Source organism: Solihabitans fulvus (assembly GCF_008386585.1).
Classification (GTDB): domain Bacteria; phylum Actinomycetota; class Actinomycetes; order Mycobacteriales; family Pseudonocardiaceae; genus Solihabitans; species Solihabitans fulvus.
The window spans coordinates 1-47,457 of sequence record NZ_VUOB01000036.1 but is presented as its reverse complement, the minus strand read 5'-3'; the positions used below and the strand labels follow the sequence as shown (position 1 = coordinate 47,457).

The 47,457-nt window shown below is 71.8% G+C and carries 45 protein-coding genes and 1 pseudogene; 28 read left to right on the top strand and 18 right to left on the bottom strand.

The features are described 5' to 3' along the window. Positions 1-283, bottom strand: a 283-nt coding sequence (locus F0L68_RS20270; protein ID WP_188316697.1) for a TetR/AcrR family transcriptional regulator C-terminal domain-containing protein, incomplete at its 3' end; no start/stop codon positions are given. Between the two features lie 28 nt (positions 284-311). On the opposite strand from F0L68_RS20270, the gene F0L68_RS20265 reads away from it, so the two are divergent. The 3 genes from F0L68_RS20265 to F0L68_RS20255 are packed head-to-tail and all read left to right on the top strand — an operon-like array spanning position 312 to position 2,484. Continuing rightward, a complete protein-coding gene (locus tag F0L68_RS20265; RefSeq protein WP_188316696.1) occupies positions 312-605 on the top strand; it encodes an MFS transporter in 294 nt (97 codons plus the stop codon). An 11-nt stretch (positions 606-616) separates the two neighbouring features. After that, positions 617-1,165: an SRPBCC family protein gene (locus F0L68_RS20260; RefSeq protein ID WP_149851193.1), complete on the top strand. Its 549-nt coding sequence runs from the start codon at positions 617-619 to the stop codon at positions 1,163-1,165. Continuing rightward, a complete protein-coding gene (locus F0L68_RS20255) occupies positions 1,162-2,484 on the top strand; it encodes an alpha/beta hydrolase (RefSeq protein WP_149851192.1) in 1,323 nt (440 codons plus the stop codon). Before F0L68_RS20260 ends, F0L68_RS20255 begins: the two co-directional genes overlap by 4 nt. Positions 2,485-2,530: 46 nt before the next feature. Here the strand turns inward: F0L68_RS20255 and F0L68_RS20250 are convergent, their stop codons facing one another. The 3 genes from F0L68_RS20250 to lpdA all read right to left on the bottom strand — a co-directional run bounded on the left by F0L68_RS20250 (position 2,531) and on the right by lpdA (position 6,677). Beyond that, on the bottom strand, positions 2,531-3,778 hold the full coding sequence (locus F0L68_RS20250; RefSeq protein ID WP_149851191.1) for a D-alanyl-D-alanine carboxypeptidase family protein: 1,248 nt from the start codon (positions 3,776-3,778) through the stop codon (positions 2,531-2,533). 9 nt (positions 3,779-3,787) lie between these two features. Further along, complete coding sequence (locus F0L68_RS20245; RefSeq protein WP_149851190.1) at positions 3,788-5,002, bottom strand: MFS transporter; 1,215 nt, start codon at positions 5,000-5,002, stop codon at positions 3,788-3,790. 274 nt (positions 5,003-5,276) lie between these two features. Continuing rightward, the gene (lpdA, locus tag F0L68_RS20240; protein ID WP_149851189.1) at positions 5,277-6,677 is read right to left on the bottom strand and encodes a dihydrolipoyl dehydrogenase; all 1,401 of its coding nucleotides are present in this window, start codon (positions 6,675-6,677) and stop codon (positions 5,277-5,279) included. A 228-nt stretch (positions 6,678-6,905) separates the two neighbouring features. On the opposite strand from lpdA, the gene F0L68_RS20235 reads away from it, so the two are divergent. Beyond that, the gene (locus F0L68_RS20235) at positions 6,906-7,565 is read left to right on the top strand and encodes a TNT domain-containing protein (RefSeq protein WP_223198976.1); all 660 of its coding nucleotides are present in this window, start codon (positions 6,906-6,908) and stop codon (positions 7,563-7,565) included. A 12-nt stretch (positions 7,566-7,577) separates the two neighbouring features. Here F0L68_RS20235 and F0L68_RS20230 read toward each other — a convergent pair whose 3' ends face one another. Next, on the bottom strand, positions 7,578-9,002 hold the full coding sequence (locus F0L68_RS20230) for a pyridoxal phosphate-dependent decarboxylase family protein (protein WP_223198975.1): 1,425 nt from the start codon (positions 9,000-9,002) through the stop codon (positions 7,578-7,580). A 259-nt stretch (positions 9,003-9,261) separates the two neighbouring features. Here F0L68_RS20230 and F0L68_RS20225 point away from each other — a divergent pair. Continuing rightward, positions 9,262-11,077, top strand: a pseudogene (locus tag F0L68_RS20225) (GTP-binding protein). A 416-nt stretch (positions 11,078-11,493) separates the two neighbouring features. After that, on the top strand, positions 11,494-13,824 hold the full coding sequence (locus F0L68_RS20220) for a M4 family metallopeptidase (protein ID WP_149851187.1): 2,331 nt from the start codon (positions 11,494-11,496) through the stop codon (positions 13,822-13,824). A 115-nt stretch (positions 13,825-13,939) separates the two neighbouring features. Here F0L68_RS20220 and F0L68_RS20215 read toward each other — a convergent pair whose 3' ends face one another. Continuing rightward, positions 13,940-14,440: an Lrp/AsnC family transcriptional regulator gene (locus F0L68_RS20215; protein ID WP_188316695.1), complete on the bottom strand. Its 501-nt coding sequence runs from the start codon at positions 14,438-14,440 to the stop codon at positions 13,940-13,942. Between the two features lie 128 nt (positions 14,441-14,568). On the opposite strand from F0L68_RS20215, the gene F0L68_RS20210 reads away from it, so the two are divergent. Together F0L68_RS20210 and pip are read left to right on the top strand one after the other, a co-directional pair. Beyond that, complete coding sequence (locus F0L68_RS20210; protein WP_149851185.1) at positions 14,569-15,612, top strand: agmatinase family protein; 1,044 nt, start codon at positions 14,569-14,571, stop codon at positions 15,610-15,612. A gap of 47 nt (positions 15,613-15,659) precedes the next feature. After that, positions 15,660-16,616: a prolyl aminopeptidase gene (gene pip, locus F0L68_RS20205; protein ID WP_149851184.1), complete on the top strand. Its 957-nt coding sequence runs from the start codon at positions 15,660-15,662 to the stop codon at positions 16,614-16,616. A 65-nt stretch (positions 16,617-16,681) separates the two neighbouring features. Here pip and F0L68_RS20200 read toward each other — a convergent pair whose 3' ends face one another. From F0L68_RS20200 to F0L68_RS20190, 3 genes are all read right to left on the bottom strand, one after another. After that, a complete protein-coding gene (locus F0L68_RS20200; protein WP_149851183.1) occupies positions 16,682-17,629 on the bottom strand; it encodes a 5'-3' exonuclease in 948 nt (315 codons plus the stop codon). A gap of 74 nt (positions 17,630-17,703) precedes the next feature. Next, the gene (locus tag F0L68_RS20195; protein WP_149851182.1) at positions 17,704-18,609 is read right to left on the bottom strand and encodes an NAD-dependent epimerase/dehydratase family protein; all 906 of its coding nucleotides are present in this window, start codon (positions 18,607-18,609) and stop codon (positions 17,704-17,706) included. Positions 18,610-18,710: 101 nt separating this feature from the next. Next, positions 18,711-19,307, bottom strand: coding sequence for a class I SAM-dependent methyltransferase (locus F0L68_RS20190; protein WP_149851181.1), 597 nt, complete (start codon positions 19,305-19,307; stop codon positions 18,711-18,713). 359 nt (positions 19,308-19,666) lie between these two features. On the opposite strand from F0L68_RS20190, the gene F0L68_RS20185 reads away from it, so the two are divergent. Further along, positions 19,667-20,842: a macrolide family glycosyltransferase gene (locus F0L68_RS20185; RefSeq protein WP_223198974.1), complete on the top strand. Its 1,176-nt coding sequence runs from the start codon at positions 19,667-19,669 to the stop codon at positions 20,840-20,842. A gap of 77 nt (positions 20,843-20,919) precedes the next feature. Here F0L68_RS20185 and F0L68_RS20180 read toward each other — a convergent pair whose 3' ends face one another. Further along, entirely contained in the window at positions 20,920-22,869 is a 1,950-nt protein-coding gene (locus tag F0L68_RS20180; RefSeq protein ID WP_223198973.1) for a S53 family peptidase, read from the bottom strand. Positions 22,870-23,216: 347 nt separating this feature from the next. Between F0L68_RS20180 and F0L68_RS20175 the strand changes: the two genes are divergently transcribed. Next, complete coding sequence (locus F0L68_RS20175) at positions 23,217-23,471, top strand: Smr/MutS family protein (protein ID WP_149851179.1); 255 nt, start codon at positions 23,217-23,219, stop codon at positions 23,469-23,471. 9 nt (positions 23,472-23,480) lie between these two features. On the opposite strand, the gene F0L68_RS20170 is transcribed toward F0L68_RS20175, so the two are convergent. Together F0L68_RS20170 and F0L68_RS20165 are read right to left on the bottom strand one after the other, a co-directional pair. Continuing rightward, the gene (locus F0L68_RS20170; RefSeq protein ID WP_149851178.1) at positions 23,481-24,074 is read right to left on the bottom strand and encodes a hypothetical protein; all 594 of its coding nucleotides are present in this window, start codon (positions 24,072-24,074) and stop codon (positions 23,481-23,483) included. Positions 24,075-24,227: 153 nt separating this feature from the next. Beyond that, positions 24,228-24,947, bottom strand: a complete 720-nt coding sequence (locus tag F0L68_RS20165) for an alpha/beta hydrolase (RefSeq protein ID WP_149851177.1) — start codon at positions 24,945-24,947, stop codon at positions 24,228-24,230. 81 nt (positions 24,948-25,028) lie between these two features. Between F0L68_RS20165 and F0L68_RS20160 the strand changes: the two genes are divergently transcribed. From F0L68_RS20160 to F0L68_RS20150, 3 genes are read left to right on the top strand one after another with little or no spacing between them, the layout of a single operon-like run. Next, on the top strand, positions 25,029-25,967 hold the full coding sequence (locus F0L68_RS20160) for a hypothetical protein (RefSeq protein WP_149851176.1): 939 nt from the start codon (positions 25,029-25,031) through the stop codon (positions 25,965-25,967). Beyond that, the gene (locus tag F0L68_RS20155) at positions 25,964-26,371 is read left to right on the top strand and encodes a GntR family transcriptional regulator (RefSeq protein WP_149851175.1); all 408 of its coding nucleotides are present in this window, start codon (positions 25,964-25,966) and stop codon (positions 26,369-26,371) included. Before F0L68_RS20160 ends, F0L68_RS20155 begins: the two co-directional genes overlap by 4 nt. A gap of 41 nt (positions 26,372-26,412) precedes the next feature. Continuing rightward, the gene (locus tag F0L68_RS20150; RefSeq protein ID WP_149851174.1) at positions 26,413-27,195 is read left to right on the top strand and encodes an alpha/beta fold hydrolase; all 783 of its coding nucleotides are present in this window, start codon (positions 26,413-26,415) and stop codon (positions 27,193-27,195) included. A gap of 140 nt (positions 27,196-27,335) precedes the next feature. Here the strand turns inward: F0L68_RS20150 and F0L68_RS20145 are convergent, their stop codons facing one another. Next, positions 27,336-28,889 (bottom strand): alpha/beta hydrolase, encoded by a 1,554-nt coding sequence (locus tag F0L68_RS20145; protein WP_149851173.1) that lies wholly within the window; start codon positions 28,887-28,889, stop codon positions 27,336-27,338. A 189-nt stretch (positions 28,890-29,078) separates the two neighbouring features. Between F0L68_RS20145 and F0L68_RS20140 the strand changes: the two genes are divergently transcribed. The 4 genes from F0L68_RS20140 to F0L68_RS20125 all read left to right on the top strand — a co-directional run bounded on the left by F0L68_RS20140 (position 29,079) and on the right by F0L68_RS20125 (position 32,810). After that, on the top strand, positions 29,079-30,230 hold the full coding sequence (locus F0L68_RS20140) for a M24 family metallopeptidase (protein WP_149851172.1): 1,152 nt from the start codon (positions 29,079-29,081) through the stop codon (positions 30,228-30,230). Positions 30,231-30,294: 64 nt separating this feature from the next. Continuing rightward, positions 30,295-30,750 (top strand): Lrp/AsnC family transcriptional regulator, encoded by a 456-nt coding sequence (locus F0L68_RS20135; protein ID WP_149851171.1) that lies wholly within the window; start codon positions 30,295-30,297, stop codon positions 30,748-30,750. 2 nt (positions 30,751-30,752) lie between these two features. Next, positions 30,753-31,199 carry a hypothetical protein gene (locus F0L68_RS20130; protein WP_149851170.1) on the top strand — a complete coding sequence of 149 codons (447 nt, stop codon included), beginning with the start codon at positions 30,753-30,755 and terminating at the stop codon, positions 31,197-31,199. 102 nt (positions 31,200-31,301) lie between these two features. Continuing rightward, the gene (locus F0L68_RS20125; RefSeq protein ID WP_223198972.1) at positions 31,302-32,810 is read left to right on the top strand and encodes a glycosyltransferase family 39 protein; all 1,509 of its coding nucleotides are present in this window, start codon (positions 31,302-31,304) and stop codon (positions 32,808-32,810) included. Positions 32,811-32,840: 30 nt separating this feature from the next. On the opposite strand, the gene F0L68_RS20120 is transcribed toward F0L68_RS20125, so the two are convergent. Then, positions 32,841-33,764: an AraC family transcriptional regulator gene (locus tag F0L68_RS20120; RefSeq protein ID WP_149851168.1), complete on the bottom strand. Its 924-nt coding sequence runs from the start codon at positions 33,762-33,764 to the stop codon at positions 32,841-32,843. A 184-nt stretch (positions 33,765-33,948) separates the two neighbouring features. On the opposite strand from F0L68_RS20120, the gene F0L68_RS20115 reads away from it, so the two are divergent. From F0L68_RS20115 to F0L68_RS20085, 7 genes are all read left to right on the top strand, one after another. Beyond that, positions 33,949-37,068 carry an ATP-binding protein gene (locus F0L68_RS20115; RefSeq protein WP_149851167.1) on the top strand — a complete coding sequence of 1,040 codons (3,120 nt, stop codon included), beginning with the start codon at positions 33,949-33,951 and terminating at the stop codon, positions 37,066-37,068. A gap of 10 nt (positions 37,069-37,078) precedes the next feature. Then, a complete protein-coding gene (locus tag F0L68_RS20110) occupies positions 37,079-37,312 on the top strand; it encodes a hypothetical protein (RefSeq protein WP_223198971.1) in 234 nt (77 codons plus the stop codon). Further along, positions 37,302-37,550: a hypothetical protein gene (locus F0L68_RS20105; protein ID WP_149851165.1), complete on the top strand. Its 249-nt coding sequence runs from the start codon at positions 37,302-37,304 to the stop codon at positions 37,548-37,550. The genes F0L68_RS20110 and F0L68_RS20105 overlap by 11 nt, the downstream gene beginning before the upstream one ends. Further along, positions 37,540-37,788 carry a hypothetical protein gene (locus F0L68_RS20100; RefSeq protein WP_149851164.1) on the top strand — a complete coding sequence of 83 codons (249 nt, stop codon included), beginning with the start codon at positions 37,540-37,542 and terminating at the stop codon, positions 37,786-37,788. Before F0L68_RS20105 ends, F0L68_RS20100 begins: the two co-directional genes overlap by 11 nt. A gap of 100 nt (positions 37,789-37,888) precedes the next feature. Beyond that, entirely contained in the window at positions 37,889-38,782 is an 894-nt protein-coding gene (locus tag F0L68_RS20095; protein ID WP_188316693.1) for a LysR substrate-binding domain-containing protein, read from the top strand. A gap of 16 nt (positions 38,783-38,798) precedes the next feature. Beyond that, entirely contained in the window at positions 38,799-39,554 is a 756-nt protein-coding gene (locus F0L68_RS20090; protein ID WP_149851162.1) for an SDR family oxidoreductase, read from the top strand. Between the two features lie 41 nt (positions 39,555-39,595). Then, positions 39,596-40,528: a zinc-binding dehydrogenase gene (locus F0L68_RS20085; protein ID WP_149851161.1), complete on the top strand. Its 933-nt coding sequence runs from the start codon at positions 39,596-39,598 to the stop codon at positions 40,526-40,528. Here the strand turns inward: F0L68_RS20085 and F0L68_RS20080 are convergent. Continuing rightward, positions 40,525-41,103 (bottom strand): TetR/AcrR family transcriptional regulator, encoded by a 579-nt coding sequence (locus F0L68_RS20080; RefSeq protein WP_188316692.1) that lies wholly within the window; start codon positions 41,101-41,103, stop codon positions 40,525-40,527. The genes F0L68_RS20085 and F0L68_RS20080 overlap by 4 nt on opposite strands. Before the next feature lie 115 nt (positions 41,104-41,218). On the opposite strand from F0L68_RS20080, the gene F0L68_RS20075 reads away from it, so the two are divergent. The 3 genes from F0L68_RS20075 to F0L68_RS20065 all read left to right on the top strand — a co-directional run bounded on the left by F0L68_RS20075 (position 41,219) and on the right by F0L68_RS20065 (position 44,098). Then, on the top strand, positions 41,219-41,929 hold the full coding sequence (locus F0L68_RS20075) for a hypothetical protein (RefSeq protein ID WP_149851160.1): 711 nt from the start codon (positions 41,219-41,221) through the stop codon (positions 41,927-41,929). After that, entirely contained in the window at positions 41,930-42,760 is an 831-nt protein-coding gene (locus F0L68_RS20070; RefSeq protein WP_149851159.1) for an NAD(P)H-binding protein, read from the top strand. It begins immediately after the preceding gene. A gap of 141 nt (positions 42,761-42,901) precedes the next feature. Then, positions 42,902-44,098: an MFS transporter gene (locus tag F0L68_RS20065; protein WP_149851158.1), complete on the top strand. Its 1,197-nt coding sequence runs from the start codon at positions 42,902-42,904 to the stop codon at positions 44,096-44,098. Here the strand turns inward: F0L68_RS20065 and F0L68_RS20060 are convergent. The 3 genes from F0L68_RS20060 to F0L68_RS20050 all read right to left on the bottom strand — a co-directional run bounded on the left by F0L68_RS20060 (position 44,037) and on the right by F0L68_RS20050 (position 47,172). Beyond that, on the bottom strand, positions 44,037-45,230 hold the full coding sequence (locus F0L68_RS20060; RefSeq protein ID WP_223198970.1) for a glycosyltransferase 87 family protein: 1,194 nt from the start codon (positions 45,228-45,230) through the stop codon (positions 44,037-44,039). The two genes, F0L68_RS20065 and F0L68_RS20060, sit on opposite strands and share 62 nt — an antisense overlap. Before the next feature lie 143 nt (positions 45,231-45,373). Further along, the gene (locus F0L68_RS20055; protein ID WP_149851156.1) at positions 45,374-46,036 is read right to left on the bottom strand and encodes a response regulator; all 663 of its coding nucleotides are present in this window, start codon (positions 46,034-46,036) and stop codon (positions 45,374-45,376) included. Further along, positions 46,033-47,172 carry a sensor histidine kinase gene (locus F0L68_RS20050; protein ID WP_149851155.1) on the bottom strand — a complete coding sequence of 380 codons (1,140 nt, stop codon included), beginning with the start codon at positions 47,170-47,172 and terminating at the stop codon, positions 46,033-46,035. Before F0L68_RS20050 ends, F0L68_RS20055 begins: the two co-directional genes overlap by 4 nt. Before the next feature lie 42 nt (positions 47,173-47,214). Here F0L68_RS20050 and F0L68_RS20045 point away from each other — a divergent pair. Further along, on the top strand, positions 47,215-47,457 hold a 243-nt coding region (locus tag F0L68_RS20045), incomplete at its 3' end, for a helix-turn-helix domain-containing protein (RefSeq protein WP_223198969.1).

Genomic DNA, 47,457 nt, shown 5'->3' with positions numbered 1-47,457 from the left:
TGCGCTGCTCCGCGCGTCGAAGGGCCTGCTGGGCGGCGACCGAACCCAGCACGTACGCGTGCACGGCGCCGAGCGCCTGCGAGGCCAGGGTGATGTCGGGCGTGAGCGCGACGGCGGCCCGCAGCGCGGACTCGGACCGCCGCAACGAGTTGGGGCCGAGGGCGGGCCTTCCCGTCAGTTCACCCGCCAGCCAGGGGTGCCGCAGCAGTGTCGCGCGCAGCGCGCTGACCATCCGGCTCACTCTGCTGGGGAACTGTCTGGGCAGCGCGCTGCTGGCCGTCACCTCCACCGCGTGGATGGCCTACGCGATCGTGGTCCTGATCGACTGCGCCGTCATGATCCGCAACGTCATCCAGGTGTCGCTGCGTCAATCGGGAACTCCTGACGAGTTGCTCGGTCGAGTCAGCGGGGCACACCGACTGGTCACCTACGGTGCGATTCCGTTGGGGGCGATGCTGGGTGGCGCGGTCGCCTCGGCAGGTGGCCTGCGCGCGGCCATGGTCCTGGCCAGCGCGATCTTCGGCGCCCTGGCCATCTTTGCCACCTGCACCATCACCCGCGCCCGGATCGCCGCCATCGCGGCCGACACGACCACACACAGTTGAGGAACGGTGCCATGACGTACACGGTTCACCACGTCGCAGTCCTACCCCACCCGGCGACGGCGGTATGGGAGAAGCTGTTCGACCCGGACGCGGCAACGGGCTGGCTCGGGGTCGCGGCCAGTCTCATGCCGGAACGCGACGGGGCCGCCTTCTGCTGGTTCTACGATGCGGGCTCGCGGCTGCCCACCGCGCACGTCGGCCGGGTGCTGACCCTTGACCGGCCACACCGGCTCGTGCTGCTGCTACAGCTGCCCACCTGCCTGGTGGAGAGCACGGTCACGATCGAGCTAGCCGAACTCGAGGCGAACCGGACCAGGCTGACCCTGCAACACGACGGCTTTCCCGAGGACGGCGTCGGACCGTTCGAGTACGACGGCTGGGCGCACAGTTGGGAGCACCACCTCGAACTGCTCGGCCCAGTTCGTGTTCGACAGCATGCACGACTTCGACGAGTGGGTCGACGCCCGGGTTCCTGGGGACGAGGTGCACCTGAATATCGGCGACCGCGTGGTCAGGACGACAGCTCGCCGCGCTGTCCGCAGGGCGCTGGACGCCAATGACCGAGGGCGACTCATGCCACCGCGCCCCCGTGTGGACCGGCACCGAGCTCACCTGGCAGGTGTTCGCCGATCCGGCCAGTGAGGCTGGACGCACCCAACGAATGCCGCTGGGAGTCGGTTCCGCGACGAGCGGCCACACGCCGGCCGACTGCACAGTGCGGTCCACTGTGGATGGACAGACGCTGTTCCACCCACGGCTCGGTGATATTCCCCTGCCCGAGGGCGCCACGGTGGAGGCGATGTCGGTCAGTCCTCATGCGGGACTGCGGGTCGCCGTCCTGTTGCGGCGTGGTACAGCCCGGCGGGCGGTCTGCGTCGGCGGCAACCATGTGTCGCATGTGGACTCGGTCGTCGAACTCGGCCCGTGGCTCGGCCGCGACGAGGTGGTCGTCATCAGAGAGGAATGGCCGAACAGGCTGCCCTATCGCTGGAACGTCGACGGTGGCGGGCTTCGTCCGCTGTTGGCGGCGAGTGCGGCCGTCGTGGCCGACGTGCAACGGTGTGACGACGTGATCGGTCTGTCCTGGAGTTCAGTCAGACAGCCAAGACGTATCGAGCTGGTCGAGCGGACCGAACTGCTTGCCGGACCCGTGAGGCTGCGGCCGGACGTCCCGTCCGGACCGGTGCCTCCGGCCGCGCGGGTGGCGCTGGTCGAGGGTGTGAGTTGCACACTGCCTTGCCTGATCTATGCGCCTGCCTCGGAACCGAGGGGCACAGTGGTGCTGTTGCACGGCGGACCGAACGGGGCTCATCTCGGCACCTGGTCGCCGTTCGCGGATTCCTTGGCTCTGGATGGCTGGCGTGTGGTGCTGCCCAACCTGAGGGGGAGTGGCCTGCTGGACCCTGCCCTGCGTCCGCCAAAGCCGGACCGTTACGGGCACGATGACGTCGACGACGTTGTGTCCGTCATCCGACACCTCGGTGTTGGGCCGATCGTACTGGGCGGGCACAGCTACGGAGGCTATCTGGCGGCCCGAGCCGCACACGTCTGTCCGCAGGCGCGGGGTGTGTTCCTGCTGGGCGGCTTTCTGGCCGCTGCGGATCTCGCCGACTCCGAGCATGCGAGCGTGCTGGCGTTTCTGCGATCGGCGGGTGGCCGCTTCGTTGCCGATCGCCGCCCGGCTCCAGTTCCCCATTTCATCGCCCACGGCAGTGCCGATCGTCGGATCCCGGTCGCGGCGATGACCTCGCACGCGGACGAGCTCGGCGATGGATCAGAGGTCATTGTCGCGGACGGAGAGGGACACGGCGTCCAGACCGATGCCGGTGCGCGGCAGGTGTTTCCGGCGTTGTTCACCTGGCTGGGCGGTCTTGACTGAGGTGGAGATCGCGTAGCCAGACGCTACCGTGCCCCCAACTCCGAGGTCAGTGACCACCGCCGCCCGCTTTCGTGCGTTGGCGGCCCAGGACGAACCCGCCGACGATCGACAGCAGGACCGCCAGCGCGGTGATCCAGCCAACGGTGCCGAACGAGTCGCCCTGTTCCGCCGCTTGCGGGGAGCCGGGACTGGGGGAGTTGCTGACGCTGGGGAGGGCGTACTCGCTGGTTGTGGTCGGGGTGACCGGTGACGGGTAGGCGATCCGACCGACCGCCTCGCTGCGGTTGGCCTCGAGCGCGAAGCCGTAGTCGAGCAGCTTCGCGGCTTGGTCGACGAGCAGGGTCGGCTGTTGTTCGCCACGCACCAGCACAATCGCGACGCGCTTGCCCTTCTGTTCGGCGGCGCCGACGTAGGTGTGTCGGGCGTCGTCGGTGAAGCCGGTCTTGCCGCCGAGGAAACCGGTGTAGACGCCGAGCAGCCTGTTGTCGTTGACGATCGGGATGGCCGGCGTGCCGTCGGTCGCGGGAATCTCGAAGTTCTTCGTGGCGACGGCCGCCGCGAACGCCGGCTGTTTCATCGCGTGGTGGAAGATCAGGCTCAGGTCGTAGGCCGAGGTCGACATCCCGGGGCCGTCCAGTCCGGACGGCGTCGCGGCACGCGTGTCGGTCGCGCCGATCCGCGCGGCCGTCGCGTTCATCTGCTCGAGGGCCGGACCGACCCCGCCGAGCGCGGTGGCGAACGCGTGCGCGACGTCATTGCCCGACCTCATGAGCAAGCCGTGCAGCAGCTGGTCGACCGTGTACCGGCCGCCGGCGACCAGGCCGACGCAGGTGCACTCCTGCTCGGCGTCCTCGGTCGTCGCGGTGATCACCTGGTCGGGCGGGAGTGTGGTCGTCACGACGAGCGCGAGCAGTGTCTTGATCAGCGACGCCGGGCGCTGCCGGGAGTGTGGGGCCTGCGCGGCCAGCACGGCGCCGGTGTCGAGATCCTGTAGCACCCACGAAGCGGCCGTGATTCCCGCAGGAGGATTCGGTGCACCCCGTGGCGTGACGAGACCGCATTCCGCCATTCGGTGCCCGCCGACCGGGACTGCGGGCACCGACAACGGAGTCGGCGCGGCCTGCCCCGGCGCGGGGTTCTCCGACGTGTCAACGGGCGGAGGCGGTGCGTCGCGGTTCGCGCACGCCGGCTCGGGCGCGGCCTTGGCCGCCGCGACGGGCGCGCTCAGGGCCAGCACGCCTGCGGTGAGTATCGCGCCGAGAACCTTGGGCGACCGGGGGAAAGCGCGGTGCATGAAGGCAATCTAATCGAGGTGCCCTGGTCGGACAGGCCGCAACTGAGCGGAAGTTCCGAGATCGGACCTTGCGCGGACGAGCGCGACGGCCGTCGCGCCAAGGGCGGCGACCGCGGCGAAGGCGAAGAAACCCCACGGGTTGGCCAGGCCCGCCGTCAGCAGCACGCCGCCAAGCAACGGGCCGCAGATCGCACCGATCCGGCCGATGCCGGCGGCCCAACCCAGGCCCGTGGCGCGGTTCGCGTCGCCGTAGGTGCGGGCCACGTACGCGTAGACCAGGACCTGCGCGCTGAACACAAAACAGCCGGCGAGGAAGACGGCCGCGTAGATGCCAGGTCCGGGCAGTCGCAGGCTCAGCAGCGCCAGGAACACCGTCGACAGCGCGAACCAGGCGATGGCGGCCGGGCGCACGCCGACGCGGTCGGCCACGGCTCCCGCCGCCACCAACCCGACAATCGCGCCAACGTTGAGCGTGAGGAGCAGGCCCAGCGCGGTGCCCAACGGGTAACCCGCCGCGCGCATGATCTGCGGCAGCCAGGTGTTCAGGCCGTACACCAGAAGCAGGCCCATGAACGAGGTCACCCAGAAGGCCAGGGTCGCGCGCGCCCATCCCGGCCGAAACAGGGAGGTGACGACCACGCGGACCGGCTTCGGCGCAGTGAAGGCCCGGGATTCCGGGAGGTGACGCAGCATCAGGGGAACAAGGACCAGTGCGGGGACCGAGCCGATCACGAACAGGGCACGCCAACCGAGCGCTGGGACGACCACGATGCCGAGCAGGGCAGTGACCACCGCGCCCACGTGGTAGCCGGTCATGAGCCAGGTCGTGGCGCGGCCCCGCCTCGCGGGCTCGGAGGACTCGCCGACGAGGGTGATCGCCGTAGGCAGGCAGCCGCCGAGGCCGAGACCCGCGAGGAACCGCAGGGCGCCGAAGGCTGTCGCCGACGAGGCGAACGCGCACAGCAGCGTGAACGCCGAGAAGCTCGCCACCGCGAGAGTCAGCGCCTTGCGCCGGCCGACCACGTCGGTGACCGTGCCGATCACCAGCGCGCCCACCGTCATGCCGATCAGACCCACCGTGGAGACCACGGACGCGCTGGCTGGCGTGAGGCCCCATTCCTTGTCCCGCAACAAAACTGGGAGGACCGTGCCGAGCACGACCAGATCGAAGCCGTCCAGCAGCACCGCAGCCCACGCGAGCGAGCGCACCCAGCGTCCGGACATGAGACCTCCCGAGTTCCTTGGCACGGGAGCGCGAAGGAGCGCTCTGCCAGGCCTGCGACCGCGAGGTTCATGCCTGTGGCCCCGCTGCCTCCACATAAGCCACAGCATGCGGTGCGATGGTGTGCCGACGAAGCGCGACATTCCATCCAGTGGAATAAGTTGGCCCTCGCTTCACCTGGCCGCTCGGGACTGAGCTGACGCGACGAGGGGCCCTTCCTCGCGTTGACTGCGCGGAGGGGCCCCTCGTCGGCGCGTGCGACGCCGGTGGGTGCGCTCAGAAGTTGATCATGTGACCGGCCAGGCCGTGCACGGCCTCCTTGACGGCCTCGCCGAGCGTCGGGTGCGCGTGCACGTTGCGCGCCACCTCGTGCACCGTGAGGTCCCACTGCTGGGCCAGGGTCAGCTCGGGCAGCAGCTCGGTCGCCTCGGGGCCGATCAGGTGCGCGCCGAGCAGCTCGCCGTGCGTGCCGTCACTGATGATCTTCACGAAGCCACCGGAGTCGCCGAGCCCGTGCGCCTTTCCGTTGGCGGTGAACGGGAACTTCGCCACCTTGACGTCGAAGCCGCGCTCGCGGGCCTGCGCCTCGGTCCAGCCGAAGCTGGCGATCTGCGGCTGGCAGTAGGTCGCCCTCGGGATCATCACGTAGTCGAGTTCCATCGTCTCGGCCCCGGCGATGGTCTCCGCCGCGATGATGCCCATCGACTCGGCGGCGTGCGCCAGCATCAGCTTCGCGGTCACGTCGCCGATCGCGAAGATGTGCGGCACGTTCGTGCGGCCACGGCCGTCGATGGCGATCGCGCCCCGGTCGGTCAGCGCGACGCCGGTCCGGTCAAGGCCGTAGCCCTCGACGCGCGGCTGGAAGCCGATCGCCTGGAGCACCTTGTCGGCCTCGAGGACCTGCTGCTGCCCGTCCTTGGACACGGTGACCCGCACCTTCGGGCCGGACTCGTCGATGGACTCCACCCTGGTGGAGGTCAGCACGTCGACGCCGAGCTTGCGGTAGCGCTTGGCCAGCTCGGCGGACACCTCCGCGTCCTCCAGCGGCACCATCCGGTCGAGGAACTCCACGATGGTGACCTTGACGCCGTAGTTGTGCAGCACGTAGGCGAACTCGACGCCGATCGCGCCCGCGCCGGCGATGATGATGCTCTCGGGCAAGTCGTCGCTGAGGATCTGCTCCTCGTAGGTCACGACGCGGTCGCTGACGGCCGTGCCGGGCAGCAGCCGCGTGGTCGCGCCCGCCGCGATGATGCAGTTGCCGAAGGTCACCGTCTCGGTGCCGCCGTCGGCGGTGGCCACCTGGATGGTGTTGGCGTCGGTGAACGTGCCGCGGCCGTTGAACTCGGTGATGCCGTTCTTCTTCATCAGGAAGTGGACGCCCTTGACGCGCCCGTCCGCGACCTTGCGGCTGCGCTTGAACGCCTCGGTGTAGTCGAAGCTCACCGTGCCGTCCACGCGGATGCCGTAGGTCTTGGCCTCCTGCGTGAAGATGTGCGCCAGTTCCGCGTTGCGCAGCAGCGCCTTCGACGGGATGCACCCCACGTTCAGGCAGACGCCGCCCCAGTACTTCTCCTCGATGACGGCCGTCTTCAGCCCGAGCTGGGCGGCGCGGATCGCCGCGACGTATCCGCCGGGGCCCGCACCCAGGACCACGACGTCGAAGTGTGTGCTCATGGTCCAAACGATATGACCTGGCAGAGGATCGCACCCCATCGGCAGCGTCTCTGGTGACGGGCTGTGAACACGATCACTCGACCCGGTCGGGCGGGTGGTGGGCGATGACCGGACGCGAGGGCGGTCGCCCTCCTCGTGGCGTCAGTCGAACGGGTACTCGACAGCGTGTGTGTCGCGCTGGTGTGCTCGAGGCAGCCGCGTCTTCATGGGAGGTCTGCCGTGGGTTGGTTGAGCCGGTCACTGGTCGCGTTGGCCGGGGTGGCACTCGTCTTCGTCCCGTTGGCCCCGGCGGCTGACGCCGCTCCGTCGGCGGGCACCGCGGAGACCGCTGCCTCGGAGTGCTCGGCCACCTTCTTCGACGGCGACCGGCGGCTCGGCCCCGAACAGCTGCCGACCTCGGGCCAGGTCGGCGCGGAGCTGGTGGGCTACCGGCGCACCGGGGGACTTACCCCGCAACAGTTCCTGGACACCTACTACGACCCGGCGGGCAACGGTGGCACCGGCGGGTGGCGCTACCCGCCGGCCAACGGCTACGTGCTCACCCCCGACGGCCGGCCGGTGGAGACTCAGCTGGCGTTGTTCCCCGGCCAGAACATCGACCGCTACGGCAGCGAGTACGGCTCGTTCCTGGCCCCCGAGTGGCTGCCCTACGCGACGAGGTCCATTCCGCCGCAGAGCCTGGACAGCACGCCTCCGGAGGGCTGCAACTACCACGTCTACCGCGTGCTGCGGTCGTTCGAGGTGCACGCCGGGCCGATCGCGGCCTGGTTCGCGCAGCCCGGCGGCGGCCTCCAGTACCAGCTCGACGGGGCACTGCTGCCCGGTGCGCCGGCGACGCTCAACGTGTTGTGGCTGCTGAACAACGGGTATCTCCAGCGCCTGCGCTGACGGTGCGCGCGGTCACTCGATCCGGTCGGCGATCTCCAGCAGGACGTCGGCGATCAGGTCGACGTCGGCCTCGGTGGTGCGCCAGTTGACGATGGCGGGCCGGAACGCCACCCGGCCCCGGTGCACCGTCGTGCCGAAGTACACCCGACCGTCGGCGAGCACGGCCTCGCCGAGGCGCGTGTTCAGCTCGTCCAGCTGCCGCTCGGTGCGGCCGGGCCGCCGGTGGCGGAAGCAGACGATGTTCAGCGGCGCCTCGGCCAGCAGTTCGAGGTCCGGCTCGCGCTCGACGCGGCGCGCGAACCGCGCGGCCAGGCCGACGTGGTGCTCGACCAGCTCCCGGTAGCCGGCGCGCCCGTAGGCCGCGAGCGTCGCCCACACCGCGAAGGCGCGCGACCGCCGCGAGTTCTCCGGGCCGAGGTTGCCGAAGTTCGGGTGCGGGTCCGCCGCGCCGGGCAGGTAGGGGCCGGTGTTGGTGAACACGGACCCGAGCAGGCCGGGGTGCCGGACGAAGGCGAACCCGCAGTCGTAGGGCACGTTCAGCCACTTGTGTCCGTCCGAGATCACCGAGTCGGCGCGGTCGACGCCGTCCACCAGGTGCGCGGTGCGTGGGGACACGGCGGCGAACAGGCCGAACGCGCCGTCCACGTGCAGCCAGGCGTTGTGCCGCTCGGTCAGGTCCGCCATCCGAGCGACGGGATCGAACGCGCCGGTGTTCACCTCGCCGGCGGTGGCCAGCACGATCGCGGGCGCGCCGTCGAGCGCCGCCAGCCTGTCGCGCAGCTCGGCCAGGTCGAGCCCGCCGGAATCGTCCTCGCCCAGCCGCCGCACGGTCGAGCGGCCGATGCCGAGCACGCCGAGCGCCTTCACCGCGCTGGAGTGCACATGCCCGCTGGCGAACACGGGGACCTGCGACAGCCCGGTCAGCCCGTCCAGGTCGACGTCCACGCCGTGCTGCTGGCCCCACCAGCGCCGGGCCGCCGCGAGCGCGGTGAGGTTCGCCGAGGTTGCGCCCGTGGTCAGCAGGCCGTCCCACTGGTCGGTCAACCCGAACAGATCGGCCAGCCAGGACACGGCGACGGTCTCCAGTTCGGTGCCAAGCGGCGAGCCCGCCCACGCCGCCGCGTTCTGGTCCAGCGCGCTGGCCAGCCAGTCCGCGCCGAGCGCGGCCGGGGTGGTGCCGCCGGTGACGAAGTGGAAGAACCGAGGTCCCGACGCGCGGACGGCCGCCGCTGTCGCCGTCTCCGCGAGCCGCGCCACGGCCTTGACCGCGCCCTCGCCGACCTCGGGCAGCGGCCCGCCGAGGCTGGTCGCGCCGTTGCCGACACCGGCCGGCCGGACCCGGTCGGTGTCGAGGGCGGCGACGTACTCGCGGGCGCGCAGCGCGGCCAGGTCGAGCACCGCGTCACTGTCGTCGGGCAGGGGGCGCTCGGTCGGCACTGGGGCTCCTTGATCGTCGGTTCCCCCGACCATGGCAGCGCGCCTCGAGCGGGCTCAACGGCCAATGAGCGGAAAGTGGCCGCGCGTCCAGATCAGTAGCCGGGAAACCCGCCGCGCCGGCCGTAATTCGGTTGCCCGCGCGGCGACCGCTCTGTTGTCGTTGCGGCGACAGCGAAGCGAGAAAGGGAGCCGACGATGCGCACAGCGTTCATGCCCGTCCGTCAGGGAATCGCCATCCACCCGGGAGACATGAACGTTCGTGAGCACACTGAACTTGGGCATTCTGGCGCATGTCGACGCCGGTAAGACGAGCCTGACCGAGCGGCTGCTGCACACCGTCGGCGTCATCGACGAGATCGGCAGCGTCGACGACGGCAGCACGCAGACCGACTCCCTCGCGCTGGAACGGCAGCGGGGCATCACGATCAGGTCCGCCGTCGTCTCGTTCGTCGTCGACGGCGTCGCCGTCAACCTGATCGACACGCCCGGCCACCCGGCGCGACCTCGGCACGCGCCACGCCGCCTGCCCGACCTTCGGCCCGGCCGACACGGCCTTCACCGCGCGGCTGACCGAGGCGCTCGCCGAGCACGACGACGCGATGCTGGCCGCATACCTGGACAACGGGCCGCCCGTGCCGTTCCGCCGACTGCGCGCCGAGCTGGCGGCGCAGACCGGACGGGCGCTGGTGCACCCGGTGTACTTCGGTTCGGCCAGCACCGGAGCCGGTGTGGCGTCGCTGATCGCCGGTGTCACCGAGTTCCTGTCGACGTCCGACGGAGCCGCCGACGGCCCGGTGTCCGGCACGATCTTCAAGGTCGAACGCGGAGCGGCGGGGGAGAAGATCGCCTACGTGCGGATGTTCTCGGGGACCCTCCGCACGCGCGACCGGCTGCGGTTTCGCCGTGACGACGGCGCCGACCGTGACGACCGCGCCGCCGCCGACCACGGCCGGGAGGGCAAGGTCACCGCGATCCGCGTGTTCGAGCGGGGCTCGACCGTGCGCGGTCCGTCCGTGGCCGCCGGGCGGATCGGCCTGCTGTGGGGGCTGGACGACGCGCGGATTGGCGACGCGGTCGGCACGCCGCGCACGACGCCGACGCGTCACCAGTTCGCCCCGCCGACGCTGGAAACGGTCGTGGTGCCGGGCGGAGGCGGGGACAGAGGAGCGCTGCACCTCGCGCTCGCGCAGCTCGCCGAGCAGGACCCACTGATCAACCTGCGGCAGGACGACAGCAGGCGGGAGCTCTCCGTGTCGCTGTACGGAGAGGTGCAGAAGGAGGTCATCCAGGCGACGCTGGCGGACGACTTCGGCATCGACGTCACCTTCCGCGAGTCGACCACGATCTGCGTCGAACGGCCGGCCGGCACCGGGGCCGCCGTCGAGACGATGCACCGGGACGCCAACCCGTTCCTGGCCACCGTCGGCCTGCGCGTCGAGCCTGCGCCGACCGACTCGGGCGCGCGGTTCCGGCTCGCCGTGGAGCTCGGGTCGATGCCGGCCGCGTTCTTCAAGGCCGTCGAGGACACGGTGAAAGAGACACTGCGCCAAGGGATCCACGGCTGGCAGGTGCTCGACTGCGTGGTGACGATGACGCACGCGGGCTACGCGGCCCGGCAGAGCCATTCGCACGGCGTCTTCGACAAGAGCATGTCGAGCACGGCGGGGGACTTCCGCAACCTGACGCCGCTGGTCCTGCTGAGCGCGCTGAAACGGGCCGGCAGCACCGTGTTCGAGCCGATCCACCGGTTCCGCCTTGAGCTCCCCGCCGACACGCTCGGCCACGTGTCGCCGGTGCTGGCGCGGCTCGGTGCCGTCCCTGGGACACCGGTGCCGCGCGGCGCGTCCTGCGTGCTGGACGGCGACCTGCCCGCGGCCGCCGTGCACGGGCTACAGCGACAGCTGCCCGCGCTCACCCGGGGCGAGGGCGTGCTGGACTGCGCCTTCGACCGCTACCGGCCGGTGCGCGGCGCGATCCCGACCCGACCGAGGTCCGACCACGACCCGCTCGACCGCGACGAGTACCTGCTGCGCGTCCTGCGCCGGACCAGCACGACGCGCCGCGCGGACGCGTGAGCCACCCTGCGCCGCTCACAAAGAATTCCGCCACCACTCGGGAGTGCAATATTTGCGGCCGGTCACGCGGTTTCACGTTCGATTTCCTGACACGTCGGTAACATTGCAGTCGGCCCGGCCATCCAGACAGGCAGCTGGCCGGTTTGATATCGGTTTTCGTTCCGGTTTCCGGGCCGCACCGCGTCGCCCGACTGGCCCAACTGTGCAGGTCACGCGAGAGCAGCAAGTCAAGAAGATGTCAAGAAGCGCGCCGGGAAAAGTGATATAGAAAAGTCATTAACTGGGTTTATGGCCAGCTTTTGGCGGCATATGTGAAGCCGAATACTTCCGGTGATGTGTGTCGATACAGTTCGTCTGCTGTTAATAATGTTGACCGTCCGAGTTCTCGGTATCCCCTGCATGCCCGAGGAGCAGGCGTGAAACGCACAATCGGCCTTACCCTGGCCGCATTCCTGACAGCGCTGTCCGTCCAGGCCGTGATCGGCACTGCGCAGGCTGCGCCAAGCGGTCAGCCATCAAGCCCATCGACCAACCCGACCGCACTGGCCGTCGCCGCGGCGGACCACGCCGCGGCGTCCGGCCTCGACGCCCTGCGCAAGGGCCCCGACGAGCAGTTCAACCGCCGGGCCGTCTACAAGGGCGGCATCCCCGGTCACCGGGACCTCTACTACGTGTCCTACGACCGGACCTACCGCGGCCTGCCCGTCATCGGCGGCGACGCCGTGGTCGCCACCGACGCGGCCGGCAACACCCTGGACACCGTCGCGGCGGACAAGGGCGACATCGCCGTGAACACCGCGGCCACCGTCACCGACCAGCGGGCGGCGGACATCGCCAAGGCCCAGCTGTCCCAGGTGACCAAGGTGGTCAGCAACACCCTGTCCGTGCTGGCCGGCGGCAGCGGCACCCTGGTCTACGAGACCGTCGTCTCTGGGTACCGCAACGGCGTGCCCAGCCGACTGCACGTCTACGTCAACGCCAACACCGGCAAGGTCGAGGGCAGCCGGGACGACTCGGCGGCCGGCAGCGGCACGAGCCAGTGGAACGGCCCGAACCCGCTGCACCTCGACACCAGCAACAACAGCACGGTCGACTCGACCCGCCCCGGCCTCCAGTGCGTGGACCTCTCGACCAGCCAGCCCTTCACCGAGAGCAGCAACTCCTTCGGCGACGGCAACGCCTCCAACCGGGAGACCGGCTGCGCCGACGTGCTGTGGTCCACGCAGCACGAGTGGGACATGCTGAAGAACTGGTTGGGCCGCACCGGAATCGACGGCAACGGCAACGGCTTCACCGTGATGGTCGGCCTCGACCAGGTCAACGCCTTCTGGACCGGCGACCACATCGAGATCGGCCACAACCAGGCCGGCCAGTGGATCGGCGCGATGGACGTCGTCGGCCACGAGCACGGCCACGCCATCGACCAGTACACCCCCGGCGGCGCCGGCTCCGAAGCCGGGCTCGGCGAGGGCACCGGCGACATCTTCGGCGCGCTGACCGAGGCCTACACCAACGAGCCAGCGCCGTTCGACACGCCCGACTACACCGTCGGCGAGAGCGTCAACCTGACCGGCAACGGCCCGATCCGCGACATGGCCAACCCGTCGCGGATCAACAACGACCCCAACTGCTACTCGAGCGCGATCCCCGGCACCGAGGTGCACGCGGCGGCCGGCCCGCTCAACCACTGGTTCTACCTGCTGGCCGAGGGTTCCGCGGCCAGCCCGACCTGCAACAACTCCACCGAGACCGGCATCGGCATCAAGGCGGCCGGCCAGGTCTTCTACAACGCCATGCTCCTCAAGACCTCGGGCATGACCTACTTCAGGTACCGCACCGCCACCCTGAAGGCGGCCAAGAACCTCGACCCGACCTGCGCGCAGTTCAACGCGGTGAAGGCCGCGTGGAACGCGGTCAGCGTGCCGGCGCAGTCGGGCGACCCGACCTGCACCGGCACCCCGGGCAACGACTTCAGCCTCGCGCTCAACCCCAGCGCGGGTTCGGTGCAGGCGGGCTCGTCGGCCACCTCCCAGGTGTCGACGACCACCACGTCCGGTAGCGCGCAGACCGTCGCGCTCACCGCGTCCGGCCAGCCGAGGGGCGTGACCGTCTCCTTCGACCCGTCGTCGGTGACCTCGGGTGGGACCTCGACCATGACGGTCGCGACCAACGCGAGCGTCGCGGCCGGCACCTACACGATCACCGTGCAGGGCGCGGGCACCGTGAGCCACACGGCGACCTACAACCTGACCGTCGGCGGTCAACCGCCGACGGACGACTTCTCGGTCACGCTGAACCCCGCCAGCGGTAGCACCGCGGCGGGCGGCTCGGTGACGTCGACGGTCGGCACCAGCACGACCACCGGCAACGCCCAGACCGTGAAGCTCAACGCCACCGGCCTGCCGACCGGCGCGACGGCGACCTTCAACCCGTCGTCCGTCACCTCCGGCAGTTCCTCGACGCTGACGATCGCCACGACCGCCAGCATCGCGGCCGGCACCTACAACATCAGCGTCACGGGCACCGGGGCCGGTGTCGTGCACGCGGTGACGTTCGCGCTGACCGTGACCGGCGGCGGACCCGGCGGTTGCGGCACCGTGCCCGCCTGGAGTTCGGCCCAGTCCTACGTGCCCGGCGACGAGGTGTCCCACAACGGACACAAGTTCAAGTCGACCTGGTACTCCACCGGCGCCGAGCCCGGCGCGCCCGGCTCGTGGGCGGTGTGGCAGGACGAAGGGGCCTGCTGAGCTGACCTGAGCCAGCCAGCGGCGGTCACCCGGGGCATGTCCTGCCCGGGTGGCCGCCCTTGCTGTGCGCGCCTTCGCGTTGTGCCGGTGGGAAACTGTTGTGCCGGCGGGAAACTCAGGTGGCCGCCATGCCGCCGAGCACGCTCTGCCGGCGCCAGTGCTCGAACACGATCGTCGTGTTGGTGCGGCGGACCTCCGGCAGCGCCTCAAGCGGGGCGATCACCGTCGCGAGCAGCTCGTCGGTCGAGGCGGCATAGACCTGGAGCAGGTAGTGGTGATCGCCGCTGACCTGCATCGCGGCCATCACGCGGTCCAGCGTGCGGCACGCCGCGAGGAACCGGCCGGTGGCCGCGCTCGACTGCTCGGCCAGTTCCACCGCGACCAACACCTCCAGGCCAAGCCCGAGCGCGCGCCGGTCCACGTCCGCGTGGAAACCCCGCACCACGTCGCGCTCGCGCAGGCCCTGCACGCGCATCAGGCAGGTGGACGCGGGGATGCCCACCGACTCGGCGAGGGCCGCGTTGGTCGTCCTGGCGTCGTCGGCCAGCGCCCGCAGGATCCGCACCTCCTGCTCGGACAGCGCGGCCTGCTGTGGAATCCACGATCCGTCGGCCATTTCATGTCTCCATCTCGCAGAAACTGCGACACAAGCGCCATTTGGTGGGGCTTCCGCAGCATCCTTGCAAGAGTCCGGACGAAACTGCAACATTTCGGCAGGGTTGTCGGATCGACGAGGGAGCGCGCATGACCGGGGATCGTCGGGCCGACCGGGGGCTCACCCACCTGCGGCCGCCGGGCCTGGTCGTCCGCTCCGGCTTCGAGGACCGGTACGAGACCGAGGCCGCGGACTGGCTGCTGCCGTGGGACTTCGACTCGCCGCTGGACGTCGGCATCGTCGGCGCCGGCCTGCCGGGCACCTCCCTGACGCCGAACGGCGCGTACGGCGCGCCGGACGCCTTCCGCTCCTCGCTGGCCGGATTCTCCACCTACAGTCCCGATTTCGACGTCGACCTCGCCGAGCTCGTCGTCCGCGACCTCGGCGACATCGCGACGCCGACGCTGGACCCGCTGGAGGGGTTGCGGCGCATCGACGAGACGACCGGAGTGCTGCGCTGCCAGCCGGAGAACTTCTTCCTGATGATGATCGGCGGCGACCACTCGGTGACCGCGCCGGCCGCGAAGGCGTTCGCCCGCGCGCATCCCGGCGAGCGGTTCGGCCTGATCCACTTCGACGCGCACAACGACGTGCGGGTCATGGACCACGGGCCGACCAACGGCACCCCGATCCGTCAGCTGCTGGAGTCGGGACTCGGCTTCGACGGCGCGAACCTGGTGCAGATCGGCATCCACGGCTTCATGAACGCCAGCTACTACAAGCGATGGGTGCAGGGCAGGGGCGGCACCATCTTCACCGGCCGCGAGGTGCGCAGGCGCAGCATCGAGGACGTGCTCGCCGAGGCCCTGGAACGGGCCTGCGACGGCGTGGACGCCACCTACGTCACCGTCGACGTCGACGTGCTGGAGTCGGCGTACGCGCCGGGCACCGGGGCCGCCACGGCCGAGGGCATCCACCCGATGGACCTGTACGAGGCCCTGTACCTGTTGGGACAGCACCCCAAGGTCGCCGGCATCGACTTCGTCGAGCACGACCCGGTCAGCGATGTCGCCGCGCTCACCGGGCGCACGATGACCTCGGCGGTGCTGACGTTCCTGTGCGGATACTTCCTGCGCACCAAGGGTTCCGGCGGCTGGCGCGGCTACGACCCGACGCCGGTCACCGAGTTCTGAACCGGAGGCGTTTCGGACCGGCGGCGCGACGGCGGAAAGGCGGCGGCATGGACGAGCTGTATCCCGAGATCGAGCCCTACGACCACGGCATGCTGGAGGTCGGCGACGGCAACCAGGTCTACTGGGAGACCTGCGGCAACCCCGCCGGCACGCCAGCGGTGTTCCTGCACGGCGGCCCCGGCGGCGGCTGTTCTCCGCGCCACCGCAGGATGTTCGACCCCGACCGCTACCGGCTGGTGCTGTTCGACCAGCGCGGCTGCGGCCGCAGCACACCCGACGCCGCGCTGCCGGAGACCGACCTGACCGCCAACACCACCGAACACCTGCTCGCCGACATCGAACTCCTGCGCGCACACCTCGGCATCGACCGCTGGGTGGTGTGCGGCGGGTCGTGGGGCAGCACCCTGGCGCTGGCCTACGCCCAGGCGCACATCGACCGGATCAGCGCGCTGATCGTGGCCGGCGTGTTCACGGCGCGCGCCAGCGAGCTGCACTGGTCCTACGGCGGCGGCTCGGCGTTCCTGTTTCCCCAGGCGTGGCAACGGTTCCGCGACGGGGCGCCGCCGGGGACGGCGGACGGGGACCTCATCGAGGCCTACCACCGGCTGCTGTCCGACCCCGATCCGCAGGTGCGCGAGCGGGCCGCCGTGGCGTGGTGCGAGTGGGAGGCGGCGACGGTGTCGCTGCGCCCGCGCGACGGGCTCCTCGAGGAGCTCACCGACCCGGAGTTCGCGTTCGGCTTCGCCAGGCTCGTCACGCACTACTTCCGCAACGCCGCCTGGCTCCCGGAGGGTGCATTGCTGCGGCAGGCTGACGCGCTCGCCGAGGTGCCCGGCGCGATCGTGCAGGGACGCTGGGACTTCCAGACGCCGCCGCTCACCGCGTGGGAACTGCACCTTGTGTGGCCGCGCGCCGAGTTCACGATGGTCGAGGACGCCGGGCACAGCGCCGAGGAGCCGGCCGTGGCCAAGGCGATGATCGAGGCCACCGACCGGTTCGCCTGAGCGACTGTCGTCCTGTCTCAGGTCTCCAGCACTGTCTCAGGTTTCCCGCACGACCAGTTCGCCGCCTACCTCGCCGAGCGTTCCAGCGCGGACACGAGCCTGCCGACCGAGCTGCCAAGACCCCACCGCCTGCCCAGCTCCGTCAACCGGTCCGGGTCGGCGGGTCGGCTCGGCACGACGTCGGAGCGGTCGACGGTGACCGGCGCGTCCACGGCCACCCGCACCACGGTCGGCGCGACCGCGAGGTAGTCCTTGGCGGCGATGAGGTTGTTGCGCACCTTGGTGGTCAGCACCCGGTCGCGCGGGTCGTAGACGGCCGCGAGCAGCGCGTCGAGCGAGCCGAACTGCGTGATCAGCTTGGCCGCGGTCTTCTCGCCGACGCCGGCCACTCCGGGCAGCCCGTCGGAGGGATCGCCGCGCAGCGCCGCCATGTCCGCGTAGGCCGGGCCGGCGTTGCTCTCCGGCAGCGCGTAGCGGGCGGCCAGCTCGACCGGGCCGAGCACCTCGGCCTTGGCCCAGCCCCGCCCGACGTAGACCACCCGCGCCGGCGTCGGCTCGTCCCGAACGACCTGGAACAGGTCGCGGTCGCCGGTCACCACCTCGACCGGGTCGACGCTCTCCCTGGCCGCCAGCGCGCCGATCACGTCGTCGGCCTCGTAGCCCGCCGCCTCGGCGGTGGCGAGCCCGGCGGCGTCGAGCAGGTCGAGGATGATCGGCACCTGCGGCGTCAGCGTGTCGGGCACCTCCTCCTCGCTGCCGTCGCCTGCCTCGGCGACCCGGTGCGCCTTGTAGGAGGGCAGCGCGCTGACCCGGAACTCCGGCCGCCAGTCCGCGTCGAGGCACGCCACCAGGCGACCTGCCCCGCGTTCGGTGATCACCCTGGTGACCGTGTCGGTGAACCCGCGCACCGCGTTGACCGGCAGGCCGTCCGGCGAGACCATCGACTCGGGCAGGGCGTAGAAGGACCGGAACCAGAGGCTGGCCGAGTCCAACAGGACCAGGGGTGCGTTCACGACGCAGAGCCTGCCAGGCGGCCACGACACTCTCCAGTCGACCCGCGTGCTCTCAGGCGAGATCCCGTGTGGTCTCAAGCGAGATACGGCTTGAGCACGTCGTCCAGCTGTGTCGCGCGGAGGCCGAAGGTCCGCTCGGTCACCGTCGAGTCCAGCATGGACGGGTCGGCGAGCAGGTACTGCATCTCCCGCAGCTCCGCCATGATCTCGTTCGTCGAGAACATGGCGTCCAGCTCCTGGTCGGTCATCCGGTGCAGGGTCGCGGCGGGGGAGCCGGCCAGCTCGGCGAGGCGGTCGGCCAGGTGGCGCGCCGAGAGGTGCAGGGAGGGCACGTGCCACGCGCGGCCCCACGCCCGCTCGTCCGCGCCGATGGTGACCAGCGCGCGGGCCACGTCGTCGACGCAGGTCCACGTGCGGGGCGCGTCGGGGTCGGCCGGGAACCAGGCGGGCTCGCCGGCGAGCACATGCGGCGCGATCATCAGGTTGAAGTTCGAGAGCGCGCCGACGCCGAGGAACGTGTCGGCGCGGACCTCGGTGACGCGCGCGCGGCCGGCCTCGTGTGCGGCGAGCGCGTCGCGCCACATCGCCGCCCTGACCCGGCCCTTGGCGCTGTTGGGCGCCATCGGCAGGTCCTCGGTGCTCGGTCCGGCCACCGGTCCGTACCCGTAGGTGTTGCCCAACATCACGTAGCCGACGCCGGTTCGCTCCGCCGCGGTGAGCAGCGCGGCGGCCAGCGACGGGAACTCCGCAGGCCAACGGTGGTAGGGCGGTGCGGCGCAGTTGGTCATGGTGTCGGCCCCTTCGACCAGCTCGGTGAGCCGGTCCGCGTCCGTGGCGTCGGCGGCGACCAGCTCGATCAGGGCGTGCTCTGGGCCGGTGCCCCGGCGGGTGATGAGGCGGACTTGCTCGCCGGAGTCCGCGAGCAGGCGGGCGGTGGCGGCGCCGGTGGCGCCGGAGCCGAGGACGACGTGGAACGACATGACGGACCGAACCTCTCTACACGCCGCATGGCAACTACACGGCGTTCAGTATCGACACGTCGTAGAGTAGATCATCTCGGTCGGGTGTCAAGCGGCCCCCGTCACCGCCGGGTGATCGTCGCGAGCCAGGACTCCACCGCCCACTCCTCCCCGTGGTCGTTGAACGGGAGCACCTCGATCACGGCAGGCACGATCTCGTCCACCCGCCAACCGTCCGCGAAGCACGCCCTGATCTCGCCCTGGGTGACCCTGCGCGGGCCCCAGTCGCCGGGCTGCCGGTCGCTGAAACAGAGCAGGAAGTACCGGCCGCCGACGGCCGTCACCGCGTGCAGGGCGGCCGCGAACCGGGTCCGCTCCGCGTCGTCGAACACGTGGAACAGCCCGCAGTCCAGCACGGTGTCGAACGGTCCGCCGACCCCGTCGAGGGTGAGTGCGTCGCCGACCACGAAGCGCGCGTCCAGCCCGCGCGCCCGCGCTTTGTCCTCGGCCCGCGCGATCGCGGTCGGCGCGGAGTCGACCCCGGTGGCAGACAGGCCGAGACCGGCCGCCAGCAGCGCGTGCTCGCCGGTGCCGCAGCCGACGTCGAGCACGCTGCCGCGCAGCGCGCCAGCCTCGGCGAGCGGCACGAACGCGCCCTGCGGGCGGCCGATGTCCCACGGCGGCGTGGCGTCCCGGTACATCGAGTCGAATGAGGTCATAGCGTCTCCCTCGGGTTGTCGCGGCCTGCGGCCGGGCGGGCGGAGGCGAACCGCAGGGGATGCCCGATCAGGATTTCAGCTTTCGGCGATGTCGGCCCTGCGACGTGCGGCGGGGGTCGCCACGGCCGGCGACGCGCGACCGGCGCGGCGGAAAGGGATTGGCCGCCGGCAGTCTCGGTGAGCTAGGGTCGGATTCATGATCTTTGTTGCATTCGCGTTCACGCGCACCCGTCTCGCCTGACCCGGCGCGACCGCAGGGCCGGCCCGCCACCGGGCGGCCCCACCGAGCCATTCCCCTTTCCGGGAGTCAACTCCTGCGCGCCGTCGGACACGTCTTTTCGAGCATCCGACAGGACACCATGCGTACCTCCAAGCACATCGCCATGATCGGCTGCACCGCGCCGAGCCACGTCTACCCCTCGCTCGGCCTCATCGGCGAACTGGTCGCCAGGGGTCACCGCGTCAGTTACGCGGTCGGTGAGACCCTGGCCGACCTGGTCCGGCCCACCGGCGCCGAGGTCATCGCGCATCCATCGCTGCTGCCGACCGGGGACGCCGGCTGGCCGGACGACCCCGGCACCGCCATGCGGATCTTCCTCGACGACCAGATCGCGGCGCTGCCGCTGCTGACCGACCGCTTCGACGACGACCGGCCCGACCTGCTGCTGCACGACATCGGCGGCCTGGCCGCGCCCGTGCTCGGCGCGCGGTACGGCGTCCGCCCGGTGCAGCTGTCGCCGACGCTGGTCGCGTGGGACGGCTACGAGCAGGACATGGCCGAAATCCTCGACGCCATCAGGACATCGGAGTCCGGGCGCGACTACCACGCGACGTGCACGGCCTGGCTGCGGGACAACGGCATCGAACGGGAGGCCTGGGACTGGCTCGCGCGTCCCGACGACGTCCTCTCGCTGATCCCGAAAGCCATGCAGCCCAACGCGGATCGCGTGCCGGCCGGCGTGCGGTTCGTCGGGCCGTGCCTGGATCCCGCGCGGCTGGCCGACCGGAGTTGGGCACCGCCGACCGACGGCAGCCGCGTGCTGCTGGTGTCGTTCGGCACCGCCTACAACGACCAGCTCGACGTCTACCGCGCGTGCCTGACGGCGTTCGCGGACTCGGACTGGCACGTCGTGCTCGCGGTCGGCCAGCACGTCGACCCGGTCGACCTCGGTCAGGTCCCGGTCGGCTTCGAAGTGCACCGCACGGTGCCGCAGCTCGCGGTGCTCGCCTCGGCGTCGGCGTTCGTCACGCACGCCGGGATGGGCGGCTGCGCCGAGGCGCTGTGGTTCGGCGTGCCCACCGTGGCGATTCCCCAGGCGGTGGACCAGTTCGGCAACGCCGCGCTGCTCGACCAGCTCGGCGTCGGCCGGCACCTGCCGGCCGCCGAGGTCACTCCGGCGACCCTGCGGTCCTTTGTGGACGATGTGGCCGCGTCGCGAGACGTCGCCGCGCGGCTGGCCGAGATCCGCGCGGCGGTGCGGGCGACCGGCGGCGTCGACCGCGCGGCCGACGCGGTGGAGTCCTTCCTGGACTGAGAGCTCTGAGACAACGGCGGCGGCCGGCTCGCGAGGAGCCGGCCGCCGCCGTCGGCCGTGCGGAGATCAGCTGGACATCAGGACAGCGCGAGGAACCAGAAGCCGTTCGGCGTGCCGAGGCCGGTCACGTCGTCGTAGCCGCGCGCGGTCGAGATGGCCAGGCCGGGGTAGTCGAACGACCGCACCGTGGTCCGGAGGCCGCCGGTCGCGTCCAGCCCGTTGACGAAGTCGACCCGCACGTCGGCCTGGCTGACGTGCTGGACGTCGGTGATGGCCGGGGTGTGCGAGGTGACCTTGTACAGCCACGGGTTGATGAAGCCGTGCCGGAAGTGCGTGAACTGGTCGGACACCGCCATCATGCCGGCGAACAGCGGCGAGGACAGGCTGGTGCCGCCGATCCGGTACTCGTCGTAGTGCACGCCCTCCGGGGCGGGGAACGTCTGCGTCTCACCGACGAGGAACCCGGTGTTGGGGTCGCCGAGCATCGAGATGTCGGGGACCACGCGGCCGCGGTTGGTGCCGGTCTGGTTCTTCGCGGCGAGCGCGTCGGGCACGACACCCTTCTGGTAGAAGGGCTCCGGGAACAGCCGGCTGGTGCCACCGCCGGAACCGTACTGGTAGGCGCCGGGGGCCGACGGGGTGTAGACGCCGCCGGACAGCACGCTCCTGCCGGTCTCCCAACCGGTCTCGAACACGCGCTTGCCGTCCTTGCCGATGCCGAGGCTCGTGCCGCCGACGGCGGTCACCCACGGGCTCGACGCGGAGAAGTCGGGCGAGGCGGTGCCGATGGTGGAGACCTCGTCGCCGTTGTCGCCGGAGGAGAAGTACACGCCGATGCCCTCGAGGGCGGCCTGCTGCGCGATGCTGGAGAACGCGTTGACCTCGTCGGCGGGGACGTCCTCGCCCTGGTTGCCGTAGGAGTTCGAGACGATCTGCGCGAGGTTTTTGGAGACGACCTCGTTCAGCGCCTTGTCCAGCGACAGGTCCTGGCAGTCCGAGCCGCCAACGTAGAGGATGTTCGCGCCGGGCGCGGTGGCGTGCACGGCCTCCACGTCCAGGGTCTCCTCGCCGTACCAGCCGGAGGCGCCGCAGGCGTCCTCCTGCGTCGGGTCGGTTTCCGGGAAGACGAGTTGGTTGAACTGCTCCTTGCGCAGCGGGTGCGCCGCGTCGTGCCTTGCGGCGTACTGGCTGGCGTCCTCGTAGATCGTCGGCGAGGCGAACGCGTCGATGATCGCGACGGTCGTGCCCCTGCCGTCGAAGCCCCAGTTCACGGCCTGGTCGAGGCCGTAGACCGAGCGAATCTGGGCGGGCTGGTAGCCGCACGGCGAGTAGTTCAGCGGCGAGGGGAAGCCGCCGCCATAGGTCGGGTCGGTCGTGTCGACCTTCTCGCCCCAGTAGGACGAGCACTGCGTGGAGTTGCGGAGGCCGTCCGGCGGAGGCGCGATGGTCGGCTTCGTGGTCGCCTTGCCCTCGTTGGCCTTGGTGGTGGTGTCGTTGCTGGTTACGTGCGACGGCTTGAGCAGGTTCAGCGCCTGGTCGACGCCCACGACGCCGAGCACCTGCGGCGCGAGCGTGGCCGGCACCGACAGGTTGCGGTCGGCCGCGCGCAGCTTCGCGCCCTTCACGTCGTACTTGGCCAGGTTGACGCCGAACACGTGCTGCACCTGGTCCACCGTGCCGGTGGCCTCGACGTACTGGTTGTTCGCCGGCACCGAGCCGACGGTGATGCCGGCGGAGCCGAGCCAGCCGCGCACCGCGTCCACCGTGCGGCGCTCGGGCGCGTAGGCGGCCCTGACCTGGTCGGTGGTGAGGTAGTGGCGGAAGGCGGAGCTGCTCGGGTCGGACACGGCCCGCGCGGCCGCCTCGGCGCCGGCCTGGTCACGCAGCTTCAGGTAGACCCGGAAGGTGAGCTTGCTGGCCGGGGCCGCGTCCGCGACCTTGGCCTGCGGGGTGGCCCACGACGGCTTGGAGTCCGGGATCGAGGCGCGGTCGGAGGCTGCGGCCGAGGACGGCAACGCCCCGGCCATACCTCCCACCACCGCTAGCGCCAGAAAGACTGTTGGCATTCTTCGCACGGCTTGTCCCCTTTAGCCACAGCCGACAGCTCTGCCGGCAGGTGATCGACAGGCTAGACCGCCTCCATCCCTTCACGGCACCACGATTTTTTAACTTCGACTCGTTCGATCGCTGTTTATGGAAACATCGCGGGCCGCGTTCCGCGCGCCGAACCGCGCTCGTGGCACGGACGGTGACCAGCCACGATCACCGAATGTCAACACTGAGGTGTTTTACGCGTTCGCGGCGTGGTAACGCGGACTCGACGCAGACCGACACCTGTCGGTAACGACCATTTCCGGGAGGTTTGCCGCATCGCATGAAGCTGAAGCTCGATCTGCACGACATCTACAACCGGGGTCAGGATATCGACAGGGCACTGAAAGGGATCATTGACGAAGCGGTGCGCACGAAGGCCACCCTCGTCGAGATCATCCCCGGCAAGGGTTCCGGCCAACTCAAGAAACGCGTGCTGCGGTTCCTGGACCAGCGCGAGATCAAGCAGCTGTACCACCGGGTGGAGAAGGACTCCAAGAACTTCGGCCGGGTCTTCGTGCACTTCAGGTGGAAGTGAGCGGCGGGCTCAACCCTGGTCGAGGTGCTGCCGCTGGAACGTGTCGTAGGCGTCGATCACGTCGCCGTTGAGCGCCACGAACGACTCGATGCGGGCCGACGCCGCCTTGACCAGCACGATCAGCACGTCGAGCGCCGCGTCGCCGCGCAGCGCCGCGAGGCCCTCGGTGACGAGCTGGGGGTCGTCAGTGGCGAAGCCGGTCAGCAGCGTCGTGGTCAGGTCGATGGCCAGGCGCCAGTCCGCCGCGTCCTGGTCCGTCCCGGTCGGCCTGGCCACGGGCGGCTCGATGACGACGCCGGGCGGCAGCGCGCCGCGCGGCAGGCCCTCCAGGATGATGCCGACCAGCACGTCCACCGCGATCAGGGCGTCCGCCTCGGACCGCAGGATGCGCTGGGCGATGGTGATCGCGGTGGCCACGTCGCGGGTGGAACAGGCGCCGACCGCGCCGTGCGCGAGCGAGCGGGCGCGGGCCGCGACCAGCTCGACCAGCGGCACCCCGGGCGCAGCCGGCCGCGGGTCCCCGTTGAGCTGGCTGGCCACCTGCCAGGTTCCAGCGGCGATGTAGTCGGCGATGGGGTCGCCACCGGTCGACGGCTCTGTCATCGGTTGTCCAATCGGCGGATACTCCGGCCCGCGCGCCGGGGAGGAGCTCTGCCGGCACAGTCTAAGCGGATTGGAAACGCTGCGGGGTCAACTGGCTACCCAAAGTCACCGATTTGAGGCGTTGGATGGTCGCCGCACCAGTTGGCCGCGGCCTCAGAACAGCTCGGCGAAGACCCGGTCCAGGGCCCGTTCGACCGCCTTGCGGGACTCGTCGGTGTGGTCGAGGTGGTCGAAGCCGTGCTGCCCGTTGGGCACGTCGATCACCTCGAGGTTCGCATCGTGCGCCCTGGCCGCGTCGACGAACGGGCCGATGGTGGCCGCGATGTCCGCGCGCTCGAGTCCGACGGTGGTCAGCACGATCGGCAGCGAGCCCGCCCCGGCGACCGCCTCTGTCGGCCGGAACCTGGGGTCCACCGTGCGGTCGGGCAGCTCGTCGAGCACCGGGTAGGTCGCCGCGACGCAGCGCAGCCACGACGGCGGCTCGCGCAGCCAGTCCGACATCAGCAGGCCGCCGCCGGAGAAGAACCAGATCGCCACACGGTCGGGATCCACCCTGGAGTCCTGCCTGGCCGTCTCCACCGCGTCCGCCACGTCGCGCGCCGCCTGCGGGTAGTCGGCCGAGGTGTGCAGCCGGTGGTCGACGGTGACCGCGACGGCCCTGCGGGCGACCGCGGCGGCCGCGTAGCCCAGGTACACGGGCCAGTCGCGGGGCGTCGGCTCCAGGTTCGCCGGGATGGGGCCGCCGTGCACGAAGACGACGGCGGGCAGCTGCCCCGTCACGCCGGGCGGGTACACGTCGACGCGCTCGTGCCGCTCGCGTGCTGCTGGGGTCACCGGGAGGACGAACGGGCTCAGATACGCGGGACGGTTCACCGCCGCAGGTTACCCCGGCGATCTTGGCTTGACGGCCGTGTCAGGATTGTATCGAGAGCTTGTTACAAACGGGAGTTGCCGATGGCCGGACTGGGAGCACTGTTGCCGATGCCCGTTCTCATCGCCGTGCTGGCCGTGGTGCTGTGGCCGACGCGCCGGAGAAGCCGACGGGTGCTGCGCGCCTGGGGCGTCGTCGACCCGACCGACGAGCAGGCGCATTCGGCGCTTCGGTACCTCGCCGTTCGCCGCGCGCTCTACGTGCTGTTCCTCTTCGTGATCGGCCCGCTCGTCGCGCGCCTGCTGCCGAGACTCGACCAGTACCAGTGGGCGGCGTACGCGCTGTTGGCCGCGCTGCTGCTCGGCGAGCTGACCGCCACCCTGCGTCCGGTGCGCGGCGGCACCAGGGTGGCGACCCTCGTCCCGCGCACCTGGCGTGACCTCGTGCCCGTCTGGGCGGTCGTGACGCATGCCCTGTTCGCGGTGCTGGCACTGAGCTTCGCGGTGTTCGTCCTGGTCTCGCATCCGGCGGCGATGCGGGTGGCCGCGGCGTACGACTGGATCGACTACGCCAGCGGTCGTGGGACGGTGGACACCAACGGGCACCCGGTGCGGTTCAACGATCCCCGGCCGGACCTCCTGGACCAGTCGCTGCCCTGGCTGGTGATCGCCGGGGTGCTGCTGACCGTGATCGCCGTCTACGGCCTGGTCTGGCTCGCCGTGGTGCGCCCGGTCGTCGGCGACCCGCAGGCCGACGCGGCGCTTCGGGTCCGCAGCGCCAGGGTGATGGTCGGCATCGGCGTGATGGCCGCAGCGCAGTTGCTGGTCACCGCGCTGCATCGCGCGACGGGCCTGGCGGATCCGATCGTGAGGGTGTCGACGCTGCCGTCCTGGCTTGCCTGGCTCAGCTCGGTCACCTGGTCGGACCTCATGTGGGTGTTGTTGGTCGGGACGATGTGCTGGGTGGTGATCGCGATACCGATGCGGCCTCGCGCGCTGCGAGCAGTGCGGGCGGCGGGATGACCGCGCCGCGCATCGTCGTCGACACCGAGAGCGGCGTCGCGCCGTGGCGGCAGGTGCGCGACCAGATCGCCGCGCTGGCCGGTGGCGGCGCGTTGCCCGTCGGCGCGCGGCTGCCGCCCATCCGCCAACTCGCCCGCGACCTCGGCCTCGCCGCCGGCACCGTGGCCCGCGCCTACCGGGAACTGGAGAGCGTCGGGGTGATCCGCACCGCGCGTCGGCTCGGCACGGTCGTCGCCGAGCCGCCACCGGGGCAGGCCGGGCCGCCCGACCGGCGCGCTGCGGAACTGCGGCAGGCCGCAGCCAACTACGCGACCACCGCGCGGGCGCTCGGCGCGGACGTGGAGGCCGCGGTCCTCGCGGTGCGTGCCGAGTTCGCCGGCCCGAACCACGTTCGTCCGCAGTGATCCACAATGGGTCCCGGCCACGTCGAGACGGGAGGAACGCCGTGCGGACACAGCAGACCCGCGTCCCGGTGTCGGGCGGGGGCAGCCTCTGGGCCGAGCGCGCCGGCGAGGGCACGCCCGTCGTGCTGCTGCACGGCGCCGGCATGGACAGTCGGTTGTGGGACATGGTGTTTCCCGCGCTCGCCGGCCGGCACACCGTCGTCCGCTACGACGCCTGCGGCCTTGGCCGCTCGACGCCGCCCACCGAGCCGTTCCGGGACGTGGCCGACCTGCGCGCCGTGCTCGACCACTTCGGCCTCGACCGCGCCGCGCTGGTCGGCATGAGCCTCGGCGGCGAGACGGCGCTGGACTTCACCGTCGCGCACCCCGACCGGGTCGCCGCGCTGGCCCTGGTCGGCAGCTCGGTCAGCGGCCACACCTGGCCCGAGGCACCGGACCTGGTCGCCTACGGGGCGGCCAACCGCGAACGGGACGCCGGGCGCCTCGCGGAGCTGGAACTGTCGATCTGGGCGCCCATGGGCGTCGCCGCGACCGGCGGCGAGCTGATCGCGACCATGATCGCGGACAACGCGCGGCGCCGGGTCGCCGGTGAACACGGCGCCGTCCACCCCGACCAGGACGCGGTGACCCTGCTCGGCCAGGTCACCGCGCCGACGCTGGTCGTGCATGGGGACCAGGACCACCCGGAGATCGCCGCGATCGCCGCCCGGCTCGTTGCCGGCATTCCCGGCGCGCGCGGCGAGGTGGTGCCCGATGCCGACCACTACCTGCCGCTGCGCGGCCCGGAGCGGCTCACCGACCTGCTCCTCGCACACCTGCCGTGACTTCGAATCAGGTCTGCGTGCGATCGTCCTAAGTGGACAGTCTGAAAAGGACTGACTACGAATCGAGGCCGTCGAGCTCCTGTGGGGAAACGACAAGAGGCCGGCCGGGCGCGCACCCGACCGGCCCCTTGGTGTTCGGGTCAGGAACCCCAGCGTGGGGTCGCGGACTCCGGCAGGCCGGGCACCTGCGGGACGGCCGTCCGCGCCTGGTTGGCGGGCGGCTCGACCGCGGCGCAGTGCGTGCCGCGTGCCGGTGTCTTCCCGGTGATCAGGTAGTTGTCGGTCGCGTCGACGACGCACTGGCTGTGCTTGAAGTAGGAGCCGTGGCCCCAGCCGTCGTAGGTGAGCAGTGCGGCGCCGCTCTGCTGCGACGCGGCCTGGCCCCACTCGTACGGCGTGGCCGGGTCGTACCGGCTGTTGAGCATCAGCAACGGCGGCGCGCCGTGCACCGAAAGGCGGTGCTGCGGGTTGTTCACCTTGGCCGGCCAGCCGAGGCAGCTGGTGGCCGCGGACCAACCCAGCGGCGAGCGCTTCATGTCCGGAGCCACGGCCAGTTCCAGCCCGATCCGGTAGGCGTTGAGCTCCCAGTAGTTGTGCACCGGCAGCCGCCAGTCCTGGCAGAACACGGACTGGAACGCGTCGGGGACGGCGTCGGCGGTCGGCGCGGCCGCGCGCAGCGGCGTCGCCGTCGGGGCGCCAGCCCGCAGTGCGGCCAGCTCACTGGCCAACCGCGCCCAGCTCGGCCCGTAGAAGGCGCTGGTGGCGGCGCCGAGCAGGTCCATCGGCGCGATCTTGGTGCCGCTGGCCGGGTCGGTCAGCGTGCCCTTGCTCGCCCTGTCGTAGAGGTCGGCGAAGATCGCCCGAACGTCCTGGCCGTGCAGCGCGCAGCCCTCGGTGCGGTCGCACCAGGCGACGAACTGGTCGAAGTTCTCCTGCGCCGAGGTGCTCTCCGACCGCAGGAAGCCCCAGGTGGTGGACTGGCTATGGTCCATGTTGCTGTCCAGCACCAGGGCGCGGACGTGCGTCGGGAACGTCTCCGCGTACTGCTGGCCCATCAGCGTGCCGTAGGAGACGCCGTAGTAGGTCAGCTTCTGCTCGCCAAGCGCGGCCCGGATCGCGTCCATGTCGTGCACGACGCTGACGGTGTCGACATGCTCGAACAGGGGGCCGGTGTGCGCGCGGCAGCTCTCGCCGAGCGCCTTGTTGTGGTCGAGGAGCTGCTGGAACTCCTCGGGGCTGTGCGGGACGACGGGGAAGGGCGCGGTCTCCTCGGCCAGGCCGCACAGCACGGGGTGGCTGTCACCGACACCGCGCGGGTCGAACCCGACGGTGTCGAACTGCCGGGTGATCGCCGGCGACAGCGTCCACCCCTGCTTGACGGAGATCGCGCCGGGGCCGCCGGGACCGCCGGGGTCCATCAGCACGGAGCCGATGCGCGCGGCCGGGTCGGTGGCCTTGCGGCGCGCCAACGAGATCTGGATGGTGTCGCCACCGGGCTTGGACCAGTCGATCGGAACCGTCACCGTTCCGCAGTCCACGCCAGGCGCGTCGGGACAGGGTTTCCAGTCGACGGTGCTCGCCGGCGCCGTACTGCCGGTCGGGTTCGCCTGCGCTGCCTCGGCCGGCGCGCCCGTCAACGGAACCACGGCGGCCACGCCTATGGTGGCCACCAACAGTTTGAGACTGTGCCGCATGAAAGATCCCCCTTTCGCGGGTCGAACCGGACCATGCCAGAACGGGACCGGCGCCACATCCGCCGGAAGTCGTGCGGCGATACACCTCTGTGGGTGGATGCGCTGGGCGGCGAATCCTGCCCGGGAACCCGGCGACGAAGGTCAAACCGGGTACAGCGCCCGACGCCGCGGACGACTAGGCTTTCCGCCATGTCGACGACCCCCAGCACCGAAACCGAGGCCCTGCGCGCCCGCCTCGACCGCACCGGAACCGCCGCCGCGACAGCCGGTGTCGACGCGCTGCTGGTCTCGCCGGGGTCGGACCTCCAGTACCTGATCGGCATCGGCGGCGAGTCGTTCGAGCGGCTGACCTGCCTCGTGCTGCCCTCGGCCGAGTTCGGCGGCGTCCCGGTGCTCGTGGTGCCCAAGCTGGAGCAGCCGGGATACTCGGGCGTGCCGACCGCCGAGCTGGGCATCGAGGTCGCCACCTGGGTGGACGGCGAGGACCCCTACAAGCTGGTCACCGACCTGCTGCGGCGGTCGGGCGACACACCCGGCCGGGTCGCCGTCGCCGACATGATGCCGGCGCTGCACGCGGTCCAGCTGCGCGGCGCGCTCGGCGACGCCGACCAGGTGCTCGCCGGGCCGGTGCTGCGCGAACTGCGGATGCGCAAGGACAGCACGGAGATCGCGGCCCTGCGCAGGGCGGGCGCGGCGATCGACCGGGTGCATGCGCGGGTCGGCGAATGGCTGCGGGCCGGCCGGACCGAGGCCGAGGTCGGCGCCGACATCGCCGCCGCGATCGTCGCCGAAGGGCACACCAGGGCCGCGTTCGTGATCGTCGGGTCGGGGCCCAACGGCGCCAGCCCGCACCACGAGCTGTCCGACCGCGTCATCGAGGCGGGCGACGTGGTGGTTGTCGACATCGGTGGCCCGATCGCGGAGGGCTACAACTCCGACAGCACCAGGGTGTACTCGGTCGGCGAGCCGAGGCACGAGGACGTGCTGTCGACCTACGCGGTGCTCAAGGCCGCGCAGCAGGCCGCCGTCGACGCGGTCCGCCCCGGCGTGACCGCCGAGGCCGTCGACCAGGCCGCCCGCGAGGTCATCGCCGACGCCGGCTTCGGCGAGTTCTTCGTGCACCGCACCGGACACGGCATCGGACTCGACGTGCACGAGGATCCCTACATCGTCAGCGGCAACGACCTGACGCTGGAGGCGGGCATGGCGTTCAGCATCGAGCCCGGCATCTACCTGCCCGGCCGGTGGGGCGCGCGGATCGAGGACATCGTGGTGGCCACGGAGGACGGCGTCGAGTCGCTGAACAACCAGCCGCACGACCTGGTGGTGCTGCCCGCGTGAACGAGCTCGCGAGTGAACCGTTCGGCCCTCTCCCGCGCTCGACGAGCGTCAGTGAGGAGAGGGCGTGACGAACACGAGTCTGGAGCCGACGGACCGCGCGATCCTGCGCGAGCTGGCCGTCGACGGCAGGTGCAGCTTCACCGACCTGGCCGAGCGGGTCGGGCTGAGCGTGTCGGCGGTGCACCAGCGGGTGCGGCGGCTGGAGCAGCGGGGAGTCCTGCGCGGCTACGCGGCCAGGCTGGACGGCGACCAGATCGGCCTGCCGCTCACCGCGTTCATCTCGCTGACCCCGATCGACCCGGCCGCCCCCGACGACTACCCGAAGCGGATCGAGCACCTGCCGCAGATCGAGGCGTGCTACTCCGTCGCGGGGGAGGAGTCCTACATCCTGCGCGTCCGGGTGGCCAGCCCGCTGGCGCTGGAGGACCTGCTGCGGCAGATCCGCGAGGTGGCCAACGTGTCCACCCGCACCACGGTCGTGCTGTCCACGCCGTATGAGGACCGGCCCTCGGCCGTCTGAGCATGGTCGACTCGAACCTGCTCGGGTACTGGTCGAGCCTTCCCCTCGACGGCGGCGGCAGCATGGAGACCGACGACATTGCCTTCCGCGCCGACGGGACCGGCTGGACCGAGTGGAGCCGCCTGGGCGGCCCGTTCCTCGTCACCCGATTTCGTTGGCGCACAACGGATGTCGGCCGGCTGGAAATCCGCACGCAGCTGCGCCTGTCCGGGAGCTGGCGGATCGACGGGCCGGCGGTCGCCTACGAGGTGGCCGAGCGGGAGACCGACGAGACCCTGCTGCGCCTGGCCTATGCGATCGGGCCGGCCGAGGGCGCGTACGGCGCCGAGGTGACGCTGCTGGAGTTCGACGAACCGATCGCCCGGGGCACCATCGGTTCGCAGTACGCGCTGACCGAGCGGGACATCGGCGCCGAGGGCGACCCGACCGCCGACACCGACGCGGCATAGGCGACGCGGCATAGGCGCTGCCGCCTCGACCGCGTCGGGACTTCACCCGGCAAGTGCGCCGTTTCCATGCCAACCGGACCAGTCGGGGCGCAGACTGTCGCCGTGACAACTGGGGTTCACCCGCGTGTCGCCGCGACCGTCGCCCTGCCCCGGTTCGCCTGGCGCGCGGTCGGCGCGGTCATGGTGGCGCAGGCCGCGGTGCTCACGGCGCTGTCCGGCCGGTACGGCTTCCACCGCGACGAGCTGTACTTCCTCGCGGCGGGCAACCATCCGGCGTGGGGCTATGTCGACCAGCCGCCGCTGACCCCGCTGCTGGCGCGCCTGTCGACGACGGTGTTCGGCGACACCCCGGTCGGGCTGCGGGTGGTCGCGACGCTGCTTGGCGCGGCGACCGTGCTGCTGGCGGCGGCGGCCGCGCGGGAGTTCGGCGGCGGGCGCGGGCCGCAGGTGGCGACCGCGCTGAGCACCGCGCTGTCCGGGTTCATCCTCGGCGTCACGCACCTGGTGTCGACCATCACCCCGGACCTGGTGGTGTGGCTGGCCGTCGGCGTGCTGGTGGTGCGGGTGCTGCGCACCGGCGACGGCCGCTGGTGGCTCGCGGTCGGCGCGGCGGTCGGCGTCGGTCTGACGAACAAGTGGTTGGTGCTGCTGCTGATCGCCGCGCTCGGCGTCTCGCTGCTGGCCGTCGGGCCTCGGCGGGTGTTGCGCAGCGGCTGGCTGGTCGCGGGGGCGGCCATCGCGCTGCTCGTGGCCGCGCCGATCGTGCTGTGGCAGGCGACGCACGGCTGGCCGCAGCTGACCGTGGCCGCCGGGATCAGCGCGTCGGACGGACTCAAGAACCGCGTGATGTTCGTACCGGACCAGCTGATCTACCTGTCGCCCGTGCTGGTGCCGGTGTGGCTGGCCGGGCTGCTGCGGCCGTGGCGCGACCCCCGGCTGCGCTGGGCGCGCGCGGTCGCGCTGGCGTATCCGGTGCTGTGCCTGGAGATCCTGCTGCTCGGCGGCAAGCCCTACTACGCGCTGCCGATGCTGCTGCTGTTCGTCGCGGCCGGCGCCGAACCGGTGCTCGACTGGCTCGCTCGCCGCCGCGCGTGGCGCTGGGCCTCGGTCGCGGCCGCCGTCGGGATCGTGGTGTCGGTGCTGATCGGGCTGCCGGTGCTGCCCGAGCGCGCGCTTGGCCCGGTGCTGGCGGTCAACAAGGAGTCCGGCGAACAGGTCGGCTGGCCGCGCTTCGTGGACACCGTCGCGGCGGCCTGGCAACGGATCCCGCCGGAGCAGCGCGGCACGGCCGTGATCCTCACGCGGAACTACGGGCAGGCGGGCGCGATCCAGCGCTACGGCCCCGAGCGCGGGTTGCCGACGCCGTATTCCGGCCACATGTCCTACGCGGACTGGGGACCGCCGCCGGACACGATGACCGGGCCGGTGCTGCTCGTCGGCCGCTTTCCGGACGACACGCTGCGGGTGCGGTTCGCGGACTGCCACGAGGTGGCGCGCAATGACAACGGCGTCGGCGTGGCCAACGACGAACAGGGCACGCCCGTCACGCTGTGCTCCCGGCCCGCGGAGCCGTGGTCGAGGTTGTGGCCGGGGCTGCGCCGTTACTACTGACCGTTCCCCTTGCCGCGCAACGAGATTCGGTCAGGAGGCGCGGTGCTGCCGCCGATATGTGCCCGGCGGCACGTCGTAGCGGCGCTTGAACGCCTTGGCGAAGGCGAACTCCGAGGTGTAGCCGGCGCTCTCCGCGATGCCGTGCAGCGTCGTGTCGGTGTCGCGGAGCAGGCGGGCCGCAGTGGTCATCCGCCATGTGGTGAGGTAGCTCAGCGGCGGCTCGCCGAGCACCGCGCTGAACCGGCGCGCGAAGGCCGCCCTGGACAGGCCCGCGCGGTCGCCGAGCGACTCGACCGTCCACGGACGGCCCGGTTCGTCGTGCATGGCGTGCAGCGCGGGCGCGATCACCGGATCGGTCAGGGCGGCGGCCCAGCCCTCGACGCGGTCCGGCGACTGCTCGTCGTACCAGGCCCGCAGGATGAGGACCAGCAACAGGTCGATCAGCGAGACGACGACGGCGTCCGACCCCGGCGTCGGCCGGACCAGTTCGGTGCTGAGCTGGTCGATGGCCGAGCGCAGCACCTGGTGCCAGCCGACGCGGGCCGGCAGGTGCAGCACCTCGGGCAGGTCGCCGAGCAGCGGATGGTGCCGCGCCACGTCGAGGTGGTAGGCCCCGCACAGCACGACCGCGCGGGCGCCCGCGCCCCCGACGGTGATCCGGCCGACGGGGGAGCCGGCGTCGTCCGGATCCGGCGTGAAGTCCCGGACCGGGCTCGCCGGGTCGTCGCACAGCAGGTGCTGGCAGCCCGAGCGCAGGAAGATGACGTCGCCGGGACCGAGCGGGACCGGCGGCCCGTCGGGCGGCACGAGCAGGCAGCTGCCCTGGAGCACCACGTGGAATCCGGCCCCGGCCACCGGGGGAAACCGCAGCCCCCACGGCGCGCGGGCGTCGGTGCGGACCGACGCGGGTCGGCCGGTGCGCAACGCCGAGAGCGTGTCGCTCAGGATGTCCACAATATGAGCGTAGCTCGGCCCGGCGGAGACGATCGGACAAAGAAATCAGATTGAAGCCTATGCACCGTCTCGCAAAGAATACGTATGGTGGACTTGGGTAACGGCCGACAGCGGAGTCGCCTGCGCCATCAGAACCAGCCGGCGTCGGCCGGCCAGCCAGCTCGTGTCGAGAAGGAACACTGCCATGCGCGTTGCCATGCTGGGCCCGGTGACCGCCTTCGGGGCGGACGGCGCGCCGCTGCGGGTCGGCGGCCCACGGGTGCGGGCGCTGCTGGCACTGCTCGCGCTGGAGCCGGGCAAGGCGGTGTCCGCCGAACGGCTCATCGACGCGATCTGGGCAGGCGCGCCACCGGCGAACGCCGCCAACGCGTTGCAGACACTGGTGAAACGCCTGCGGGCCGCGCTCGCGCCAGCGCGCGTCGTGGAGGCTCGGGCCCCCGGCTACGCGCTGGCGGTCGACCCGGACGATGTCGACGCGCACCGGTTCGCCCGCCTCCTCGCGGAGGGCGCCCGCCTGCTCGCGGACGGCGCGGCCGACCGGGCCGCGATCGCGCTGGACGCGGCGCTCGCGCTGTGGCGCGGGCAGGCCGTCGCCGACCTCGCGGACTTCCCGCAGCTGATCGCCGGCGCGACGCTGCTGGACGAGCAGCGACTCGGCGCCGTCGAGGCGCGGGCCGACGCCTACCTCGCGCTCGGCCGGGCCGCCGAGGTCGTCCGGGAGCTGTCCGCCGAGGCCGCCGCGCACCCGCTCAGGGAGACCGTCGCCGCCAGGCTGATCACCGCGCTGGCCGCCGCGGGGCGGCGACCCGAGGCGCTGGAAGTGTTCCTACGCACCAAGGGCACGCTGTGCGAGGAGCTTGGTGTCGACCCGTCCCCGGCGCTGACCGACGCCTACCTCGCCGCGCTCAGGGACCGCCCCTGCCCCGCACGGGAGCGGCCGACGACGAACCTGCGGGGCAGGCTGACCAGCTTCGTCGGCAGGGCGGCCGAGGTCGACCGGATCGGCGGACTGCTTGGCACGTCACGACTTCTCACGCTCGTCGGCCCCGGCGGGGCCGGCAAGACGCGGCTCGCAGGCGAGGTGGCGGCGCGGCTCACGGAGCGCTGGCCGGACGGCTGCTGGCTGGTAGAACTGGCCGCCGTGGCGGATTCGGCCTCGGTCGTCAACGCTGTCTCCGCCGCCATCGGCTTCGGCGAGCACACCGAGACCCCGAACCCCAACCCCGTCGAACAGCTCGCCGCCGTGCTCGCCGGCAAGCGGCTGCTGCTCGTCGTCGACAACTGCGAGCACGTGGTGGCGGGCGCGGCGGCGCTGGTCGAGGAGCTCCTCGCGCGCTGCCCCGGCCTGACCGTGTTGGCCACCAGCCGGGAGCCGCTCGGCGTCGACGGCGAGGTGCTGTGCCCGGTGCCGCCCCTCGAGGTGGCTCCCGACGGTGCCACCGCGCAGGAGGCCGCGCGGTTCGCCGCCGTGCGCCTGTTCGTCGACCGGGCCTCGGCCGCGCGGCCCGGCTTCGTCCTCGACGAGGACAACTGCGCGGCCGTGTGCGCGATCTGCCACAGGCTCGACGGGATGCCGCTGGCGATCGAGCTGGCCGCCGCCCGGCTGCGCGCGATGAGTCCCGGCCAGATCGCCGACCGCCTCGACGACCGGTTCCGGCTGCTGACCTCGGGAGCCAGGACGGCCCTGCCCCGGCACCAGACGCTGCGCGCGGTCGTCGCGTGGAGCTGGGACCTGCTGACCGAGCCGGAACAGATCCTGGCCCGCAGGCTGTCGGTGTTCGTCGGGGGAGCCACGCTGGAGGGCGCGGAGCGGGTCTGCGGCGGCGACGTGCTCGACGCGCTGCCCTCGCTGGTCGACAAGTCCCTGGTGGAGCTGGACGGCGACCGCTACCGGATGTTGGAGACGATCCGCGCGTACGCGGCCGAGGAGCTGGCCGCGCGGGACGACGCCGCGGCGCTGGCCAAGGCGCACGCCGCGTACTTCCGCGACCTCGCCGAGCTGGCCGAACCCGCGCTGCGCACCGCGAACCAGGACGACTGGTTCGCGCGGCTGGCCGCCGAGCACGACAACTGCGTTGCGGCGCTGGGATGGGCGGTGCGCGACCGCGACACCGCGCTCGCCCTCCGGCTGTGCGGCGCGCTGGTCTGGTACTGGCTGCCGCGCGGGTTCCGCACCGAGGCCGAGCTGTGGCGGCGGCGGGTGCTCGACCTGGCGGGCGGCGGGCCGCCCGCCGGCCTGACCGCCGCCTACCTGGCCTGCTCTTACGCCTGCTGCCTCCCCGAGTACACGGGCTGGTCACCGGCCCGCAGGCTCGGCGGTTCGGCGGTGGCGTTCGGCCGGCTGCACCACCGGGCCCGCGCGGAGGACCGGCCGCCGAACCCCGTCTTCACCGCCCTGACGGCGGTGTGGGCCAACGAGGCCGGCGACCCGTCCGCGTTCCAGGAGTGCGTGCGCTCGCCCGACCAGTGGCTGGCGAGCACCGCGCTGCTGCTGCGCGGCACGGTTCGGCTGAACCAGGGCGGCGACGGGCCCGCCGCCGACCTCGAGGCCGCGGTCCTCGGCTTCCGGCGGGTGGGGGAGCGGCGCGGGTTGAGCCGCGCCCTGCTGGCGCTGGCCACCCTGCGCGCCAGGACCGACGGGGTGGCGGCCGCAGCCGAGCTGATGACCGAGGCGGCCGAACTGATCACCCCGTGGGTGTGCGCCGACGAGGCGCTGGTCACGCTGATCTGGTTGGCGCAGCTGCGCAGCTGGGACGGCGACCTGGCCGGCGCCGCCGCCGCGATCGCCGCAGCCAGGAGGACGGGGACCTCGGGCGTTCCGGTCGACACGCTGGTGCGGCTCCGGCTGATCGAGGCCGACCTGGCCAGCCGAGCGGGCGACCTGGTGGTTGCGATCCCGAGGCACCAGGAGGCGCGCAGCGGACTGGCGCAGGCCGACCGCGCGGCGCCGGTCGGGGAGATCTGGGCCCGCATCTCCCACGGCATCGCGCTCGCCGACACCGGCGACCCCGGCGAGGCCGAGGCCAAGCTGCGGGAAGCGCTCGACCTGATGCGCCCGGTCCGGAACCTGCCGCTGCTGGTGGCGTTGGGCGTCGGTTTCGCGGTGGCCGCGTTGGCTTCGGGTGATCCCGTGAGGGCTGCGGCGATCATGGAGGCGTGCGCGGTCGCGCACGAGGACGACGGTCTCGGCGATCCCGATCCGGTGCGGGTGCGTGGCGCGGCCAGGACTGACCATGGCGTGGACCGGCCCGATCGCGCGGCCGGGACCAGCGACGACTTGATCCGCCTGCTTCGTGCCGGCTGACCCGTCGCTGGTGGTGGTGGTGGTGTTGTGTGTCGGTTTCGCGGTGGCTGCGTTGGCCTCGGGCGACGCCGCCAGGGCGGCGGTGATCATGGAGGCGTGTGCGGTCGCGCACGGGGGCGACGGTCGCGGCGATCCCGATCCGGTGCGGGTGCGTGGCGCGGTCAGGAGCGACCATGGTGTCGACCGGTCCGATCGTGCGGCCGGGACCGGCGACGATCTGATCCGTTTGCTTCGTGCCGGCTGACCTGCCGCTGGTGGTGGTGTTGGGTGTCGGTTTCGCGTTGGCTGCGTTGGTTTCGGGTGATCCCGTCAGGGCGGCGGTGATCATGGAGGCGTGTGCGGTCGCGCACGAGGGCGACGGTCGCGGCGATCCCGGCCCGGTGCGGGTGCGCGGCGCGGTCAGGAGCGACCATGGCGTGGACCGGTCCGATCGTGCGGCCGGGACCGGCGACGATCTGATCCGTTTGCTTCGTGCCGGCTGACCTGCCGCTGGTGGTGGTGTTGGGTGTCGGTTTCGCGTTGGCTGCGTTGGTTTCGGGTGATCCCGTCAGGGCGGCGGCGATCATGGAGGCGTGCGCGGTCGCGCACGACGGTGACGGTCACGGCGACCCCGGCCCGGTGCAGGTGCGCGGCGTGGCGCGGACTGACCATGGTGTCGACCGGCCGGACCGTGCGGCCGGGACCGGTGACGATCTGATCCGCCTGCTCCGCGCCGGCTGACCCGTCGCTGGCAGCCGTTGCCAGGAGACTGCCCGCGCGGGCGGCGACACTGCGTCCTGATCGTTCCCGGCGCCGTCCGGGGAGGCATAGAGGAGCGCAGTTGGAGCTACGTGTTCTCCGGTACGTGGTCGCGGTCGCGGACGAGGGCGGGTTCCGCCGCGCGGCGGCGCGCCTGCACCTGGCGCAGCCGTCGCTGAGCCGGCAGATCCGCGATCTGGAACGCGGCGTCGGCGTCCAGCTGTTCGAGCGGAGGCCGACACGGCTGACCGCGCCGGGCGAGGTGTTCGTCGAGTCGGCGCGGCGGCTGCTGGCCGAGGCCGACGACCTGGTGCTGCGCACGCGCGTCGCGGCCGGGTCCAAGCCCGTCCGGCTCGGCTACGTCGCCAGCGCCGCCTACGAGACGGTGCCCCGGCTGCTGGCCGCCGTCGGCGAGCGGCACAGGGACGTCCGCGTGGACGTGCGGGAGGCGTGGACGCCGGATCTGGAGCTGGCGCTGCGGGACCGCCGCCTGGACCTCGCAGTGTCGCACAGCATGACGGGCGCGGCCGGGCTGTCCAGGGCACTGCTGCGCAGCGAGCCGCTGGTCGCGGTCGTCGCGGCGGGACACCGGCTCGCGGACCACCCCGAGGTGTCGCTGCGCGACCTGCGCGGCGAGACGTTCTGCTTCTTCGGCAGGCAGTTGGCGCCCCGCTACCACGACGTGGTCATGCGCGCGCTGGCCGGCGCGGGGGAGCGGTTCGCCGTCTGGGAGCACCCGCAGCCCGGCCTGCGGCAGACCCCGCTGCGCGGCGAGGACGGCTTCACCGTCGTGCCAAGGTCGGTCGGGCCGCACCTGCCGGCCGGGCTGGTCGCGCTGCCGCTGCTCGGCGACCTGCCGCAGGTGGACCTGGACATCGTGTGGCGGTCCGACGGCCTCTGCCCCTCGACGGCCGCCGTGCTGGAGTCCGCCCTCGCCGCCGCGCGCGAGGACGACTGGAATCTTGTTGCGCTGTAACGAAAGGAACTACTCCATGCCATCAACACTGGTCCGCGATCTCGAGGGGAAGGTCGCGATCGTGGTCGGCGGCTCGCGCAACCAGGGCGCGGCGTTCGCCGAGCACATCGCCGCGCGCGGGGCGACCACGGTGATCACCTACGCGAACAACGAGCGCGCCGCCAAGCAGACCCTGTCGGTGTTGGAGGAGCACGGGGTGACGGCCGAGGCGATCCGCTCCGAGGCCAGCTCCTCTGCCGACGTCGACGCGCTGTTCGAGGGCGTGGTGGCCAGGCACGGCAGGCTGGACATCGTCGTGCACACCCCGGGCGCGGTGCTGAAGAAGCCGCTCGGCGACTGCACCGACGAGGACTTCGACAACCTGGTCAACCTGAACACCCGCAGCGCCTTCAACACGTTGCGCGCCACCATTCGGCACATCAACGACCAGGGCCGCTACGTGGTGCTGTCCACCACCCTCACGTCGATCATGACCGGCGCGTACGGCCTCTACTCCGGATCCAAGGCGGCCGTCGAACGGATGGTGTTGGCGGCGGCCAAGGAACTCGGCGCCCGCGGGGTCACCGTGAACGCGGTCGCGCCCGGCCCCATCGACGACTCCTTCTACCGGGAGGCCGAGACGCCGGCGTCGATCGAGGCCGCGACGCACCACAGCCCGCGTAATCGCCTCGGCTACCCCGACGACATCGCCCCGGTCGTAGGCTGGTTGATCAGCTCCGACGCCGGCTGGGTGTCCGGCCAGACCGTGCGCGCCAACGGCGCGATGTTCTGACCCGCTTGCGGGTTCCCGCCACCACGACGAACGGAACTTCCATGCGTGCCCTCGTTGTCGATCCGACCGCGCCGTCGAGGCTTCGTCTCGGCGAGGCGCCCGACCCCGTGCCGGGACCAGGGCAGGTGCTCATCGAGGTCCGGCACTCCTCGCTCAACTCGGCCGAGCTGTTCTTTGCCGAACGGTCGGAACCGGGCACCGTGCTCGGGTTCGACGCGTCGGGGATCGTGCTGGCCTCGGCGGCGGACGGCGGCGGCCCCTCGGTCGGCAGCAGGGTGGTGTCGTTCGCGGACGGCGGCGGCTGGGCGGAGCGCCGCGCGGTGGACGCGATCGACGTGGCGGTCGTGCCGGACTTGGTCGACCTCGGTGTGGCGGCGACGCTGCCGGTCGCGGCCGGCACCGCGCTGCGGGCGTTGGAGCAGGCCGGGCCGATCACCGGGCGGCGCGTGCTGGTGACCGGCGCGTCCGGCGGGGTCGGCTCGTTCGCCGTGCAACTCGCGGCCATTGGCGGTGCGCACGTGATCGCGTCGGTCGGGTCCGCCGCGAGCGGCGGCGGGCTGACCGAGCTCGGCGCGGCCGAGGTGGTCATCGGGCTGGCCGGGATGCACGAGCCGGTCGACGTGGTGATCGACCTGGTCGGCGGCCCGCAGCTGGTCGCGGCGTACGGCCTGCTTTCTTCCGGCGGCAGCGTGCAGAGCGTCGGTTGGGCGTCGGGCGAGGCCGCCGCGTTCCCGCCGGGCGCGACGCTCGGCCGGCCGAACCCGACGTCGATCACCTCGGTCTACAACGGCGCCGGCCTGACCGACCGGCGTCGGCAGCTCCAAGTGCTGCTCGACCTGCTCGCCTCGGGCCGGCTCAGGGCGCAGGTCGGCTGGCGCGGGCCGTGGGAGGGGATCGACGAGGCCGTGACGGCGTTGTCCTCCCGCGTGCTGCGCGGCAAGGCCGTGCTCGACGTGGTGGCCCGGAGTGCTTAAGTCGCGGGCTCGGCGGTGGTGAGCAGCAGGTCGGCCAGGTCCCGCGCCCTGCTGGCCGGGCCTCGCACGCCGAGGGCCTGCACCGAGGCGTACACGCCCTCCATGACGAGGGTGAGTCGGTCGGCGAGCTCGACGGGATCGGCGACGCCCATGGCGGCGGTCAGCTCGCCGAGGCGCATCCGGACCCAGGTCTTGGTGCCGACGGCGTGTTGGTGCGCGGGGTGGTCGGGGTCGGGCAGCTCGGCGAGGGCCATCAGGTACGGGCAGCCCCGGCACTGCTCCGGCTGCACCTGCTCGAACTGTGCGTCGAACAGGGCGCGCAGCCGGTCGAGCGGGGCGCGGCCGTCGTCCGAGGTGACCTCGTCGAACCACTCGCGGTAGAGCCCGTCCGCGCGCTGCACGTAGGCGGCGACGAGGTCGTCCTTGGAGGCGAACAACCGGTAGAGGGTGGTCGGCGCGACCCCGGCCTCGGCCGCGACCCGGTCGACGCCGACGGCCCGGATGCCCTGCCAGTAGAACAGCTCGTGCGCCACCTCGAGGACGTGCGCGCGGGTCTCGGCGGAACTGCGGCGCATGGGACCCCCCTTGTCCGATCGGCTATGGCGTGCCTAGTCTACCGCGATGTTAGGGAACGATCCCTAACATCGCTCGTCGAGTGTCAGCACACAGGAAAGCGGGGGAGGCGGTCCGATGAGTGACAGGACGAGCGGGACGGTCGAGGGCGACGCGGCCCCGCCCGCCCCGAACGGGCACAGGCCGGAGGGAACGCCCCAGGCGGGGCCAAGGCACCCTGACCTGATGTCCGCCCTGGTGACCGAGCACTTCGTGCTCCAGTCGGCGGCGTCGACCACGGTCAGCGAGGCCACCGGACGCGCGTCGCTGTACCTGTCGGTGCTGTCCAGTGCGCTGGTGGCGCTCGGTTTCGCCGCGCAGTCGCCCAGCATGGTGGTGCCGTTCGCGTCGACGGTGCTGCCGGCCCTGTTGCTGCTGGGGATCTTCACCACCGTCCGGCTGGTCGACACCGGCGTGCAGAACGTGCGCTACCTGGCCGGCATCGCCCGCATCCGCGAGTACTACCGGGAGCTGGACCCCCGCGCGGCGCGGTACTTCACGCCGTGGGGCGCCGGCGGCGAGACCGCCGAGGCGCTCGCGTCGCTCGCGACCAAGCCGAGCTTCCTGACCGGCCTGTTCACGGCGGCGAGCATGGTCGCGGCCATCAACAGCATCGTGGCTGGCGCCGGTGCGGTCCTCGTCGGCGTGCTGCTCGTCGGCAGCGGCCACCTCGCGTTGCTCGCACCGTGCGGGCTGCTCGTCGCCGTGCTCTGCATGACGGTGTTCTGTCGTTACCAGGACGCCCGCTACCGGGCCCTGAATCCGCAACAGTCGAAGGGAACCAGTTAAATGATCTTGGTGACAGGTGCGTCGGGCCACGTCGGGGGCGAGCTGGTCGCGGCACTGGCCGACCAGGGCCGGCCGGTGCGCGCGCTGGTCCGCGACCCGGCCAGTTTCGAGGCGCCGCACGGTGTTCAGACCGCCGGCGGCGACCTGAACGACCCGGAGAGCCTGGCGGACGCCCTCGCAGGCGTCGACGGGGTGTTCCTGCTCGGCGGGTTCGCGGACATGTCAGGGGTGCTGGCCAGGGCGCGCGCCGCCGGGGTCGGCCACGTCGTGCTGCTGTCGTCCCGGTCGGTGGTCGGCGGCAACCCCGACAACGCCGTCGCAGGGATGCACCTGGCCTCAGAGGCCGCCGTCCGCGAGTCCGGCATCGGCTGGACCCTGTTGCGGCCGAGCGGTTTCATGTCCAACACCTTCGAGTGGGTGCCGCAGCTGCGCGAGGGCGACGTCGTCACCGCGCCGTTCGCCGGCGTGCCGATCGCCGCCATCGACCCGCGCGACATCGCCGCCGTCGCCGCGGCCGTGCTGACCCGTCGGGAGCACCACGGCCGCAGCCACGCCATGACCGGTCCGGCCGCGCTGCTCCCGGCCGACCGCGCCGAGATCCTCGGCCGGGTGCTCGGCCGGCCGGTGTCGCTGCGGGCCCAGCCCGACGACGAGGCCAGGGCGGAGATGAGTCGCACCATCCCGGCGAAGTACGTCGACGCGTTCTTCCGGTTCTTCGTCGACGGCGAGTTCGACGACTCCTCGGTCCTGTCTACCGTGCAGGAGATCACCGGCCGGCCCGCGCGCGGCTTCGAGGACTGGGCCGTCGCGCACCGGGCTCGGTTCGAGTAGTCGCTGCCGACCCTGTTGGCGGAGATCGTCAGGAGCATGGCCAGGGAACTGCTCGCCGAGCACCCCGGTACCCTGCCCGTGCCCTGCCAGGCACACTGATCCGTGTCGGCAGTGGACGGCGAACCACTGGGGGACAACGACATGACCACCCTGCGTCCGGGTGCGGCGGCAACGCGGCTGCTGCTCCCCGCGACGTTCATCACCGCGCTGGGCAACAACATTCAGCTGATCGCCTCGGCGCTGCTACTGGTCAGATCCAACTCGACGATGCTCGCGGTCGGTTGGCTGTTCATCGCCGTCGCGCTGCCGCAGGCGGTGTTGTCCCCCTGGTTCGGCCGGCTGGCCGACCGGTTCGACCGTCGCAGGCTGTGGCTGGCCTGCGATCTCACCAGTGTCGTCGCCGCGCTGGCGTTGCCGCTCGGGCTGGCGGCAGGCGGCTCGGGCGACACGGTCGTCTACGCAAGCAACTTCGCGCTCGCGGTAGTCAGCGCGTTGTTCCTGCCGGCCAGCGCGGCGCTGATCAAGGAACGCGTCCCGCCCGCCGACCTGCGTCGCTTCAACGCGGGCTACGAGATCGCGCTCCAGGCCGGGATGCTGCTGTCCGCGTCGATCGGCGGCTTCGCGTTGCAGCGGTTCGGCACCACCCCGCTGTTCGTGTTCAACGCGGCCACCTTCGCCGCCTCGGCCCTTTGCGTGTTCGCCGTCGGCCGTCGGCCGACCGGGCTGCCGGTCTCGGCCACACCGGTCGTTGAGTCGGTCACCGCGTCCGCGCCGCTGTCGACGTGGCGGCTGATCATGTTGTACGCGCAGGGAAACATCGTGGTGACCGTCTTCAACGCCCTGATGCCCATCCTGGTGCTGACGGAGATGCGGGCCGGGACGGGGTTGGTCGGGATCGTGGACGCGGTCGGCGGCACCGGGTTCCTGCTCGCCGCGGCCGCGTACCGGGCGGTCGGCAGCCGGTTCACCGACCTGCGCATCGCGCTGGTCGGCTACCTGGCCACCGTCCTGTTCCTGGTGCTGCAACCACAGTTCGGCACCGCGGGCCTCATCGCGACCGTGTTTTGCTGCGCGGCGACGTACGGGCAGGCGCGCATCGCGAGCCGCGCGCTGCTGCTCGTCACCGCGCCGCCCGACCGGGTAGGCCGCGTTTTCGGGCTGGCCAACGGAATCGGGCTCGCCTCGACCATCGTGGTGATGCTCGTCGTCTCGACCGTCACCGACCGCACCGACACCCGCTACGGCTTCGCCACGCTCGCGGCCGTCACTCTGGTGCTCACCGTCGTGGCCGTCCTGACCGGTCGGCCTGGCCGCTCCCCGTCGTCCCGGTCCGCGTGAGCGCGAGCCGGACCGCCAACAGCAGCAGACCCGCCAGCGCGGCGAGCACGTAGGCGTTGCCAAGCAACGCCTGCAACGGTGTCCACCACAACTCCACGCCGTTGTCCTGCGGCACCAACGCGAAGCTCCCACCCGTGAACACCGCCGCGGTCAGCGCCGCAGCGAGCCAACGGCCGCGGCGCGCCAACAACAGCACCAGCGGCACCGCCCACACCCAGTGGTGGCTCCACGAGACCGGGCTGACCAGGACCCCGCAGAAGCCCGTCACCAGCACCGCGGCCACCGGCTCGGCCCGCAGGTGCAGCGCGCGCACCAGCACCGCGCACCCGGCAAGACACACCAACGCCGCCATCGCTGCGGCGGCGAAAGCCCAGGACGCCTCGCCGGACAGCCGTTGGATCAGGCCGTTGAGTGACTGGTTGCCCCACCACGAGTTCCTGGTGGCCTGGTTGCCGCCGAGCATCGCCTCGGTCCAGAACCGCGCGGAGTCGGCCGGCAACAACACCGCGCCGACCGCGTGCAGCGCCGCGAACGTGCCGAGCGCGCGAGCCGCGTCCCGCCAACGCCCCGTGATCGCCAGGTGCGCGACGAAGATCAACGGGGTGAGCTTGATCGCCGCTGCCAGCCCGACGAGCACCCCGGCGAAGCGGGAACCACGCAGCGCCAACACATCCAGCATGACCAGCGCGAGCAGCACCAGGTTCACCTGGCCGAGGCCGAGCGACCGCCACACCGGTTCCACCGCGAGCACGCCGACCACCGCGATCCACGGACATCGCACCAGGGTCAGCCGCGCCACCACTCCCAGCGACACCGAGGACGCCATCGCCAGCACGCCCCAGGCGAGCTGGTTGGGCAGCGCGGCGAGCGGCAGGAACAGCGGTGCGGCGATGGGCGGGTAGGTGAACCGCAGCTCCGGGATCATCGGTGGCGCCGCGAGCAGGTCGTAGAGCGGCTGCCCGTGCCACAGCGCCAGCGCCGCCGACCGGTAGACCGAGGTGTCCACGCCGGGCTGCCAGCCGGCCAGCCAGCACAGCACCGCAACACCGGCGAACACGCCGGCCAGCACCACCGACGCGGTCGGCAGGCGGCGGGCGGGCCGGAGCAGTGGCCGGGAAACGGTGAGCGACAACGGCGCGTCCTTCGGTCGACGCCGGGACACTCCCGGCTGATCGACACCGACGCTAGAAATCGAGGCAGGCGAACGCATCGCGCCGGGGAGGCGTCTTCCCGTCCTCCCCGGGTAGCGGGGCCGAGGCTCGTGCTACCCCGGTACTACTCGCCGGCCACGACCAGCCCGGCCTCGTAGGCGAGCACGACCGCCTGCGCGCGGTCCCGCAGCCCCAGCTTGGTGAGCACCCGACTCACGTGCGACTTGGCGGTCTGCTCGACGATGACCAGGGCGACGGCAATCTCCACATTGGACAGTCCCCGCGCGATCAGCCGAAGCACCTCGAGTTCGCGCGCCGTGAGCTGGGCGAGGCCCGACGTGTCCTGGGGCCGTGGCCGCCGCGCGGCGAAGTCGGCGATCAGCCTGCGGGTGACCGACGGGGCGAACAGTGCGTTGCCCGCCGCCACCACGCGCACGGCGTTGACCAGGTCGGCCAGCGGGGAGTCCTTGAGCAGGAAGCCGCTCGCCCCGGCCCGCAGCGCGCGGTAGACGTAGTCGTCCAGGTCGAAGGTGGTCAGCACGAGCACCCGTGGCCCGTCCCCGCTCCCGTCGAGCGCGATCCGCTCGGTGGCGGCGAGACCGTCCAGCACGGGCATCCGGATGTCCATCAGCACCACGTCAGGGCGCAGCTCGTCGGCGGCGGTCACCGCCTCGGCGCCGTCGGCCGCCACGCCGACGACCTCGAGGTCGGGTTGCGCGTCGAGCACCGCGCGGAAGCACTCCCGCACCATCCGCTGGTCGTCGGCGATCACCACCGTCGTGCTCATGGGGTGCCGGCCAGGGGAAACAGCGCCGTGACAACGAATCCACCGTGCTCGGTCGGGCCGGTGGCCAGCGTGCCACCGAGCATGCTGACCCGCTCCCGCATGCCGACCAGGCCGTGTCGCGGCCGACCCTCGGCCGGCTCGGTCGCCGTCGCCGTCGCGGCGGTGTTGCGAACCTGGATCCGCACCAGGTCCGGTTCGCGCTCCAACTCGACCCGCACGGTCGCGCCCGGCGCGTGCCGGGCCGCGTTGCTCAGCGCCTCCTGCACGATGCGGTAGGCCGACAGCGCGACGCCGGCCGACAGCGGCTCCGGGCCGAGCGTGGTGGCCATGGTGATCGACGTGCCGGCCTTGCGGTACTGGGTGACCAGGTCGTCGATCTGTGCCAGCGTGGGTTGCGGCGCGGTGTCGGAGCCGTCCCGCTCGGTGCGCAGCACGCCGAGCAGCCGACGCATCTCGGTGAGCCCCTCGTGCGCGGTGCGGTGCAGGTCGACGAACTCCTCCCGCACGTCCGCCGGCATCGCCGACAGCCGATAGGGCGCGGAGTCGGCGCGCACCGCCAGCACGGACATGTGGTGCGCCACCACGTCGTGCAGCTCGCGCGCGATCCTGGCGCGCTCCTCCAACACCGCCGACTTGGACTGCTCCTCGGCCGTTCGGTTCTCCTGCTCGCGTTGGCCGCTCTCGGCCAGCCTGCGCAGCCGCACGGCGTTGCCGAGCAGGACGATCCCGCCGCTCCCGATCGCGACCAACACGCTTTCGGGTTGGTGGTGCGGGTACAGCCAGCAGGCCACGGTGGTCAGCAGCCAGACGGCAGTCGTCACGGGCGGCTCGTAGCGCTCGCTGACCCGATAGAGGACCAAGGCGGTCACGGCCGTCAGCGTCCAGGTCCACGGCATCTCCATCAGCCGGGCCTCGACGATCCGCTGCCTGGCGAAGAACGCGTTCAGCGTCGGCGTGACCAGGATCAACAGCAGGGACAGCCGCCAGGCCACCAGCGGACGGCGCGCGGCGAGCAGCACCGGCAGCCCGGTCAGCGCCGCCGGCACCAGGACCGGCAGGTTGCTCGACGACCACCCGTACCACTCGGGCACGCGGGTGCTGAGCTCGATCCCCGGTGGTGTAGCTCCGCCACCCACCCGACCGCGGGGTCCACCACCAGGCTCTGTACATTGTGGATGGTGGCCAGCCAGGTGAAGCGGGCGTTCAAGTACCGCTCCTATCCCACCGACGCGCAGGCGGTCGAGCTGTCGCGCACGTTCGGGTGCGTGCGGAAGGTTTACAACCTGGCGTTGCAGGCCCGCACCGAGGCGTGGACGCTGCGGCGGGAACGGGTCACCTACAACGCCACCTCGGCGCTGCTCACCGGGTGGAAGAAGACCGAGGACCTGGCCTACCTCACCGAGGTGTCGTCGGTGCCGTTG

Bases quoted from the DNA above. Each gene is read 5' to 3' on its own strand.
- F0L68_RS20080 (WP_188316692.1), bottom strand. From the start codon at position 41,103: ATGCGCCGCAGTTCCGCCGAGACCCGCGCGCACGTCCTCGAGGTGGCG.
- F0L68_RS20210 (WP_149851185.1), top strand. From the start codon at position 14,569: ATGACCGGGGATCGTCGGGCCGACCGGGGGCTCACCCACCTGCGGCCG.
- F0L68_RS20250 (WP_149851191.1), bottom strand. From the start codon at position 3,778: ATGCACCGCGCTTTCCCCCGGTCGCCCAAGGTTCTCGGCGCGATACTC.
- F0L68_RS20215 (WP_188316695.1), bottom strand. From the start codon at position 14,440: ATGGCCGACGGATCGTGGATTCCACAGCAGGCCGCGCTGTCCGAGCAG.
- F0L68_RS20130 (WP_149851170.1), top strand. From the start codon at position 30,753: ATGGTCGACTCGAACCTGCTCGGGTACTGGTCGAGCCTTCCCCTCGAC.
- F0L68_RS20185 (WP_223198974.1), top strand. From the start codon at position 19,667: ATGCGTACCTCCAAGCACATCGCCATGATCGGCTGCACCGCGCCGAGC.
- F0L68_RS20180 (WP_223198973.1), bottom strand. From the start codon at position 22,869: ATGGCCGGGGCGTTGCCGTCCTCGGCCGCAGCCTCCGACCGCGCCTCG.
- F0L68_RS20055 (WP_149851156.1), bottom strand. From the start codon at position 46,036: ATGAGCACGACGGTGGTGATCGCCGACGACCAGCGGATGGTGCGGGAG.
- F0L68_RS20160 (WP_149851176.1), top strand. From the start codon at position 25,029: ATGGCCGGACTGGGAGCACTGTTGCCGATGCCCGTTCTCATCGCCGTG.
- pip (WP_149851184.1), top strand. From the start codon at position 15,660: ATGGACGAGCTGTATCCCGAGATCGAGCCCTACGACCACGGCATGCTG.
- F0L68_RS20085 (WP_149851161.1), top strand. From the start codon at position 39,596: ATGCGTGCCCTCGTTGTCGATCCGACCGCGCCGTCGAGGCTTCGTCTC.
- F0L68_RS20255 (WP_149851192.1), top strand. From the start codon at position 1,162: ATGACCGAGGGCGACTCATGCCACCGCGCCCCCGTGTGGACCGGCACC.
- F0L68_RS20190 (WP_149851181.1), bottom strand. From the start codon at position 19,307: ATGACCTCATTCGACTCGATGTACCGGGACGCCACGCCGCCGTGGGAC.
- F0L68_RS20155 (WP_149851175.1), top strand. From the start codon at position 25,964: ATGACCGCGCCGCGCATCGTCGTCGACACCGAGAGCGGCGTCGCGCCG.
- F0L68_RS20140 (WP_149851172.1), top strand. From the start codon at position 29,079: ATGTCGACGACCCCCAGCACCGAAACCGAGGCCCTGCGCGCCCGCCTC.
- F0L68_RS20070 (WP_149851159.1), top strand. From the start codon at position 41,930: ATGATCTTGGTGACAGGTGCGTCGGGCCACGTCGGGGGCGAGCTGGTC.
- F0L68_RS20245 (WP_149851190.1), bottom strand. From the start codon at position 5,002: ATGTCCGGACGCTGGGTGCGCTCGCTCGCGTGGGCTGCGGTGCTGCTG.
- lpdA (WP_149851189.1), bottom strand. From the start codon at position 6,677: ATGAGCACACACTTCGACGTCGTGGTCCTGGGTGCGGGCCCCGGCGGA.
- F0L68_RS20170 (WP_149851178.1), bottom strand. From the start codon at position 24,074: ATGACAGAGCCGTCGACCGGTGGCGACCCCATCGCCGACTACATCGCC.
- F0L68_RS20145 (WP_149851173.1), bottom strand. From the start codon at position 28,889: ATGCGGCACAGTCTCAAACTGTTGGTGGCCACCATAGGCGTGGCCGCC.
- F0L68_RS20065 (WP_149851158.1), top strand. From the start codon at position 42,902: ATGACCACCCTGCGTCCGGGTGCGGCGGCAACGCGGCTGCTGCTCCCC.
- F0L68_RS20090 (WP_149851162.1), top strand. From the start codon at position 38,799: ATGCCATCAACACTGGTCCGCGATCTCGAGGGGAAGGTCGCGATCGTG.
- F0L68_RS20260 (WP_149851193.1), top strand. From the start codon at position 617: ATGACGTACACGGTTCACCACGTCGCAGTCCTACCCCACCCGGCGACG.
- F0L68_RS20115 (WP_149851167.1), top strand. From the start codon at position 33,949: ATGCGCGTTGCCATGCTGGGCCCGGTGACCGCCTTCGGGGCGGACGGC.
- F0L68_RS20075 (WP_149851160.1), top strand. From the start codon at position 41,219: ATGAGTGACAGGACGAGCGGGACGGTCGAGGGCGACGCGGCCCCGCCC.
- F0L68_RS20175 (WP_149851179.1), top strand. From the start codon at position 23,217: ATGAAGCTGAAGCTCGATCTGCACGACATCTACAACCGGGGTCAGGAT.
- F0L68_RS20195 (WP_149851182.1), bottom strand. From the start codon at position 18,609: ATGTCGTTCCACGTCGTCCTCGGCTCCGGCGCCACCGGCGCCGCCACC.